The following is a 57,671-nucleotide window of genomic DNA, read 5'->3' as shown; positions in this document are numbered from 1 at the left end:
AAGGCGTTCTAGTGTCCAGTTGCCATCACTGGCAAGCGAATAGGTGAGGCGATCGTGCAGGCGCGAAGGTCGGCCTTGCCAGAACTCGAAGTAGCTGGGCGTGAGGCAGTAACCGCCCCAGTGTGGCGGGCGCGGAGGGTTCTCTCCATATTCAGCCTCGATCTCCCTGGCTCTGGCTTGCAGCGCTTCGATCTTGACAGGCTGGCTCTGATTTGAGGCCCAGGCACCTATCCTTGAACCGAGCGGGCGGCTCGCGTAATAAGCATCAGAGACGCTTGGATCAACTTTACTGATTTTCCCTTCGATCCTTACCTGGCGTTCGAGTGGCTGCCAGAAAAACAGCAGAGTGGCCCAAGGCTGGTGTGCAAGTTCCTGACCCTTGCGTGATTCATAGTTGGTATAGAAAACAAATCCGTCAGTTTCCATGCCCTTTAACAACACGATTCGAGAGGAAGGGCGTGAGTCGGCGCCGACCGTGGCAAGCGCCATGGCGGTTGGCTCGGCTACGGGCAGCTCGATTGCTTGCTTGAGCCAGAGCTCGAACTGGTCGAATGGAGATGACCGGGCTTGAGACTCCAGCAGCTCACCTTTCTCGTAATTTTGCCTGATGTTTGCAACTGACATGATTGTTCTGGGTCCTTGAGTTCGGATAGGTCAAGTGTAGCCGTTCACCCACCTGTACGCGTGCGTAATTGCTGGGCAATCTGATGGAGTCTCGCGTCATGAATGCCGGCTGCACTCAGTGCCTGATGTGTCTGCAGCACATAGTCAACACAGGGGCCGTAACTTCCGCTTGCGCGATGGATGATCTCGATGGCGTGATCGCAGGGCGGTTCCTTGACGTATCCGGGGCTTGTGCGATCGATGACAAATGCGAGTGCTTTGACGTGCCCATGCTCTGTGTCGCATCTGAGCCAGCGTGGCAGGTACGCACCGGTGGACATTTCTCGACGCCATAGATTTGGCAGCATGTCCAGAACATCACGGGCCTGAATCCTGAACGCCATGCCGCGGCAAGAGCCGCCTCGATCCAGTCCAAACACCAGTCCAGGTTCTTGTGGTGTGCCCCGGTTGACCCGTGACCAGAGGCAGAGCGCACGGTGGTGTCCCCTCAGTGTCCCGATCCGCTTCTCCGCGTACTCAAACTCTGGGTTCCAGATCAGGGAACCATACCCGTAGACCCAGATATCCTGATCACCCTGCCAATGGCTGATGGCCTGTTTCATCGATATCTCCCTCTCTTGCTCGGTCAGATAGCGCATCTGACTCGCATCGGGGGCAACAGGCAGTGCATAACGGTCGGTCAGTCGGGTCTCCAGCATGGACATAGGCGAATCGGCTCCTGAGTGATCTGCGACAAATGCATAACGGGCCGGCATTCGCTGACAGTCTGTCAGGGAGGTGCGCACAACCCTTTGTCTCGCATCCTGGAATGCTACAACAATGCACGCCTGCAGTCGCTCAAACACATGTTCGCGCCACGCCTTTTTGCGTTGGACTCTGGTCAGGACAGTCGGGGACTCTTCTCTTCTGGCGGTCGGACTGGCCTGATATCGTCTCCAGATGCTACTTCTTGTGAAGTGAGGTTCTCTTTTGCTTGTTCCGGGTTGTCAGCGGTCACGGAGTTTTGCATTGACCCGGGCGCAGTAGTAACGCTGTGAGCGGCCGCGGCTTGAGTCGCTTCGTTCTGTGGTGGTATCTCGCGACCTGCCCGGCGCGTAAACCACGCCCCACTTGTCACAACCAGTGCTGTTCCCCAGAATAGCGGCATCACGCCAATCAGTGATCCCATCGCACCGAACGCCATTGGTAGTGAAACCTGACTGCCATTGATCAGTGCCATACGGATTCCGAACACTTCAGATTTGCGGCCATCTGGTGCATGTTGCTGAAGCAGTGCCAGAATACTGGGCTGGGTGCAGCCCAGTGACAATCCAAGAATGAACGACATTGCTGCCAGAACCCATACGTCACTAAAGAGCGGGTACAGCAAAAAATTCAGGCCGGCTGTGATCATTGCAAAGTGAATCAACTGCCACGGAGTGGCTCGCCTCTGAATAATCGGCAATACAGTCCTGATCAAGAATGTGGCAAGTGCGAAAGATGCCAGTACGGTTCCGATGGTTGTCGCACTCAGCCCTCTTTGTGCGCCATAGATGGGCACAAGAAATGCGTGTGTGTCCCACGCCCCGGCAAGGGTAAGGTTGGCCAGTAGCGCGTAACGCAGGGTGCGGATCCGGAACAGATCCTTGACCTTGTGCTTTTGCTGGGTGCGCGGTTTAGGGATGTGTGCGGCAAGCATGCGGCGGCGCATTCGCATGACCACCAGAGAAGCACCAATTGGAAAGATCGCAAGCAACCCGAACGCCCATCGGTAGCCCAGGTGATCGATTGATAATCCTGCTATGAGTGGGCCACCAAACCCCGAGATGGCCAGTGTTAGTGAAAGCCAGGAATAGTTGCGCAGGCGCTGTTCGGCCGGGGCGGCCCCGAGTTGTCCCTGCGTTGAAACCTGGAACATCATATGTCCGACGCCGATACATACGGCCGCTATGCCAAGTGATACCCAGTGTAGCCAGATCAATGGCAGCAGCGCACCGGATCCAGCCACAAGTGCTGCAGCACGCATGGGTCGAAACGGACCGACCTTGTCGATCAACCTGCCAGCGGTGACTGACACCAGCATAGGCAACAGCGCAAAGAAGGCGATCAACATGCCCACCTCGAATGTGCTCATGCCTAGTTCGATGGCGCTGAGAGTGACCGATACACGTCCGCCAGTCAGCGACATGTGTACCATCATCATGAGCACGCACAACACGGCCGCCTCGGGAAGCCGGGGCAGTTGTTTGAAGCGAAGGGGTATGGGTAGCAGTTTCACAGTCTTGTCAGGTATTGTGCGGCGAGGGATGGGGATTGTCGAGATGAAAGGGGCGCAATCCGGCCAAATGCAGCGCTTCGTGCAAAAATCGTTGTGTAGAGTCCATTATTGTCGGGTGCTTGCCAGTATGAATGATCCTTCTTCCACGCGTCTCACCGGCCCCGGGTCGCTTCCGGACCCGGTTTTTATAGAAACCGCCCCAGTTTGCGAGGTTGACCCCGAGCGTCGTTTCGGGTCGCTTGGGCGCGCTTTTGGTGCCGATGTGCTGGATGTGCTCGCCCGGTCCCATGTGGTCGTGGCGGGAATAGGTGGGGTTGGTTCGTGGGCGGTCGAGGCGCTGGCCCGTAGTGCGGTTGGACGTCTCACGTTGGTGGACATGGATCACGTGGCTGAGTCCAACATCAATCGGCAGGTGCATGCGCTTGACAGCACCCTGGGTCAGTCAAAGGTTCATGCTATGGCCGAGCGGGTGGCACAGATCAACCCCTTGTGCCAGGTTGTGAGTCTGGATGACTTTGTCACACCCGATAATGTCCAGACGACCATTCCACCAGGAGCAGACGTCGTTCTGGACTGCACTGACCACCTGCACGCCAAGGTTGCGATGGTGCTCTGTGCCCGTTCACGCCAGCAGTCCCTCATTGTCTGTGGCGCTGCGGGAGGCAAGACCGATGCGCTTTCACTCAGGCGCGGTGACCTGCGTGACGCAACCCATGATCCTCTACTCGCAAGATTACGTCAGACGTTGCGAAAGCAGCACGGTTATGCATCTGCTCGAGGGCGGCGGATCGCTCCGATGGGTGTGTCCGTGCTTTGGCTGGAACAACCGGTCACGCGCCCTGATAAATTGGAGGGCGGATCAGCACTCGCCTGTGCGGGTTACGGTTCGCTCGTGACAGTCACGGCTAGTATGGGGCTTGCTGCCGCAGCCTTTGCCATTGAGAGAATCAGCGCGAAGGCCGAGTGAGACGATGCCAGAAGAGTCGCTTCACTTTTTCTATGTTCTGGTGAGTCTGTGTGTCAGGAGTGGATGTTTGAGCGGGTAGCATCAAGTGACATCTAGTGGTTTCGATTTTGCAGATGCCCTGTATTTGATGCAAGAAATTTGCTTGCCTGTGCGTGTGCCGAATAATAGAACGTCAGGCTTGTGGCCATGACTGAACGGAGACAACTTTGAAACACAAATCATTGATTCGGATGGATTTCTGGCTAGACCCTGTTTTTGATCAGATCATCGGACAGGAAGCGGGGCTCAGCCTGACTGTTTGCAGACCAGGTGATGACAGGACTGATCTGGATCTGGTACTGCACTCGGCCCATGCGTACCATATTTGCGCCGCGCGCGATGAAGTCCCTGTCGATTGGCGTGTCGATGCTGAGTTCCTGGAGCGGGCTCCAAACCTTTTGTGTGTGTCGAGTTCGGGAGCTGGTTACGATCCGGTGGACGTTGCCGCATGCTCGGCAAGGGGTGTGCTGGTGGTCAACCAGAGTGGGTGTAATGCGGATTCTGTGGCTGAACACACAATGGGATTGCTGCTTGGCGTGCGGCACCGTATCGCTGAGTCGGATCGAGTCATGCGTGCGGCGCGGTATGGCACCCGTGAGGATCTTATGGGCCATGAGATCCGTGGGCTGACCATCGGTATCGTTGGTGTGGGCAACATCGGCCAGCGTGTCGCGAAGCTTGCCGCTGCGTTCGGGATGCAAGTCTTGGGGTATGACCCGCTGCTCGATGGTGTTGAACTGACGGATCGAGGAGTCGAGCCAGTTGGTCTGCAGGAGTTGATTGCCAGAAGTGATGTGGTATCGCTTCACTGTCCATTGAACGACCAGACTCGCAACCTGTTTGATGCGTCGCAGTTTGCGGCAATGAAGAGGGGGGCGACGTTTTTGTCGACAGCAAGGGGTGGCATTCATGATGAGCAGGCACTGGCCGAGGCTCTGGAGTCTGGTCATCTGTCAGGTGCGGGGCTGGATGTCTGGATGGTTGAGCCTCCGGCGGACAGTCACCCATTGTTACGAATGGACAATGTCGTAGCCACGTATCATACGGCAGGCGTCACACATGAGGCGCGACGCAACGCAGCGCGCATGGGCGCGCAACAACTCGTCGAGGTGCTGTCAGGCAGGCAGCCACCACGTCTGGTGAATCTTCAGGCGTGGCCTTCATTTCTGAAGCGTTACGAATCAATGTTCGGATAGGAAATATCAAGTGTTGGATCAGGTGATTTCAGTGCTGTGCCGGATATGGCGGCGAGCGTGTGAGCCCAGAGCAGTGTTCTGGCTGGCTCCGATAGTGTTCATATGGCTGGCGTTCACAGCCTGGATGCGTCCCTTGCACATTCCGGATGAGGGTCGTTATGTTGGCGTGGCATGGGACATGGTGCGGTTCGACAGCACATGGACACCCTTGCTCAACGGGTTGCCTTATTTCCACAAGCCACCGCTGTTTTACTGGCTAAACGAGTTCAGTTTTCTGCTGTTCGGTGCGCATGAGTGGGCGGCTCGTTTCCCCTCGCTGGTTGTTGGCTGGGCGACCGCAATGGCACTGTTCCTGTTTGTCAGGCGGCACCGTGGTCCGCAGATTGGCCTGGCATCCCTGTTGGTGCTGGTCACGATGCCGTACTTCTTTGGCGCGTCTCAGTACGCGAACCTGGATATGATGGTTGCAGGCATGATCTGTCTGACGATCATGGCGGGAGCCGAAGCCGTTTCAAGGTTGTATCAGGGGCAGCCAGGAGCCCGGGTTTTTGCGGTTTCTACTGGCGTGTTGGCTGCGCTGGCGGTTTTGTCCAAAGGTTTGATCGGCGTAGTTTTGCCAGGTGGTGTCCTGTTTTTCTGGATACTGTTGACAGGCCGCTGGCGTGGCCTGGCCCTGTTGCTCTCATGGCCAGTCTGGGTGGGATTCGCGGTAGTGGGTGTTCCCTGGTTCGCCGCGATGGAGTTCGAATATTCTGGATTCTTGCACTACTTTTTTGTTTACCAGCACTTTGAGCGGTTTGTGTCGAGTGGCTTTAATCAGCAGCAGCCATTCTGGTTCTTCATTCCCGTGATTCTCGGCTTTGGCTTGCCCTGGTCAATATGGCTTGTACGCTATCTCTGGCAACGTGGTCCCATGCAGTTTGACCGGTCATGGCACGGTCTGATGTTGCTGTGGATCGGTGTCATTACAGTGTTTTTCTCTATCCCCGCCTCGAAGCTGATTGGCTATGCCGTTCCTGTTCTGCCGGCCTTGGCCGTGCTCATCGCCGAGGTGATGGTTTCGACCTGGAAAGGATGGTTTGACGGGCGCGATCTGCGCTTGTCTGCTATTACTGGAATGGGGGCTGTGGCGATGTGCATTGGGGCTCTGGTTGGGTTCATGTTCGCCAACGATCACAGCACCGAGTCGGCTGTCAGAACCATGGAGCCCGAGATCAGGCCTGATGATCGCTTTGTAATGGTTGATATCTATCCTTTTGATCTGGCGTTTTACACCCGTAATCCGTATCAGACGTGGGTGGTCTTTGACTGGCCCAACCTGCCTGACGGAGATACCTGGCGAAACGAGCTGGACGAGGCAGGTGAATTTGCGCCGTTACTGACTCAGGATGCGTTGCTTGAACCTGGACAGGTGCTGCCAAGAATGTGCCAAGGACCAGATCGGACTTACTGGTTCGGTGCGCGTCCGGAGGTGGGTGCGACCATGCCCTGGGTTGTTGCCCAGGACGTATTTTATGAGAAGCGCAACGGCGAGACCTTCTGGAAGGTGCCTGTCGATGCGCAGTTTAGAGAGCAGTGGTGCAAGGAGGAAGACATTGAAAAACAAGAAGACACCGCAAACACTCAGGAGCGCCCGATGGTTCGCTCCTGACGATCTGCGTTCGTTCGGGCATCGTTCCCGGGCGATGCAGATGGGTTACGGTCCAGAAGACTGGGCCGGCAAGCCTCTGATCGGGATCATCAATACATGGTCAGACATCAATCCGTGTCATGCTCACTTCAAACACCGGGTTGAGGACATTAAGCGCGGCATCCTGCAGGCGGGCGGGATGCCCATCGAACTGCCAGCGATCTCTCTGGCAGAGCAGTATGTCAAGCCGACAACCATGCTTTATCGCAATATGCTGGCCATGGATACCGAGGAGCTGATCCGGTGTCATCCAGTTGATGGTGTAGTACTCATGGGAGGTTGCGACAAAACCACGCCCGGGTTATTGATGGGTGCAACCAGCGCTGGTCTGCCCATGATCTATTTCCCGGCCGGACCGATGCTTCGAGGTAACTGGCACGGAAAGGTCCTGGGTTCAGGGTCGGATGCATGGAAATACTGGGATGACCGCCGGGCGGGATTGATCAACGACCAGCAATGGCTGGAAATTGAAGGTGGTATCGCTCGCAGTCATGGAACCTGCATGACCATGGGGACAGCCTCGACCATGACGGCGATGGCCGAAACGTTAGGCATGACGCTGCCGGGCGCTTCGTCAATTCCTGCGCCCGATGCCGGGCATGTCCGGATGGCTGCAGCGACTGGCAGGCGAATTGTTGAGATGGTCTGGGAGGATCTGACACCTGATCAGGTGCTTACCCATGATGCGTTTGAGAATGCCATCATTGTTGCGATGGCGATGGGCTGTTCGACCAATGCCATTATCCACTTGATTGCCCAGGCAAGGCGGGCTGGATGCAATATTACGCTAGATGATTTTGACAGGTACAGCCGAATTGTTCCTGTGCTGGCTAACGTGCGACCGAGCGGCGAAACCTATCTGATGGAAGATTTCTTCTATGCGGGAGGCTTGCCAGGCCTGATGTCGCGTCTGCTGGACCATCTGCATCTGGATGCGAAGACTGTGACTGGCCGCTCGCTCCGTGAGAACATCGCTGGTGCAGAGGTATTCCACGATGACGTGATCAGACCGCTTGATAATCCGATCTACAAGGAGGGGGCGCTGGCTGTACTTAGGGGGAATCTGGCTCCCGACGGCTGCGTGATCAAACCTAGCGCCTGTCCGGAGCACTTGCATCAGCACACGGGGCCGGCGCTGGTGTTCGATGATTATCCGTCAATGAAGGCGGTCATTGATAGCGATGATCTCGATGTTACGCCTGATCATGTTCTCGTTTTGCGCAATGCCGGGCCGCTCGGCGGACCTGGCATGCCCGAGTGGGGCATGTTGCCCATGCCCAGAAAATTGCTCAAGCAAGGTGTTCGAGACATGTTGCGGCTTTCCGACGCGCGTATGAGCGGTACCAGCTACGGCGCGTGTGTTCTGCACATTTCGCCAGAGTCCTATGTCGGTGGGCCACTGGCGCTGATCCGCACCGGAGACATGATCACGGTTGATGTGCCAAATCGCACGATCAAGGTCGAAATTTCGGACGAAGAACTAGAGGCCCGCAGGGCGCAGTGGAAGGCACCGGAGCCACGCTATGAGAGAGGCTATGGCTGGATGTTCTCCAAACATATCCAGCAGGCTGACGAGGGGTGTGATTTCGACTTTCTGAGAACAGATTTTGGGCGGCCGGTGGGCGAGCCAGATATTTTTTAAAGGAACTCCGGTATGTATGATGTCAATCCTGACACGCGAGCCCGCCTCATGCGAATCAGTACGGCAACGCTGGCAACGCTACTGTACAAGCGCGGTTTGCGCAATCAGTTCATTCAAGGCGTCACCAGGCTGTCCAGATCCGCCGACAATATGGTGGGACCTGCTTTTACGCTGCGCTACATGCCAGCCAGAGAGGATCGAAACGGGCTGGAAGTGTTTCGCAATCGTGAGCATCCTCAGCGCAAGGCGATAGAGGAGTGCCCGCCTGGAGCCGTCATGGTGTTTGACAGTCGCAAGGATGCTCGAGCGGCGTCCGCGGGAGGTATTCTCGTGAGTCGATTGAAAGAAAGAGGAGTCGCGGGAGTTGTGACTGACGGCGGGTTTAGAGACTCGGCCGAGATTGCCGGGCTCGGCATTCCAGCTTATCAGCAGAAACCTTCGGCTCCGACCAATCTGACGTTGCACGAGGCTATCGACATCAACGTCCCGATTGGCTGTGGTGATGCGCCCGTATTTCCTGGTGATATTCTGGTTGGGGATGCTGATGGAGTGATCGTTATTCCGGCTGGTATAGCGGATGAGGTTGCCGAGCAGGCGCTGGAGATGACGATATTTGAGGATTTCGTGATGGAAACAGTACGTTCAGGGAGATCAATCCTTGGGTTGTATCCACCAACCGACGAACAATCCCTCAAGGACTTTGATGTCTGGCGCCAGAAAAATGGACTTTAAAAACATGTTCTGATCAAGGACCCAGCCTCTGTCGCCAATGATCAAGCGGAGATGGCTGGGTCGCTATCAATTTCACACTGCAAATCACTAGTGTTGAACCGGTCAATTCTTCAGCGAAAGTCAGTATTGATGCGCCTTTCGAGAGACTGATAATCGGAATGAATAGGCCTGCACTCCTAATTATTTGAAATTATTGGAAAGTTAGCGAACAGCAGGTGTGATTCAATAACATATCTTGGTCAGCCGATGGCTCCGGTAGAGGAGTCACGTTTTGATGTGTCGACCAACAAGGACCGTGTTTCTGATGTAAGTGATCAGACGACCGCTTTAGCGTTGTTGTTTGTCAATGTAAGAGTTGATTCGCTTGCGTACGTTTTCGGCCAGGTTGTTAAAAAAGAAAGCGTAGTCGAACCGGTGGAAAACTCCGTGAGACCATCGTCCCAGATTCACCAAATCAATTCGGTCGGACGTTGGTGTTTTCATATCGGTGACAACAAGAACACTTTTGTTTTGGTCAATGTAGGCCCCTGTAAACTGAGGAATCTCTTCAATGAGTTCTCCGGTGGCGTCATTGAAAAACCTTGCGCCGAGGTTGTGCTCAGGTCCGGCCACAGTTGCATCGGTCTCCCAGTTTAGTGGGTTGATCACGACCACTTTTCCTGGGTACAACACAGGGGAGGCTCCTGCACCAGGGCCTTCTGTGTTGTAACTAATGATCACATCATTATCTGTCTCGCCTTTTGCGGGCTTCATCCAGGGATAGGTGCTCAGCTCTTTCGATGGCACGGAATATCCAATCAAATATGCCGCGATTAGACGTTTCTGAAGTTCTTCGTCATCGAACCGCTCTCTCATTAACTGGATCAGTGCCATTGAACCTTGACTGTGTCCGGCGAGCAAAAAAGGGCGATTGTTGTTGAGGTGTTCGAGGTAATATTCAAAAGCTGCTGCAACATCTTGTGCACCCACCTGAAAACGTGGGTCCTGGAACGGATCGTTCCCATCGTTACCTGCCATCATGCTCTGGGTCGCACCTGATTGCTGGCGGTAAAACGGAGCGAAAAGATTAGCGTGCTCCGAGTATACGGATGCCTGAGCTTTGAGAAGGCCGGCAGCATTGGCGCGCAGTGCAGGATCGGATATGTCCATATTTTCTGGCTCAATGTCCGCATAGATCGTCGGGTAAACATAGAAAACGTCAACCGGCTTGTCGACAGTAGAAGGTTTGGCCAGCCACGCGTTTTCCATGCCGTAGTCAGGGGCTTTAGGGGCGTCTCCCGCTTGTGCGGCACCGGCCTGGACATCCTGTGCAATGATGCCAGTTGCCAGGAGAATCGGGATCCCAGCTAAGAGAGTTCGGGTGAGACTTTTCATGGGTTCTCCTCACTAGTGTCCGGCTAATCCGGTCAATTTTTCAGCGAAAGCGAGTACTGATGCGGCTTTCGAGAGGATCTTGCTTGGTGCCGATTTGCAATTGAATTCTTCATTCTTGAGTACTTTCGAAGGAGTAGACCTTTTGGGAGTGACTCATGAACGTCGGCAAGACCTTGTTTGTGCAACTCATGGAGTTCGTGCCCTGGACGAGCTTTGGCCGGATTGTCGTGCGCTACGGTGGCAACACCCGGGTTCGCCGGCTGAACTGTGCAGAGCAATTTCGAGTCATGGCCTTTGCGCAGTTGACGTGGCGAGAAAGTCTGAGAGATATCGAAGTCACACTCGGTGTACATCCCAACAAGCTCTACGGTATGGGCTTTCGTCACATCATTCGTCGCTCGACCCTGGCCGATGCCAACGAGTCTCGGGACTGGCGCATCTGGTCCGATCTTGCCGCGTTGCTGATCAAACGTGCCCGCAAACTCTACAGCGAGACGGATCTGGTCGGCCTCGATCTCAAGAACACAGTCTATGCACTGGACTCCACTACGATCGACCTCTGCCTGAGTCTGTTCGACTGGGCCAGCTTTCGGCAGACCAAAGCAGCGGTCAAGATGCATACACTGCTCGATCTCCGAGGAAGCATCCCGGCTTTCATCCACATCAGCAACGGCAAGATGCACGACGTCAACATGCTCGACGTCATGCCTGTGGAGGCAGGTTCGTTCTATGTCATGGACCGCGGCTACCTCGACTTTGCCCGTCTGTTTGTGATGCATCAGTGCGGCGCGTTCTTTGTCACCCGAGCCAAGTCCAATACCCGGATGCGAAGGATTTACTCGCGGCGTACCAATCGACAGAGTGGTGTCATCTGCGATCAGACGGTGGTGTTCACCGGATTTCTTGCCGCACGACACTATCCAGAGCAACTGCGACGGATCCGGTTCAAAGATCCCACGACGGGCAAAACGCTGGTCTTTCTGACCAACAACTTTGCACTCGCGCCCCTGACGATTGTTACGCTCTACAAGAATCGCTGGCAGGTCGAACTGTTCTTCAAGTGGATCAAGCAACACCTCAGAATCAAGAAATTCCTGGGCAACAGCGAGAACGCAGTCAAGACGCAGATCGGGTGCGCTGTCTCGACCTACGTACTGATCGCTATGGTGAAAAAGGAACTTCAAATTGAGGCCTCACTCTACACTTTGCTACAGATTCTGTCGGTGTCTGTCTTCGAGAAAACCCAGCTTTTATGCGCCTTTCGAGAGACTGGTGACCAGAATGAACAGACCGACTTTCCTAAGCAACTGAAAGTATTCGAAAGTTAACCAACGGACAGTAGTGATTGCAAATGAAATGCAAAAGTATTCCCCATGTCACAGATAGGGTGATGCAAGCCAGATCAGCCGGTTGCGTAGCTGGATACTGAATGGCTTTGAGCGTAACGATTCGAGAGTGACCCGGTTGGATGTTTCGATTGTTTCGTCAATCCGGCTTTCAATGGTGTGCGCCATCTGCTGGTCGTACATCTCCAGGTCCAGTTCGAAATTTAGGCGAAGACTGCGCGGGTCCAGATTGGAAGATCCTGCATAACTCCACAGTCCATCAACAGCCATCAGCTTTGAGTGGTCGAACGTTCCGGTGGATTTCCATATGCGGACTCCCGCACCCACAAGCTGATCGAGCTGCGCGTCCATGGCGGCGCTGACTAGCTTGAGGTTGTTGTTGCCCGGGATCACTACGTCGACAATCACGCCACGGCGAGCAGCTGTAACGAGTGCGCCGATTAGTACGATGTCTGGCAGGAAGTACGGTGATTGAATCCTTACGTGATGTTGTGCCACAGATAGAGCGGCCATGACCATGCTCTGGTTAGCGCCTAGCGTTCTGTCAGGCCCGGACGTGACAACCCTGACGGGAGTATTGGCATCCTGGACCACGTTGTTAACTGAGTTGAACCACTGGACGCCATCGAGTCGCTCTTTGGTTGTGAATTCCCATTCGTGCGCAAAGCTGTCCATGAGTTGCCGGGTTGCGGGGCCTCGGATACGAAAATGCGTGTCGCGCGTCATCTTGTTCTGGCCAAATTCTGTCGTAAACCCCTCTCTGATGTTCATGCCTCCTGCAAGTGCAAGTTCACCGTCGATAACGAGCAGCTTTCTGTGGCTTCGCAGGTTCGCGTACGCCAGTCTCATACCAATGGCGGTTGGCAGAAATCTGGCTGTTGGAACACCGCCCTTCATGAGCATGCGCGTAATGGGTGGACGTGAATACTTTGCGCCGACCGCATCAATCAGTACCCGGATCTCGACCCCGCGGTTGTGTGCGTCAATCAACGCCTGTGCTATCCGTACACCCATGCGGTCATGGTCAAAAATGTAGCTCTGCATGGCTATCGACTTTTTTGCGTCCGCGATAGCTTCAAGCATGGCAGGGTATGTCTGATCACCACCGTCCAGAAGCTCCACGGAGTTCCCTCGAAGCAGTTTGTAACGGGCAATGCTGTCGCCAGCGCGACGCAGTGCAGCGAATTCGTGCGGCCATTCAGGTAAAGACTGCTTGATGACAAGTCTCTCGATGAGCATCAGGTCATGATCTTGCAGCACTCTTTGCTGTGATACCCGCTCTTGACGAATCCGGTTGATGCCAGCAAAGAAATAAAAAAGCGCACCGAGCAAAGGTGAGAAGATGACAATGGCTACCCAGCCGATTGCTGCCCGCACGTCTTGCTTTGTCATGGCGGCGTGAATGGTGGCTGCGGTGCTCGCCGCGAGTGACAGCACCAGAATGATGTGAGGCCAGTACTCTTGCAAGTTCAATGGTGTCCTTCAGGTGAAAAACTCCGGGGATCAACGAGGGAAGCTCGTGTTTTGATCGACTCCGCCATTGTCGCGCATTATCTCCGTTGTGTGGCAGGATCCGCGTCAGGATGTCGCGACTGACGGGTTGTGTCTTGGCTGCTGACCCTATGGTTCGACCGTGACTCCGCAGATTGAGGGGGTTGACAGTTTGTGGCGGTAGATTTCGTCCCAGACAATCATCGCCGGTGGAGAAAGAGTCCGGCTTTGTTTTCTGAACAGTTGTATGCGTCTTGACAGTCGCGGGTCGGAAAAGAGTTTGAAGCCAATGCGTGGGTTATCGATGAAATGATAGGTCAGTGCGGTGAGAACAGAGACACCCAGGTTCTCCATCAGCGCTGAAATCAAGAGGGTAGGGTTCGACACCCTCATAGATGGCTCGGTCACAGAGGCTGGCGCCGATTTGTGGCTTGCAAGAATCTGGTCGATCAAAGTGTTCTCTGTCAACCCGACAAAACTCAGTCCCTCGAGGTCCTGAATATCGATTGCGTCCCTGTTTTGTGTGAGCAACCTGTGATCTGCGGATGCAACTAAACCGAGCCTGTCCACAAATAGGGCCCAGCAGTCTAGCTCCGCTTCGTGTTCCGGATTGATGGAGCCAATTCCGAAATCAGCACTGCCGCTTTGGATTTCATCGAATATCTCTTTTGCTCCACCCTCAGTCAATGAAACTTTGACTTTCGGATATCGCTCGCGCATGCCAGCCAGGTTCGGTATGACGATGCCTTTCAGGGCCGCGGGTGATCCTGCAATTTTCACCCATCCATCCCCGACAATTCCCTCGTGAATCCGCTGCAGGGAGTGATCGAGATCGCCGAGGATTTCCTCGATGTCATCGAAGAACTGCTCGCCTACTAGGGTCAAGGTGACTTTGCGCGTTGTTGGATCAAAGAGCCTTGCTCCGAGAGTTGATTCCAGTTGTTTTATTAACTCGGAAAGCGCTGACGGCGTTATGTGCAACGCTCTGGCTGCAAGTGTGAAAGACCTTGCTCGTGCCACGCTGCGAAACGCCCTCAATTGACGGAGAGTTAGATTGTTTGGATTTATGCCCATAATTGATCAAATTATATTGATTGTCTGGCATTGTTTGCATGAATAGACTACGAGGAACAAATATAGGAGGCGACAACATGAAATCCAGAATGCACCGCATAGCCACGCTTATCTCTTCGGCGTTAGTTGTCAGTGTTTCGTTTTGCGCGAGCGCCAGTTCATCAGCGGATCATTATCCGGAACGCCCCGTCAGAATGATTGTTCCGTTTGGGCCCGGAAGTACGCCAGATGTCTTGACTCGTGATCTGGCTGGAAGACTCTCGAAGGAGCTTGGTCAGAACTTTGTGGTTGAGAATATTTCGGGAGCGAGTGGCATGGTCGGTACCCAGGCGGTTGCAAGGTCCAGGCCCGATGGCTATACCTTGCTTTCCGGCACTGTCGGAATCCTGTCGGTAAATCAATTCTTGTATGACAAGATTCCCTATGACATCGAAGAAGACTTCACATCGGTGTCGTTGTTCACGACAAACCCTAATGTTCTGGCAGTGCCGGCAGACTCTCCGTTCAGTTCGGTTCAGGATCTTGTTGGTGCAGCGAAGGCCGCACCTGACTCTTTGAACTATGGATCTTCAGGAAACGGGACGTCCTTGCATTTGGCTGCCGAGTTGTTGAAGGATGCGGCAGGAATCTCCGTTGCTCACATTCCATACACCAAAGGGGTGATGCAAGATCTGGCTGCTGGTCGACTTGATTTTGTGTTCTATCACATCTCTGGAACAGTCCCACTGGTTGATGCCGGGAAAGTAAAGATCCTTGCCGTCGCAACGCCGGAGCGGTTTCCTCTGCTTCCAGATGTTCCGACTTTCAAGGAAGAAGGTTTCGACAACTTTGATGTGTCTGGGTGGATGGGGATCATGGCGCCCGCCGGAACGCCGCCTGAGATTATCGTCAAACTCGAAAAGGCCATTGGAAAGGTGACTTCAGACCCTCAATGGCGGGAGAGTCTGACCAGGCAGGGCATTGTGGTCGTCGGATCTGGCCCGCAGCAACTGGATGAGTTCACAAAGGCGGAGCGTGCGAAGTGGGGGCGTTTGATCCAGAGCAACAGAATCAGACTTGAACAGTGACTTTTTTAGGATTGGTTGGATGCACTTGGAAGAATTCTATGTTCGGTCCAGAGATGGCGTTGCCATTCAGTGTTTTGCTCACGGCTGCGGCGAACCCGTCTTACTGGTGCATGGCTTGCAACGGTGTGCGGATATATGGTTCCCTTTGATTGGCCTTCTCCCTGGTAACTTCAGGTATGTGATGCCTAACTTAAGGGGGCGAGGTGGGTCAGGTTGTCCTGATGATCCAGAGTCGTATTTGTTGGAGAGGTTTGTAGACGACGCGGAGGCGGTAGTAATGGAAATGGATCAACCTGTCTCAATTCTAGGATGGAGCATGGGTGCTTCGGTTGGTTGGGGTTTGTCGGGCAGATCAGTCGCCAGTCGGGTCGCCCGCTGGATCTTTGTTTCAGGCTCGCCTGATTCAGTTAACTCCCGACGGCTGTTCCCTGATCTGACTCCGGCCGACTTGCAGCGTGCCGTGGGTCGCAGAGTGCCAGCGGATGGCATGGTGAATGTGTGTTCGGTAGATGTTGCGATTTCTGCCTGGAAGGGGTTCAGAGACGTAGACTTCTTGACTGCGCCTCCGGTGCTCAACGCGCCGAGTCTGATCATTCACGGGGACAAGGACAGGGATTGTCCAGTTGACGCAGTCGTCGATCTGGCTCGCCTTACCGGAAGCGAGTTGGTGCGCTTCGAAGGGGCGGGGCATAGTCCTATGAAGGATGAGCCAGAGTTGTTTGTCAAAGTGGTCAGTGAGTTTCTGCTCCGATCTGCACGATGCACTTCAGTCGAATCCTGTGCTTCAGCCTGATTTGGTCAACAGTTCTGGTGCACTCGATTTTATTGTTTCTGGAATCGTGCTAGAATTCTGTTTCTTTCAGCGGTGACTGTAGCTCAGTTGGTAGAGTCCCGGATTGTGATTCCGGTTGTCGTGGGTTCGAGCCCCATCAGTCACCCCAAAAAATTCAAGCAAAACGCCAATCTAATCAGGTTGGCTTTTTTGTTTCTGGATGCGTTTAAGCGTCTTGAAAGCAGATTCGGGAGTGGTCTCTCGTCCGTAAAGTTCTTCACCGAGCGGGGCAGTATTCTTCAAGTCTTCATGACATCGGTTGCCCTCGCCGGTGGTTAACTGCCGTGCCGGTTCTCTCGCTGTTTTGGCAGTTCCGGTTGTCAGGCTTGCTGGGTTAAGCTTCTGTCAACAATACCCGCCAAGGCTATGCCCATCTGGGTACCCTCAAACTGGCAGGTTACTCCTTTTAAGGAAGCGAAAGTCGAGTTTCTGGCATTCACCAATGCCTGCTCGTACTCGGTCTGTTCTTGCAGGCTTATCGCCAGTCACCGTAAACTTTTCTCCAGGCAGTTTCGGAACCGATTGTGCATTTGATCTGCGTGTGCGACATGCCTCGTCCGGATCATATTGCACTTGTCTGGTGCGGCAGGAATTTTGTCTCCTCCGTGGCAGAGGAGACCGAACCGACCCTCCTGGTGCAGCGATTGAGGAGTCCGGAAAGCGATCAATGTGCTTGGGCCTGTGTTGGGGTAAAGTTTTTTTTGTTGTAGGATCCTCCCCAACGATCGGTCAAGGAGAGGGACATGTATGAGTCGCGTTCTGAGGGGGTCATCACGAGAGGGCGGTTTGTGGTGCGCATGTTCATCCACGTGGTGTTGGCCTTCGCCTTTATCCTGGTCTCTCTGTTGTGCAGCATACTGGGTTACATGTGGATTGAAGAGGGCGTCAAGTGGTATGACGCTGCGCTGAATATGGCGATGATTGCCAGCGGCATTGGGCCGACCATGTTGCCGGTCACTGTGGAAGGTAAGGTTTTTTTGGCGCTTTATGGTGCGTATACGAGTGTTGTGTTCGTTGCCATTCTGGGTCTGTTGATGGCTCCGATTCTGCACAGAATCCTTCATGTGTTTCACCTTGATGATGATGCGAATGAGGGAAATGATGAGAACCAGGGATGAGTAGCTGGGCAGTTAGTGTCTGCGTTGCTGTCTGACTGCCAGCAATGCTAGCTCCGGCTAGCGCAAGTCATTGGTTAAGGCTGATGTGGATTTGACTGCCTGGCTCTGGGCTTCCCTGGACACTGCGGCTGGCGCCTGTGCTAATTGATAGATGAGGGCGATTGGACCGAAGGCGTTCAAAATGCAGAGTCCAACAGGTGCTTGCTTGTGAACACTTGCCCGCGCATTCCCCTTGCTAGTCCGACTGGTTCGCGTGCGAACCTTTAATGCGAAGCCGACCGGACACTGGCGGGCAGAGCGGGCCAGTGTGGTTTGAGGCTGTCATAGGAAAGTTGCTCGCTATCGATGCAGCCGGAATAGATCATTGCAGAACCCCCGGCGAACTGTGCGACCTCTTTGCAGTAAGTTTCCGGATCGAGTCTTGGAATCGTTTGTGCACAGGCGAGAGAGGTGATCGTGCGGAGGCAGCCAAACAAGAGCGAGTGAATAGTTCTCTTGTTTATCGGAGTTGTGTTCCTGACTTTGTCTGGAAAGAAACTAAATTATCCTCAAATTGAGGTGTGTGTAAAGGACGGTGCTTGATCCGGGCCCGATCGTCAAGGAAGACTACGGCAAGGGGCTCGCACTTGGCGGATGTTGTGTGAACCTGGTTGAACACGCCATGTCGGATTTTTTCAATCAGACTTGATGGTCTGTGTCGATATATTGTTCACACAAGAATGCGCATCGATTGCTGCGTCTTCGGGCAAAGCCGTAAACTGGTCTGCGACGGCTGTGAGCCGCAGCGAAATAAGGTGACAATTTTTGCGGCAATTGCCCCGGGTCCAGAATACATTGTTCGAACTGTGACAATAGTACATGCCCAGCAAACGAACGGTCCTGCGCGATAGTCGTGCATGACAGGCGCCGAAAACGGGCATGTTTGCCATGACTGTTAAAAAAGGGTTATGATCTGATTTGTGACAACTTGATGTCAGTCACGTGCAGGAAATAAAATTTTTGATGTCTGGCAGGTTGATTTGACAGCAAGAAAAAAGAGGTTCATAATCTCGCTTCTTTGCTGAACGAACAAACGAACGGACAGCGGGAAGTGCGAGGCGGCGGTGCTGTAAAAGCGCCGAACGCGGTCAGAAAAAGCAGTAACTTCTGGCAAATCGCAGTAAGTTGCAGGATCTTCCGGAGTGTGTTATAATTCTGGAATCGACAGGAAGTCGAGACGCTCTTTAACAATTGAACAACCGATAAGTGTGGGCAGCTGATATCGCTGACGACCTTTGAAGTGTTGGCTGGTGCTGCGCAAGTGGTGCCGGGCGATGCTGGAGTCATCAAGCAATAGAAGTGTGCTCACATTGAAGCAAGGTAAGGAAGTCTGGAGCTTTAGGGCTTTAGGCACCTTGTCAAGCTTTTGAGTACAAGCGCCGTACGGGCAGAGCGATCTGTCAGTATGGAGTAATACAGAGATTAAACTGAAGAGTTTGATCCTGGCTCAGATTGAACGCTAGCGGGATGCTTTACACATGCAAGTCGAACGGCAGCGCGGACTTCGGTCTGGCGGCGAGTGGCGAACGGGTGAGTAATGTATCGGAACGTACCCAGTAGCGGGGGATAACTACTCGAAAGAGTGGCTAATACCGCATACGCCCTACGGGGGAAAGGGGGGGATCGCAAGACCTCTCACTATTGGAGCGGCCGATATCGGATTAGCTAGTTGGTGGGGTAAAGGCCTACCAAGGCAACGATCCGTAGCTGGTTTGAGAGGACGACCAGCCACACTGGGACTGAGACACGGCCCAGACTCCTACGGGAGGCAGCAGTGGGGAATTTTGGACAATGGGGGCAACCCTGATCCAGCCATCCCGCGTGTGCGACGAAGGCCTTCGGGTTGTAAAGCACTTTTGGCAGGAAAGAAATCGCCCGGGCTAACACTCCGGGTGGATGACGGTACCTGCAGAATAAGCACCGGCTAACTACGTGCCAGCAGCCGCGGTAATACGTAGGGTGCAAGCGTTAATCGGAATTACTGGGCGTAAAGCGTGCGCAGGCGGTTCGGAAAGAAAGATGTGAAATCCCAGGGCTTAACCTTGGAACTGCATTTTTAACTACCGGGCTAGAGTGCGTCAGAGGGGGTGGAATTCCGCGTGTAGCAGTGAAATGCGTAGATATGCGGAGGAACACCGATGGCGAAGGCAGCCCCCTGGGATGACACTGACGCTCATGCACGAAAGCGTGGGGAGCAAACAGGATTAGATACCCTGGTAGTCCACGCCCTAAACGATGTCAACTAGCTGTTGGGGCCTTCGGGCCTTGGTAGCGCAGCTAACGCGTGAAGTTGACCGCCTGGGGAGTACGGTCGCAAGATTAAAACTCAAAGGAATTGACGGGGACCCGCACAAGCGGTGGATGATGTGGATTAATTCGATGCAACGCGAAAAACCTTACCTACCCTTGACATGTCTGGAATCCCGAAGAGATTTGGGAGTGCTCGCAAGAGAACCGGAACACAGGTGCTGCATGGCTGTCGTCAGCTCGTGTCGTGAGATGTTGGGTTAAGTCCCGCAACGAGCGCAACCCTTGTCATTAGTTGCTACGAAAGGGCACTCTAATGAGACTGCCGGTGACAAACCGGAGGAAGGTGGGGATGACGTCAAGTCCTCATGGCCCTTATGGGTAGGGCTTCACACGTCATACAATGGTCGGGACAGAGGGTTGCCAACCCGCGAGGGGGAGCTAATCCCAGAAACCCGATCGTAGTCCGGATTGCAGTCTGCAACTCGACTGCATGAAGTCGGAATCGCTAGTAATCGCGGATCAGAATGTCGCGGTGAATACGTTCCCGGGTCTTGTACACACCGCCCGTCACACCATGGGAGTGGGTTTCACCAGAAGTAGTTAGCCTAACCGCAAGGAGGGCGATTACCACGGTGGGATTCATGACTGGGGTGAAGTCGTAACAAGGTAGCCGTATCGGAAGGTGCGGCTGGATCACCTCCTTTAAGAGAAAGGCTCTGGTGTTGGACTGGATGTAGGTTCAGTGCAGTGCGCCAGGGGGAGTTGGCAAGTTAGCTGTTCACACTTATCGGTTGTTCGGATGTTCAAAGGGTTAAGAGATGCTGGGTCGGTTGGGTCTGTAGCTCAGTCGGTTAGAGCACCGTCTTGATAAGGCGGGGGTCGTTGGTTCGAATCCAACCAGACCCACCAAGATCGGGTACTGGGGGATTAGCTCAGCTGGGAGAGCACCTGCTTTGCAAGCAGGGGGTCGTCGGTTCGATCCCGTCATCCTCCACCAACACCAGTGTGTAGAGCTGAGGTGTTTTAGGCAAGTGTGCTATAGTGGCGGGCTTGGCTAGAGATTTCATCTCTGCGTACTGTGCAGAGGGCTGTTGTAGTGCGGCAAGTCAGGCGAGAGTCGGGTTTGCGGTGAAGCGGCAGCACTTTGCGTAGTCGAGAGACTTAACACTTTGTTCTTTAACAATCAGGAAGAAGCACAACGAGAAAATAGTATTTGCGTGGTGCATTGTCAAGCGGGCCGGCCTTACAGGAGGCGGGCGAGTTTGAGGGTGTGCGCAGTGACGTGAATACGGGTTGTGATTGCATTAGTAGTAATTTGTTCTTACTCGAGACCGATCGGGTCGTGTGTGTTGCAAGACGCAGATGACAGGATTGGAGCCTTGAAAGGAAGAACGGCACACAAACGCGAAAACTCAGCAAAGCAAGTAAAGCCTATAGCCTGCAAGGTTATAGGATCAAGTGACTAAGTGCATGTGGTGGATGCCTTGGCGATCACAGGCGAAGAAGGACGTGGCAGCCTGCGAAAAGCTGCGGGGAGCTGGCAAACAAGCTTTGATCCGCAGATATCCGAATGGGGAAACCCACCTTCTGTAAGGGAGGTACTCCTGGCTGAATACATAGGCCAGCGAGGGCGAACCGGGTGAACTGAAACATCTAAGTAACCCGAGGAAAAGAAATCAACCGAGATTCCGAAAGTAGTGGCGAACGAAATCGGATCAGCCTGTACGATTTAGCAGTTGTGATAGTTGAATACGCTGGAAAGCGTGGCCATAGCAGGTGATAGCCCTGTAGACGAAATCACGATTGTGGAACTAGGCGTACGACAAGTAGGGCGGGACACGTGAAATCCTGTCTGAAGATGGGGGGACCATCCTCCAAGGCTAAATACTCGTGATCGACCGATAGTGAACCAGTACCGCGAGGGAAAGGCGAAAAGAACCCCGGAAGGGGAGTGAAATAGATCCTGAAACCGCATGCATACAAACAGTAGGAGCCTCCTTGAGGGGTGACTGCGTACCTTTTGTATAATGGGTCAGCGACTTACATTCAGTGGCAAGCTTAACCGAATAGGGCAGGCGTAGCGAAAGCGAGTCCGAACAGGGCGATTCAGTCGCTGGGTGTAGACCCGAAACCAGGTGATCTATCCATGGCCAGGTTGAAGGCACGGTAACACGTGCTGAAGGACCGAACCCACTAATGTTGAAAAATTAGGGGATGAGCTGTGGATAGGGGTGAAAGGCTAAACAAACCTGGAAATAGCTGGTTCTCTCCGAAAACTATTTAGGTAGTGCCTCACGTATTACTGCCGGGGGTAGAGCACTGTTATGGCTAGGGGGTCATGGCGACTTACCAAACCATGGCAAACTCCGAATACCGGCAAGTACAGCGTGGGAGACAGAGCACCGGGTGCTAACGTCCGGACTCAAGAGGGAAACAACCCAGACCGCCAGCTAAGGTCCCCAACTATCGCTCAGTGGGAAACGAAGTGGGAAGGCATAGACAGTCAGGAGGTTGGCTTAGAAGCAGCCATCCTTTAAAGAAAGCGTAATAGCTCACTGATCGAGTCGTCCTGCGCGGAAGATGTAACGGGGCTTAAGCGATAGACCGAAGCTGCGGGTGTGTACTTTGTACACGCGGTAGGAGAGCGTTCTGTAAGCCTGCGAAGGTGGCTTGTAAAGGCTGCTGGAGGTATCAGAAGTGCGAATGCTGACATGAGTAGCGATAAAGGGGGTGAAAAGCCCCCTCGCCGTAAGTCCAAGGTTTCCTGCGCAACGTTCATCGGCGCAGGGTGAGTCGGCCCCTAAGGCGAGGCAGAGATGCGTAGCTGATGGGAAACTGGTTAATATTCCAGTACCGTCGTATGGTGCGATGGGGGGACGGATCGCGGAAGGTCATCAGGGTGTTGGAAGTCCCTGTTGCTGCACTGTAGAAGGCGCTTAGGCAAATCCGGGCGCGTGATTCAAGGGTGTGGCACGAGCGACCAAGTGTCGCGAAGTGATTGGAAGTGGTTCCAGGAAAAGCCTCTAAGCTTCAGCCATACGAGACCGTACCGCAAACCGACACAGGTGGACGGGATGAATATTCCAAGGCGCTTGAGAGAACTCAGGAGAAGGAACTCGGCAAATTGATACCGTAACTTCGGGAGAAGGTATGCCCCGGTAGTGTGAAGAGCCTGCGCTCGGAGCATGAAGGGGCCGCAGAGAATCGGTGGCTGCGACTGTTTATTAAAAACACAGCACTCTGCCAAGACGAAAGTCGACGTATAGGGTGTGACGCCTGCCCGGTGCCGGAAGGTTAAGTGATGGGGTGCAAGCTCTTGATCGAAGCCCCGGTAAACGGCGGCCGTAACTATAACGGTCCTAAGGTAGCGAAATTCCTTGTCGGGTAAGTTCCGACCTGCACGAATGGCGTAACGATGGCCACACTGTCTCCTCCTGAGACTCAGCGAAGTTGAAGTGTTTGTGATGATGCAATCTACCCGCGGCTAGACGGAAAGACCCCATGAACCTTTACTGTAGCTTTGCATTGGATTGTGAACCGGCTTGTGTAGGATAGGTGGGAGGCGCAGAAACGTGGTCGCCAGATCGCGTGGAGCCATCCTTGAAATACCACCCTGGTTTGTTTGCGATTCTAACCTTGGCCCGTGATCCGGGTTGGGGACAGTGCATGGTGGGCAGTTTGACTGGGGCGGTCTCCTCCTAAAGTGTAACGGAGGAGTTCGAAGGTACGCTAGGTACGGTCGGAAATCGTGCTGATAGTGCAATGGCATAAGCGTGCTTGACTGTGAGACTGACAAGTCGAACAGGTGCGAAAGCAGGACATAGTGATCCGGTGGTTCTGAATGGAAGGGCCATCGCTCAACGGATAAAAGGTACTCTGGGGATAACAGGCTGATACCGCCCAAGAGTTCATATCGACGGCGGTGTTTGGCACCTCGATGTCGGCTCATCTCATCCTGGGGCTGTAGCCGGTCCCAAGGGTATGGCTGTTCGCCATTTAAAGAGGTACGTGAGCTGGGTTTAAAACGTCGTGAGACAGTTTGGTCCCTATCTGCCGTGGGCGTTGGATACTTGACGGAGCCTGCTCCTAGTACGAGAGGACCGGAGTGGACGTACCTCTGGTGTACCGGTTGTCATGCCAATGGCATTGCCGGGTAGCTAAGTACGGAAGAGATAACCGCTGAAGGCATCTAAGCGGGAAACTCGTCTGAAGATTAGGTATCCCGGGGCCTCGAGCCCCCTGAAGGGTCGTTCAAGACCAGAACGTTGATAGGTCGGGTGTGTACGTGCAGTAATGCACTTAGCTAACCGATACTAATTGCCCGTGCGGCTTGATCCTATAACTTTGCTGGTTATAGCCAAGTGTGCCGAAACAAAATAGTCAATAGTGCGCCTCAAAACGCAACCAACACCATACATCCAACCCCGCTGCCACTTGCGCAGCGACTCGTTGAACACGCTTCTTCCCGATCCGGCGGAACTGGACTCAACCCCAGTACCGCCAACCCCTTCGCCTGACGACCATAGCAAGGTGGCACCACTCCTTCCCATCCCGAACAGGACAGTGAAACGCCTTTGCGCCGATGATAGTGGATGGACATCTGTGAAAGTAGGTCATCGTCAGGCTCCTCATTACAAAAAACCCTCGCCCTCAAAAGCGAGGGTTTTTTACTTGGTGCGCCCTGCATGGGCGCACCCCTGCGGGTACTACGAAACGCACTGGGGTCTCACGATGCTGCGCGATCAAAACAGCGCATGCGAGGACCTCATCGATGCGCACACGCCTGGGACGGGCGTGGCGGCGAGACTCAAACCGCTGGCATGGCAACGCGCCAAGACAAAGTCTGTGACCCGCGAAACCCCCGCTACAACGACGCAAGGAGTTTAGCGATGGGAAAGTTCATTGATCTGATTCATTGAGCTGTGGCCTGCTTCAAGTACTCCTTTGGCGCGTTTAAGAGCAGATATCACCTGGCGCTCGAAGCTATCCGTCTGGCTAGCAGGGAGTTCTTCGGGCAGAATGCCCGAGGCGAACAGCAGACCATTTGACAGGATTGCCAGACTGTAATGGCCTTTGGGTGCTGGTAGACCTTTTGCATGAATGATTTCCATGAAGAGCTTGTTCCTGTCTGGTTCAGTGTTTGACTCGCGAAGTGGCTGCCAGGAGACAGACAGAATGAAAGCTCAGGTCTGTGCCGCATGCGTTTCACCATAGACGCCAGAACAACCTCATTCAATCCTACGTTTTCCTGGGCTTCACCCCGGGTAAGAGTAGCTTGTTTGTGTCAGGAGAGAACGCCTTGCTTTGTCAAGGTCGTTTGTGTCAAGAGCGTGGTGTCGTCAACAAGGACGAGTTGGTACAGGTCACGCTAGCAAGGCATGTGCTTGTCTGTTCGCCTATATTTAGGGTGCTCATGAGCGTTAACTAGCGAAGGTTTTCAGTGAGACCCTTGTTGCAGATTTGATCATTAATGATCGCACGGTCCTTTCATGGTTTTTGGAGTTATGTTGATGGCTATCGTTGATCTGGATGCCCAACCGCACAGGTTGGATCGCGGAGCAATCTTCGCGATCATGCTGGGGGTCATTATCGTCACGTTGGATATTTCGCTTACGAGTACAGCCATACCCGCTATTGCTTCCGGGCTCGGTGTAAGCCCCGCAAGTACCATCTGGATTATCAATACTTATTACCTAGCGGTCGTCTCAGCTTTGCTGCCGTTGGCTGCCCTTGGCGAGATTTTTGGGCATCGTAAGGTCTTCATGCTTGGATTAGTGGTATTTGCAGCAGGTTCTGTACTTGCAGGAACGTCTGGATCACTGGCTGGACTCACGGCGGCACGCGGGTTGGTCGGCCTGGGGGCAGCAGCAGTTTCGGCCACAACGCCTGCTCTGATCAAGTGCGTTTATCCGCCAAACAAGCTTGGACGTGGGCTCGGTTTGTACGCGATGGTAGTGGGAGTGGCATTTACTGCTGGACCCACCACCACGTCTGCTGTTCTATCTGTGGCTGATTGGCCATGGCTGTTCTTTCTTAATGTGCCTGTGGCCTTGGTCGCGCTGCTGATGGCTACTATGGGTTTGCCTGACACCGAGCGCAATGTCCGACGTTTTGACAAGGTAGCAGCCTCAATATGTGCATTGATGTTTGCAGCCTTGTTGACCGTGATTTCGAATGCCGGTCACCTCCGTTGGTCGGTTGCATTGACGGCACTTGGCCTTACGGTTGTCTTGGCCTACTTTTTGCGAAAACGGGAAGCGGGCGTGACCGCACCAGTGCTAGCGCTCGATTTATTCCGTATTCGGATTTTTGCGCTCTCGTCTATTACCGCGATCTGTTCCTTCGCCGTTCAAGGACTCGTGTTTGTGGCCTTGCCGATGCTTTTTATGTTCAAGCTCGGGTATAGCCAGGTTGAGGCAGGACTATTGATCACCCCCTGGCCAGCAACGCTGGCACTGATGACATTGGTTGCTGCTCCCTTGTCTGAGCGCATCGCGCCTGGAATGCTTGGTGGTATCGGGATGTTGATTGTGTCTATTGGTCTTGGTTTGATTTCTACGATGCCTGAGTCCGCCGGGATATTTGACATCGCCTGGCGACTGATTCTATGTGGAATCGGTTTTGGGTTGTTTCAGTCTCCCAACATGGTTGCACTCATGAGTAGCGCTCCACGCGAACGCAGCGGGAGTGCGGGGGGTATTCTTGCTACTTCCCGATTGCTTGGACAATCAATCGGGGCGGCGGCTGTGGCGTTCTGTCTGTCGATCCGTCCGGTTGATGGTATTGAGACGGCACTCTGGCTTGGTGCATTGGCCGGATTGTTCGCAGGAGGGGTCAGCTTCTCGCGGTTAACCCGATTTGCTCGTCGTGCCTGACGCAACCCGATGGTGGTTGCGAGACGGGCTGCCTATCTGCTCAATCAGGGCTAATACAGCGGATTGACAGCAGAAACAGGTTCCAGGAGTGTCTGGATCGAGACACGACTCCCTGGAACCTGAGGCAGGAAACCAGACAACATTCTGGCAGTTGTTGTCATCTGTTAAGCGTAGGTGCTGGTTCGGTATCCTTGCATCTCATTCTTTGCCAGCACGTTCGATGCTGCTTCTTATCATGTCACCGTGTTGATCAAGGGCTGGTGCAGGTGAGGCAGGAGGGCAGGGTGTCCGTCCGAAGTGAAACGGATTCTGAAAAGCACGATATTCGCCCACTCCGGGGTAGTCGAAAGATCCAATCAACTCCTGCGCAAGCACCTGTGGGTGATCGAACATATCTTCTACCCGACGCACGGCAGAGCATGGAACTTCATCACCGAAAATGGCCTCCCACTCCAGCGCGGACTTCTTGCTCAGAGCTTCACGTAACGTCGAAACGATTTCGTCTTTGTGCATCGCACGTTTTTTGACCGTGTCGAATCGCTCGTCCTTGGCGAGGTGGCTGACCCCGGTTTTATCGCATAAGGCCTGCCAGAAGCGGGGCGTGTTGGCTGAAATGTAGATGTATCCATCCAGGGTCGGGTGTATGCCGGTGACCCCGCCCGATCGCATGTCTCGACTGACTTCACTGCCTTCGTTGTCGGCCCAGACTAATCGTGTTGACTGCATCGTGAGGGCCGCACGCATGAGCGATACCCCGACATATTGGCCTGTACCGCTTTTTTCACGTTCGTAGAGGGCAGAGCTGACCGCTGAGCTGAGCATGGCAGCAGCATAAAAGTCCACGACTGAACCGTACAGAATTTCTGGGGGACCGTCGGGCTTGGCCTGCATGGCACACATTCCAGTCATGGACTGCAACACTTGATCGTATCCCGCTTTGTCTTTCAGAGGACCCGCATCGCCGAACCCGGTGAGTGCACAGTAGATCAGCCTCGGGTTGGTCTGGCTGAGAGTGTCGTAGTCAATCCCCAGTCTGGCTGGAACGGAAGGTCTGAAGTTGTGAACCAGCACGTCAGCGTCTCGTACCAGATCAAGCAGGTGGCCTTTGTCCGTTTCGCTTTTGAGGTCAAGCACCAGGCCAAGCTTACTGCGGTTGACTCCTAGAAACGCACGGCTTTCATTCTCAAGGGTGGAGGGATAGTTGCGCAGGTTGTCACCCGCCGGGGACTCGACTTTGATCACATCTGCGCCCTGATCTGCGAGCAGGGCACATCCATAGGGTCCGGCAATATATGCACTTAGATCAAGAACCTTGACCCCGGATAATGGGCCACCGCGTTGATTGGATACGAAACTCATAGATCAGTTAACCGTGATGTTCTGGCGTTTGGCGAGGTCTTTCCAGCGATCGATATCATCAGCTACACGCTTGCCAAAGTCTTCTGCGGATGTCGGCGCCGCCTCTGCACCATCATTGAGGAAAGTCTGGCGCATCTCGGGCGCATTAATCACCGCATTGATCTTGGTGTTCAGCAATTCCTGGATGTCAGCTGGTAATCCGGCCGGTGCGAACACACCCCACCATAGCTCAAATTCATAGCCGGGAACAACGCTGGAAATCGGGACCAGGTCGGGTGCGATCGCACTTTCATTCAGACTCGTCACACCAATTGCACGAGCCCGCTCACCCCGGATGTGGGGCAGTAAAGATGGACCGCTCGCGATCAGAATCTCGGTCTGACCACCGATCAGATCAGTGGTCGCTTGCGCCATGCCTTTGTATGGAACGTGAACAGACTCCAGACCAGCCAACATCTGCAGCAATTCGGTTGCAAACTGGTTGCTACTGCCGATGCCGGATGATGCATAGTTGAATTTTCCGGGGTTTGCCTTGATCAGCTCAACGAACTCCTGTGGTGTTTTAGCGGGAAACTCATTGTTGACTGCCACAATAAAGGGCCCCTTTGCCAGCATGGCAACCGGAGTCAGATTTTTGACGGGGTTGAAGTCTTCTCTCGGGCGTACCGCCTCATTGGTTGTCATGCTTGAGGAAACGACTAACAGGGTGTATCCGTCAGGTGCAGCACGGGCAACCTGCATGGATCCGGTCACGCCACTCGCACCCGGACGGTTATCGACTACCACCGGGACGTCCAGCTCTTTGCTCAGACCACCGGCAACGAGTCTGGCAAAGCGATCGTTCGAACCACCTGCCGAATAGGGGACCACGATCGTGATTGTCTTGTCCGGGAATGCACTCTGCGCAGCCACGGGCTGAATCGTAGTAAAGGCAAGTGCACTTGACAGCACTGCCATGGATAGAATTTTTTTCATTGTGTAATCAGTCCCAATTGTTTTGCCATTTTCAGAATGCTGTTGGCACGTTCTACGAACGGTGCATCAATCATCCTGCCCTCCACTAAAAATGCGCCTACGGCGCTTTCCTTTGCCTGCGCTTCTGCTTGCACGACTTTCAAAGAAAACTCGATTTCCTCTTGCGTTGGCCTAAACACTTCGTTGACGGAATCGACCTGCGACGGATGAATACAGCTCTTACCGTCAAAGCCAAGGCTTTTCGCGAGTAGGGCCTCGTTGCGGAATCCGTCCTTGTCGCTCACATTGGCGAATGCACCGTCATACACACGCAATCCATTCTCATGGGCAGCCATGGCAATCTGAAACATGGCTGCCTGGATTGCCACAGGCTGGCGACGGTCGATGCCGTGAGGCTCAAACAGATCTCCCAGACCGAGTTGCAACCCGAACACGCGCTTGTCCGCTGCACCGAGCTCATGGGCAATTCGAAGCGCCTTAGGTGTTTCGATGTTGACCAATATCTGGATCGGCTGCTGTCGCGCACCACCGAGACCTTTGCGTTGCTCCGCCTGTTCGATACATCGGGCGGCGTATCGCACATCTTCGGCTGACTCTGCTTTGGGAATGTTGATAATGTCGATGCGTGCACACACCACAGATTCCAGATCAGCCAGAAAGTGTGATGTCTCCAGACCATTGACGCGGACAATCATGGTCTTGTCGGACTGGATGACTGCGTCCGAACAAAGAAATGTGGCAAGTTCGGATCTTGCTTGCTGCTTGCGCTCTTCTCTGACAGCGTCTTCCAGGTCGAAGGACAACCCATCGGATGGGCCAGTCAACGCCTTGTTGAATAACTCGGGTCTTGAACCCGGGACGAACAGTTTGCTTCGCATATCACGTTACCTGATAGATGATGACAATATTCTGCAACCTGGCTAACTAAAGATAAACTATCTTTATGTTGTATCAATTAATACAATTACTATTGTTATATGGATACTGATTTTTTGAGAAGTTTTCTGCTTACCGTTGACTCTGGCTCTATGTCCGAAGCGGCTCGTCGCCTGGATATCACGCCGGCTGCTGTGGCTCAGCAGATACGGGCTCTGGAGAAGGAGCTTGAGGTGCAGCTGGTCGAGCGTGCTGGCAGGACGGTCAGGCCGACGCAGGCCGGACATATGCTGGCAGCCAATGCCAGAGCGATTGTGGCGAGCGTTGATAATCTGAAATTCATGGTCAATATCAGCCCTCTTGCCGGGGAGTTGCGCCTAGGAGCCATCAACACGGCACTACTGAGTTTCTTGCCCAGAGTGCTCAATAGTCTAAGGTCAGAGTGCCCCTCACTTCATGTATCGATCCGTTCAGGACACTCGTCCGAATTGATCGGCTGCTTGCAAAACAATGAGCTCGACGCCGTGATCTGTATCGAACCGAACTTTGCTTTCCCAAAGTCCATGCTCTGGCACGTCTTCCGACAGGAGCCACTGGTTTTGTTGACGTCAGCGCGAACGAAAGAGGATGATCCTGAAACATTGCTCAGAGAGAATCCGCTCATTCGCTATGACCGCAACCTGGCTGGGGGCAAGCAGGCAGAGCGATTCCTGGTGAACTTGAATGTTCATCCAACCGAGGTGGTGGAGTTGAGCTCCATTCTTGCGATTGCACTCATGGTGGAGGCAGGGCTAGGCGTATCAGTCGTGCCGGACATTGACTCCAAGCTCATTAATAGTCTGGAGATCCGCAAACGGCCTTTGAGAGATGAGTCGCACCGACGGGTGATTGGTATTCTCACTCATCGCCATTCGATCAAGTCTGATGTCATCAGCCGTCTCGTACGATGCTACGAGGCGCTATCAGATGCGTGACTCCTGTCATCTCATATAGGAGCGCGCATAACCTTCATCGTGCCTTCGATATTGGAACAAGCCAAGCCGGGAGCGTCAAATCTGGTACCAGCTTTTGACTGCCTCGACGTATCGGTTGACGCCCTCAGTCACACTCTGCGCATCCAGTGCACCATAAGACAGGCGCTGATAGTTGCCCGTTTGCGGGTCGGTCAGACCGAACGCAAAGCCCGGTACTGTTGCGACCTGGTGTTGCTGTGCCATGTGGCGATTGAATGCCATCGGATCAGATCCTTCTGCCAGTGGCGGCAACTTCATCAGAATGTAAAACGCTCCCTCTGTCTTGGGAAACTGAACAATGTCACCCAGTGTGGAGAGCACTTCAAAAACATCCAGCCTCACTTTGGAAAGTGCTTCTACCTTCGGTGCGATCCACTCGCGGCCGTGCTTGAGTGCTTCGACTGCCAGCAGTTGCGACACGACTGGCGCACAGATCAGGTTGGTGTCCTGGACCTTGGTCATAGCTTCGGTCAGGCGACTTGGAAACACGACGTATCCGACGCGCCAGCTTGCCATGCCGTAGTTCTTTGACATGGAAAAGAACGAAATGGTGTGGCCGGATGCTCCGGGTAGCGAGCCTGGGGAGAACTGTGTTCGTCCTTCATAGGTGAAATATTCGTATGCCTCATCACTGAAATGGTATAGACCATTGTCCGCACAGAGGGTGTTGACTGCGATCAGCGATTCCTTCGAGTAGACCGCACCTGTGGGATTGTTGGGCGAGACAGTCACAACTGCCCGTGTGCGTGGGGTGATAGCGGATCTGATAGCGTCCACGTCGAGACTCCAGTCGTCATGGGTGCGCACGGTTACGGGCACACAACCACACATCCGGATCGCCATTTCGTGGTTGAAATAAAACGGCAAAGGCAAAATCACCTCGTCACCCGGGTCGGTGACGGCCAGTAGACAGTTCAGGAAGGCCATATTGCTGCCAGCAGTCACCATGAGCGTGGACTGCCCGTCCAGCCCGATATCGTTATCCTGGCTGAGCTTGGAAGAGAGGGCCTCAACGAGCGCCGGATGTCCCAGGACTGCCTGGTACTTGTTGAGTTGGACATCACGCATGAGATCCGGGATTGCATCGATTGCAGCCTGCGGAGGTCCGTAATTCACGACGCCCTGACCAAGCGAGATCGTGCCAGGATTGTCACGAACCAGCGCCGCAACGGTAGGGATGATGGGGGCATCGACAGCAAGCATACGGCGCGATGATGCGTTCATTGGTTGAAAACCCTCTCAAAATTCTCATAAATTGGATGATTGCTTTGAAGTGTACCGAAACAGCGACTTGCTCAGGCGTTGATCGATCAAGGTGTGTGTGTGGTCGGTTTGAAGTGTTTGCATCAAGTCTGCGCGTGATCCACTTTTTCTGGCGTGTACCGCATTCGAATTCTGTAGCTGCCTTCATGCTTTCCAAGTAATATCGAGGCCAGTCATGACAACGTTGGCGTGGACGTGTTTCATGTGCCCGAGATTACGCACGCACACTTTGTACCCCGGTCTTATCCATGCTGTGCTTTTGTGTGGAGGGCTTCCGGATTCTGACGTTGAGCGGACACGGACGAACCGGGTCGGTTCGTGAAACGAGCCAATTGAACGATGCGCACATGCCTGGAACGGGCGGCGGCGGCGAGACCAGGACCGCTGGCGCGGCAACGCGCCAAGTCAAAGTCTGTGACCCGCGAAACCCCCGCTACAACGACGCAAGGGGTTTAGCAATGGGAGAGTTCATCAGTATGGGTGTTGCATGAAGACGAGAAACGGAGCAAGCCTGATCATTGACACGTTGGTCGAGATTGGTGTCAAACGAATCTACGGTGTAGTCGGAGACAGTCTGAATGGGTTGACAGAGGCCGTCAGGCAGCAGCCGGATATTGAGTGGGTGGGGTTGCGACACGAGGAAGTCGCCGCATTTGCTGCCTGCGGGGAGTCCCAGATTACGGGAGAGATAGCCGTTTGTGCGGGATCCTGTGGCCCCGGTAATCTGCATCTCATTAACGGTCTGTTTGATGCACACCGAACGCGAACGCCGGTGCTGGCGATTGCGGCTCATATCCCGTCCGCCGAGATTGGTGGAGGCTACTTTCAGGAGACACACCCACAGGAACTGTTTCGTGAATGTAGCCATTACTGCGAACTTGTTTCCGATGTTCGGCAACTACCATTTGTGCTGGACAATGCGATCCGGGCTGCTGTCGGCAAGCGAGGCGTAGCGGTCGTCGTCATCCCTGGGGACATTGCCCTGGAATCGGTTCCAGTTTCTGGAAACAGTAGCAAAGCGGGCCTTTTGCCATCAGTGCCCAAGGTGGTGCCGCAAGACAGCGACATCCTGTCTCTTGCCAAAGCGCTTAACGACGCCAGGCGGATCACCGTTTTTGCGGGGCGCGGATGTGCCGGGGCTCACGCAGAGTTGCTTGAACTTGCCAGCACGCTCAAAAGTCCCATTGTGCATGCGCTGGGCGGCAAGGAGCATGTGGAATATGACAATCCGTTTGACGTTGGGATGACTGGCTTCATCGGGTTCTCATCCGGTTATGTTGCCATGCACAGTTGTGATCTGCTGCTGATGCTCGGTACCGACTTCCCGTACAAGCAGTTTCTGCCGCAGGACGTTCAAGTGATTCAGATCGATATCCGACCTGAAAACCTGGGCCGTCGCGCCAGGATTTCTCTCGGACTCGTTGGCGACGTCGCCCAAACCATACGGGCGGTTCTGCCTCATCTGGCCGAGAAGAAGGACCGAGCGTTTCTGGATGCGTCTCTGGTCCATTATGGCAAGGCGCGCGAAGGACTCGACAGTCTGGCCGTCAGTCATGAGGGTCGCGAACAGATTCATCCGCAGTACCTGGCGAGTCTGCTAAGTGACAAGGCGTCTGATGCTGCCGTGTTCACGGCTGATGTGGGAACCTGCACTGTCTGGGCTGCCCGTTACATCAAGATGAATGGCAAGCGCCGGTTGATTGGGTCACTGGCTCATGGTTCGATGGCCAATGCCATGCCACAAGCGATCGGTATTCAGGCAGCCAGCCCCAGGCGTCAGGTTGTCACTTTTTCTGGCGACGGTGGACTGTCGATGTTGATGGGGGATCTGATTTCGCTCAAGCAGCATAATCTGCCTGTCAAAGTGGTCGTCTTCAATAACGGTGTGCTTGGGTTTGTCGCCATCGAGATGAAAGCGGCTGGTTTTGTGGAGACTGGCGTTGATCTCGAGAACCCGGATTTTGCAGCGCTTGCACGAGCCATCGGTCTGTATGGAGTAAGGGTCGAGAAGGCGAGTCAGCTACCGTCAGCGATTGACGAGTTTCTGGCTCATGATGGCCCGGCGTTGCTTGATGTAGTGACCGCCAAGCAGGAACTGATCCTGCCACCAACTATTCATCTCGAACAGGTCAAAGGGTTCAGTCTCTGGGGATTGCGCGCCGTCATGGATGGACGCATGGGTGAGGTGCTTGACTTGGCCAAGGCGAATTTGTTGCCACGATAGTTTGCTGTATTAGCGTTCAAGTATTAGTAGAGGCGGCCGGGCACTTCCGGATGTTCCGGATGTTCCGGATGTTCCAGACGTCCTGGCCGAAACCATTGAGCCACCATGTCAACTGACCGGAGTCAATGACGGTGGCATGTACCACCTGAAGTCCATACGCGATTTTTTCGACGACCTGGTCTGCGCAATGAGGCGTTTCCAGCAGATGCTGGCCAGCCTCTCGCGTGATGCAGAAGGATAGTTGGATCTTTCTTCCTTCCCCAGAACCGAACCGTCCCTCTGCGTCATAGCAAGCCAGACTGAACTGAGCTGTCGACTCGAAGTTCAATCCGGATGCCTCTGCCTGCTGGATGCGGTGGATGGCGAGACTGCGTTCATTGTCGTCGCCCTCGAATCGACGCACCAGATACCGTCGGGGACCTTTTTGGGCCAGGCCTAGTGGCATAACACGATAGCTGGCCGCCTGTTTTCTGGAAACGTTCAGATAGTCAATGTTCAGCCGGAGATTGCTGTAGAGCGCGGCTGTGACTGCTTCGAATACGTCGGAATGGATCCTGGCTGGCATCAGGGGCTGAGTCGCAATGACCACCCGCACCTTGCGCAACCACAGGCTCTCTGGCGTTGATCTCTCGGCACCGGCCAGATTACTGCGGGCCTGGAAGAAGAAGCCTTCCATGGCCTTCCATGGACTGCATCGCGGAAACGGGTAGCCGGTTCTGCAAGTACTGATGTGCGAGTGCCAGCAACAGGGATTCCTGCTCATTGAGCATTGGCAGGCAGAGCCCTCGAGCCTGTACTTTCCAGCGATACCCAAAAACGGTTTGCTTCGGTCGTATCGCTCGAGAGCAAACTTCCTGACCAGATTCTCAAGTTGTCTTTCGATGCTGCGCTTGCTGCGTTCAGTTCCGCAGGCCATTCAATATCTGTGCAACTCACTCGCTGTGATATCGCGACCTCTAGGAATCCGTTTGATCAACTCGAGCGCAAACTTGACTGGCTATCTGGTATCGGGTTGGGTAGTCATGGACATCCTGGTCCCAGAAAACTGAAGTTGATGAATGCGTATCCGTTCTCGGTGTGTTTGATCTGGACTTCCATAAGACAGCAAGTTATTTTGAGTCAAAGGCTGCCTATCCATTCCCTCTTCCGATCGGAGTCACATGTATAGAGCTCGGCGGTGAGCGGTATCAGTTTCTCCGAGATGATCCTTCTGTCGCCAGATCTGGTGCAGTGTCTCGATGGCAGTTTGCGATAACCGTAAGTTGACTTCGATGACCCTCTCGCAAATGATGCGTGTGTTCGTGTAGCACGGTATCCGGGTGAAGCGATCTGTGTCGATCGTGTCGACAATTGTCCTGAGTGCCAGGCGGGTGTTCGAGTGAGTTCTATGTATTGTCTGGTGTACTGCCATGTCAGGCTTGATTCATGGATGGTTGATGCGATGAATATTGCAATCGGTCGATGTCTTGCCGTAATGGATGAGTGCGACGTCTATGGTCGTTTTTCGCCGAAATCCGATGAGGTTGTACTTCCACACCTGAATCAGCCACTAAAGAATAGTTGTCTTCAGGGAGTTGTGTGACTCGCTTATATTGTCAATGCGAGCTGCCAGTCCGACCCCTGTTTCCTTGTAACCTTAATCCAGTACGCCCCGTTGTGAATCAGATGAGAGTGTCGAGATGACCGCGCCAGATAATTCCGGTGAGCCGAATGTCCATGTTTCTGATCCGCCTGCCTGCATGCCGACTGTGGCTTTCTACGCCCAGTTGCAGCGGGCTTTCGATCACTTCAATCGAGATCTCTTCGAAGGTCGCTTGCCCCCATGCCTGATTACATTGCGATCTTCGAGTCGTCACTATGGCTATCATCACAAGGAGCGGTTCGTGAATCGTCAGGGGCAGATGATCGATGAGCTCGGCCTGCATCCAGGGTTCTTTACCCTTCGACCCGTTGAGGAAGTTCTTTCAACGCTGGTTCATGAAATGGTTCACCACTGGCAGGATTGTTTCGGGAGTCCGACGCGATCTAATCCTCACAACCGTGAGTGGGCCGACAGAATGCGATCCGTCGGGCTAGAGCCCAGTTCAACCGGGTTGCCTGGTGGTGAGTCCGTCGGTCGAGCAGTCAGTCACTACATACTGCCTGAAGGCCCTTTCATGGCGTCTTGCAAGGGACTGCTGGCCGATGGGTTTGAGTTGTCCTGGTTTGACCGCTACTCACCAAGGGAGTCGGTCACAGCCGAGCAACGTCAGCAGGCACTGAAGGAGTCGGGTTTTGCGGTGGAGTTCACGCCACCACCGGTACAGACGATCGTACCTGCGAACCCGGATCGATCGGTCGTGATTACACCTGCTCCCCGAAAGGAGGTCGATAGGGTGAAGTTCAGCTGTTCTGGCTGTGATACAAAAGCGTGGGCATCGAGTCAGGCCGAGTTGCTGTGTGGCCGTTGTAGTCTTCCAATGAGTCACAACGCGCAATGATGGTTGTATCTGGACTGCTGGACTGGCTCGCGTAACATGACCAACTGTGAGCGCAAGCCCCTGACTTTAGTCATGGGGTGGTTCAGGTTCTCGTTATCAGTCAGATGATCAGGCTGTACATTAAAAGCAAGGATCGGTCAGTATGGCTATTGCAAAGCTCTGGTACTACGTGGTTCAAGGTAAACAGGTTGGCCCTGTTCGCTCAGACGAGTTCGAGAGTCTGATCTCGCAGGGCATCATTAATCCGTCCACACTGGTTTGGGCCGAGGGGATGGCGGACTGGGAAAGGGCTGATCGTCACTTTAATGGCCTCAAGCAATCTGTTCCGCCTCCAATTGGCCGCACGCCAGGTCATGGGTCGTCCGAATCCGGCATGAATGATGTCAAGTCAGGGTCCGGTACGTATTTCGATGCGAAGGTGTCTGGATCTTCAGGGGCGATGAGCCCGGGAAACGGCAATCCGCACATTGGAGCAGACGGGCTTTATATTCATTCGCCTAGTCGCACCTTCAGCGGCGCTGTTGCGACGTGTTTGAATAAATACGCGAATTTCTCGGGGAGAGCGAGTCGTTCCGAGTATTGGTACTTCGTTCTTTTCACGATTTTTGTCAACATGATTGCGTCGATCATCGACTCAATCATCTTTGGTACTTCATCGTTTGGGGAAGACTATGGACCAGTCAGTTCGCTCGTCTGGCTAGGTCTTCTTTTACCTTCGCTGGCAGTGGGATGGAGGCGCCTGCATGATATCAACCGCTCAGGGTGGTGGATCGGCGGACTGTTTCTGATGATCCCGGCGTTCACCCTGATTCTGCCATTCCTGTTTCCAGCACTGTTCTACAGCGAGAATTCGGAGTGGATTGGTTTTTTTCTGGTCATTCCCGGGATTCTGCTCTTTTTATACCTGATCGTGCTGTTCTTCTTTTCATGTACGAAGGGAGACCTCGCCCCCAATCGATACGGTTAAGGATCAGTCCGCCGCAAGTTTGTTCTGACGCAGTTTCAAATGCTGTCGACATTCATTCGTTGATTTGGCCATGCGTGAATTTCGGTTGAAATAATCCAGGGAGGCACTGCAGCCTCCCTGGCGAGTATCGAGCGGGTGACGGCAGCATCAAGCCGAGCTTGCGCATTCGCTCTCAAACAATTAACAAATGAGTGGTTAATTGATCATCTGGGTGACCCTGTTGGCCAGACTCTGGTCAACCTGAACGGCCTGATTGATCTGCAGAAATTTATCCACACTGATTCCCTCTGCGCGAATGGCCCGGACCATGTCCTGATCCGCTTGCTGGATCAGCACTTGCTGATCAGCCTCGGACGGTGCGGATTGTACTTTCGGCCTGTATTCGTTCGTGATTTCGTTGACTTTCTCTGCAGCAGCGACGTACGTCTTGATATCCTGGTCACTGAAATCGGTAGCGGGTGCGGCTTGCTGGGCGGGTGTGACCTGTGAGGTTGCGGGCGAGTTCCCTTGCTGGTTGGTCTGTGAGTTTGCAGATGCGATTGGGGCAAATGCCAGTGTAGCGAGAAGGGCGGTACCGGTTGCGGCAATAGAAAGCTTTTTCTTCATTCATTCTCCTGACAGATAGGACACCAATGTCCGTTTGATACGGTTCTCACTCTAACAAGTCAGTAGCATTCGAGTAAACCCGAATATGTAAGCGCACGTAAATGCCACTGGTTGCACGACACGCGTTAGGTAAGTAAATGGCGAGATTCATATGATCTGAATAACCCAGAAATGTCAGGCAGTTGAGAGTGGCGGTTTACTCCCTTGCGAGTAGCATGGTCTGCTCACGTTTTATTACAACTCGGGTCAAGTGGACCGCGAGGGCGGTGTCGAAGGAGGTCGCAACGGCTGGTAAAGATCGTTTGATACTGGCGTACTCTTCGGGTCCAGTAATGTTGAGAGAGCGTTCTGTCCGTGGCGCCCCAAGGCCCACGGTTTAGTTCAATGTCGTGCCTGACCCCCCCCGCGTAGAAATCTCCGGCCGTGGGACCTGGGAGGACGTCTGGGGCTCTGTGTCGGGAATCTCTAGACCTGAGTGGGTCTTTCTGGTTTCATGAACCGGCACGCAGTAATCAAGTGCAAGTTTCTCCATGATGGATGGAGAAACTTATAAATAAAACGGGGAAATCAATATGAAACTCAAACGCACAGTGCTTGTCGGCGCGTTAAGCGCGATGTTCGCGATGACGGCGGCGCAGGCTGAAGGCTATCCGGACCGTCCAATCAAGGTGTTGGTCGGGTACAGTGCGGGTGGTTCCGGCGATACGATTGCTCGTATAGTCACATCAGCAATGTCGGACAAACTAGGCCAGCCCATCATTGTAGAAAACAGACCCGGTGCCGGGAGCACGATCGCTTCCAATGCACTGGCAAATGCACCTAAAGATGGGTACACGCTTGGGCTTGCCACGGGTAACCTTTATGGCGTGGATGAGTTCGCCTACAAAGTCAGTTACACCCCAGAGGATTTTACGCCGATTAATCTCCTGGCCAGTTACCCTCTGATTCTTGCCGTCAACGCGGAGAAAGGCCCCAAGACATTTGCAGAATTTGCCGAGAAGGCCGAGAAGAATCCCGGTACGATGTTCTATTCCACTTCAGGTGTTGCCGGTTCTCCCCACACATCATCGGTGATGTTGCAGGAATTCATGAACACGACGTTCACACACGTTCCCTACAAAGGTGGCAAACCCGCTCTGATGGCCGTGGCTGCTGGTGATGTGGACTTCTCAATGGGTACGGCACCGTCAGTGTTGCCCTTGGTCAGGGTGACAAAATCAGAATGCTGGCAGTTTCGACAGCTGAGCGTTCAGCAGTGGCACCTGATCTGCCGACGATCGCCGAGTCAGGTGTCGACGGGTTCGATTTCAGTTTCTGGTTTGGAATGTTCGGTCCTGCTGGTCTACCGGAAGATGTGACCAAGAAATTGTTTGAGGCAACAAAGGATGTTCTCGAGGATCCTGCGGTCCGGATGAAACTGCTAACTGCTGGCAGTGAGGCGGGATCATTTGAGTCTCCTGCGGCCTTTGAGGCGTTTGCCCGCAAGAACGGCGCATTTACGCTTGATCGCGTCAAGAGGGCCAATGCGCTTGAGTAATCATGCAGTTGGGTGATCTTTTAACCTATTGACATTGTCAGCATCTGGCAGGAGGTCATCCAGATACCCGGTTGACCTCCTGCATTCTTTCCATCTCAGTCAGGCGGGTGAATACCGCCTCCGCTTTACACCAACTCAGGAACAAAAATGGGGACTCCCGAACTCACCATCGATGGCCATCTGGCTGTGATCAAATTGCGCCGTCCTGATCAGGCCAATCGCCTTGGGCCGGACGATCTGCAGACCATTTTCAAGCACCTGCAAACAGTCAACGACGCTCCCGAAGTGCGCGTGTTACGTATTGAATCTGAAGGTAAATATTTTTGCAGTGGATTTGACATCAAGAAGCTCGGCGGAGAGCGTGTCGTCGACTTTGAGGACGTTGTGGACCGACTTGAGACTTTGAGGCCAGTCACAATTGCGGTCTTGCATGGTGGAGTCTACGGTGGTGCGACGGACCTGGCTCTTGCGTGTGACTTCAGGGTCGGCTCAGACAAGACCAACATGTTCATGCCAGCAGCCAGACTTGGTTTGCATTATTACGAATCAGGTATGGAACGTTATGTTCAGCGTCTGGGCATCAACACAGCCAAACGGCTCTTTTTGACTGCCGAGCAGATCGATGCGCAAGAGATGCTCAATGTTGGCTATTTGACGCACCTCGTCGAGTCTGAGTCACTTGGTGAAAAAGTTGCGAATCTCACTGCCACCTTGATTGCTATGGCGCCACTTGCCTGTCTGGGCATGAAGAAACACCTGACGCGCATATCTCAGGGCAAGCTGGATCGGCAGGACCTTGAAAAAGATATCAAGGTGGTCATGGCATCAGAAGACCTCCAGGAGGGTCGCACCGCCTGGTCAGAAAAGAGAAAGCCGGTATTCAAGGGTAGGTAAACCGAATCTTTGATTCTGCTTTGCGTATCAAAGATGGCGGTTTCGGGCTGGCTTGTACATTTGCGTCGAGCCGGTCCTGTCTGCGTGTTCGGGTATCGGGTCAGTTCTGGTGCCGCTCCTTGCTGAACCCGTGCGATCAGGGTCAGTGCTCAGCGCGAAGCTGGGTGCATGAGTGGCTTGTTTTTCGTCATGGCCGCTATTCGCATTTGATGGTGTGCAAGACCGCCTCCCCAATGTTGCTGCTCCACCCGATCGTTTGCCCCTGGTGGGTACCTCGGTAAACGTCTTTCAGTGAAAATCAGGGCAATACCTTTCAACGGGTTAGCCAGAGAATTCGTGAGAACGGCTGGTTATTCGACGCGTCCAGGTCGACAACCGTGGCGCAATTATCTGCGCCATGATCGACCTGATTGAATTGCAGGAGCTTTTCGACACTGGGAGTTAATGTCCGAAAGGCTCGAGCCACGTCCTGGTTTTTCGGATCTCATGAACGTACTTTGACAGGTGGCGACCACCGCTCAAGTGCCCAGTAAATGGTGCCTAGCACGGAGTCGGTTCTACTTGCCTGTCAGTAACAGTGCGCTCAAGCAGGAGGGCTTCAGTTGCGGATTGTCATCGACTCAACCAGATTGTGCGATTGGATCAATGTCTGGATCTTGCGCAGGTGCTATGCCCGCCCCAGAGATGCCGTGGCGCTCCAAAGCATTGGCTAATAGTCCTTCAGCTTTTACTCTCTCAATGAAATGACGCAGGTATTGTATTGCTTGCGAGCCACGGTCTTTGTGCATGCCCATTGCCTGGCGAATGACCATGAAGCGGCCGTCAAGCATACGCAGTCCAGTCTGGTGCGTCAGATCCGCCTGAAGTTGCTGGCGTACACCTGCTGCCACTTGCGCGCCACTATCGAGGAATGTCTTGATAACGGTTTGAGATGTCTCGGCACGCACGATCTCTGCCTGCTTGAGCGATCTGGACAGATACAGATCGTATGCGCTGCCTTTGCCAACCACAACCCGGTTGCCTTTGGTGTCGACTTCTTCGTTGGAGCGAATAGATGAGTCCTCACGTACCACGTAGGCCCCTTCAATGAGCACATACGGGTTGGTAAACGCGATGTGTTCTGCGCGATTCGGGTCGATCGCAAAAAAACCGATATCTGCGAGACCTGTTTCGACAGCTTCGACAGACTTGGCTGCTTTGTCAAACACCACTAGCTCGATGTCAATGTCTAGTGATTGCGCAAGACGGGTCGCCAGGTCAACTGAAACTCCGCTTGCCTGGCCAGGACCAATGGCTTTTGCAAGCACTGCGTTGCCGGTGTTGATTGATGCGCGCAAAACGCCGGTTGGCGCAAATTGTCTGACCAAGTCCTGATCCATACGGTTTCCTCTCTACAATTACAAGGGTGGTGAAATTTGAACTGTTGGTGTGGCCACGACTTTCGCCCGATCGCTTTCAGGTCATCATACAAGTGACGTAAGTCTCAGGTGTGTGACTCTAAATGTCATTCGAATGTCAGAGCTAAATTTAGCACTTCGCGCTCGAAATGAGCGTACCGATTCTGGACTACCTGGATTAATGTAATCAACAAGGCCAGTGCTGTATGGGGGAACTTCTCAACGCAACACACGCTGAACACGTCCTGATAGCGCTCACTATTCAAGGCTTGTTTGTGCTCGGATTTAGCGTTTTTCGACTTGCTGACGGTGTGTGGTACGGCGCTGTGTTTGTTCTGGCCGTCTTCCTGGGAAGAGAGCATGCACAGCGTGAATACAAGCTTGGCGAACCGAGCAGGCTTGCAGGCTATGAGGCTTTCGACTTCTGGCGATGGTCACCAGATGCTCTGCTGGACTTGTGCTTGCCCGTTGTTGCTGTATTTGTGGTCGCAATGAGCGTCAGTCGCTTTCGGCGTTAGGCTGGTTTTAATGAGACAGAGTCCAAAGCCGATGTGCAGTCTCGAACCCAGAGACCGATGTGCAGTCTCGAACCCAGAGACAGGCGTCCGGTCATATGCTGGCTGTTCTGAACGTGTCCATTTGCATGATCTCGTGCGTAAAAACTGCGTACCAGATTAGCAAATGCGTTTCGTTCTCGGTCGAGTTGGCTAAGTTATGAGTGCTTTCACCCACCATTCACGCATCATAATCTCATAGAGAAATGGAAGTGGAGATACGTGCATCAGGATCTGTATAGGCGTAATCATGGCGCCCCCGGCGTGACTCGAACACGCAACCACCCGCTTAGAAGGCGGGTGCTCTATCCAGTTGAGCTACGGGGACATCATTTCATGCATATGTACTTGCGAAGGACATTGTAACGTGTTGTTGAGTTGCGTGTTGGAGCCAGGCTCTGTCACAGGTCCGCAGACATCATTTGCCTGGGAATATTGCCCTGCAGGCAGATGGTCTGGAAGCATATTGAGTTGCTTGACTGGTAATTTGACTGGTTAATTCAATTGGTTTCAATTAGTCAAGTTTGTCCGGTTTCTTGTGTGATCCACGCTAACCACAATCGCGACCGCCGATTGGGTCCAGCGCAATGGTCTGGCGTTGAGCTTGTTGTGTGTCGCAAGGAATATCTTGATGGTTTCTCGCAGATGTTTCACTCTGGTGATGCATACACGGTAAAGGGCTCTACGCTCGAGTTGACCGGACCATCGTTCATGCGCATTGAATCAGGACGCAGGGGCAATTGTGGCTGGGTTCTGTCCAGGGTCTGGTTCTGCGTCCTCTCATCGAAGGACGGCAACATCGCATTGTCGAGTGCAATCTCCTCACACATAGATGTATCAAGCAAACAATGTGTTGGCTCATTGACCATGAGCATAGGGTCGGTTTGCTTTGTGTTGTAACCGCTACTATGCTGCACGTGGTATGTTTGAGGACTAATGACGTCTTGCGATGCTTTTTCTGCGAGTTATGTCATGCCATCGTTTTTCATTCTTCTATTCTTTTATTGAGCCGAGTGTTCAATGAGTCACTTACTTCAGGTTCATCCGACCAATCCTCAGGCCCGGCTGATCGGCCAGGCTGTCGACATGATCGAATCGGGCGGCGTCCTGGCCACGCCGACCGATTCAGGTTACGCACTGGTTGCACGGCTCGATGACAAAGATGCCGCCGACCATATGCGACGTCTGCGTGGTCTGGACTCTCGTCATCATCTGACGATTCTGTGTCGCGACCTGTCGGACATCAGTCTTTACGCAAAAGTCGACAATGCCCAGTACAGGCTCCTCAAGCTGGCGACACCAGGACCTTGGACGTTTATTCTGCAGGCAACGCGCGAAGTGCCCAAGCGGGTTTCTCATCCGTCACGCAAGACGATCGGTATTCGAGTACCTGAGCACGCAGTACTGCAGGCTCTGTTGGCCCAGTCAACGACGCCATTGCTCTCGACAACACTCATTCCCCCTGGTGAAGAAGCGCCGGTGGTTGATCCGGAAGACGTGATGCAACAGTTTGGCAAGCGGGTGCAGGGAGTGATTGATGCGGGTAACTGTGCCTGGGAGCCGACAACCGTGATAGATCTGTCCGGATCTGTTCCGGAAGTTCAGCGGCTCGGGCGGGGGATCCGACGACAATCGGCCTGGCGTGACGAACATCCCTCTGAGCGTTGAAATCACCGGGTTGACCAGGTGTGGCTCCAGGCGGCAATCCCCTGGAGCCAGTCGGGCGGTCAGAAAGAGGCAGATGAACCGTGTCGCTATGACAGAAGCGTCGTGTTTTCACAAGGGTTTTGAGTGCTCTGCAATCATCTTTAAGGCAAGAGGTTGCAGGCAATGAGTAACGCACAATGAAAGGTGCATATATGCCAGGTAATTCATGGGTGATCTGATTCAGACGATATCGCTTTACGCATTGCCAGTAATCTTTGCGATAACGCTTCATGAAGCTGCGCATGGTTATGTGGCAAGAATGCTTGGGGATCCGACTGCTACGCAGGAAGGGCGTGTCACGCTCAATCCGATTCCGCACATTGATCCGGTCGGTACTATTCTGGTGCCGTTGGGTATTCTCCTCATGTCGAAGATGATGGGAGGACCGCCGCTTCTGTTTGGATGGGCCAAGCCGGTGCCTGTCAACTTTGGACGGTTACGCAAACCCAAACAGGACATGCTATGGGTGGCGCTGGCCGGGCCCGGTGCGAATCTGTTTATGGCAATCCTCTGGGCAATAGGATTGCGGCTCATGTTCGAGGGGGGCGCCGGTATGGATAGTTTCTGGTTCCAGATGGCGATTGTTGGTATCCAGATCAACCTGATCCTGATGGCCTTGAACCTCTTTCCGCTTCCGCCGCTAGATGGTGGACGGGTTGTGTTCAGCCTCTTGCCGAACCATCTGGCGTGGCAGTATGGCAAGATTGAGCCGTATGGCATGATGATCCTGATCCTGTTGCTAGTGACCGGTGTGCTGTGGTCGTTGCTGCAGCCGTTTCTGGCATTCGGTAACTGGATTGTGCAGATGTTTCTATAGAATGCCCCGGACTGCACGTAGTGCGCTCGTTCCGTTAAACTAGTAAACAACATTTACCGGTCGGGCGAATTGCCGCCTGTCCGTTCGTCCTTATTGTCCGGTACCCGAAATGAATTCTTCCGATACGACTCAAGCAGTAGAGTATCCCCAGTTCAGGGGAAGCATGGTTGCACTCGTGACACCCATGCATCCAGATGGCAGCCTCGATCGGGACGGCTACCGTAATTTAATTGACTGGCATGTCAGAGAGGGGACCGATGCGCTGGTCGTGGTGGGAACCTCGGGCGAGTCACCGACCGTGGATATGGATGAGCATGCCGAGTTGATCCAGATTGCGGTCGAACATGCTGCTGGGCGGATTCCGGTTATTGCAGGTGTTGGTGCCAACTCAACCGCTGAGGCGATCCATCTGGCCGAGCACGCGAGTAACGTGGGGGCCAAGGCTGGTCTGTCCGTCGTTCCTTACTACAACAAACCGTCGCAGGAAGGGATGTATCGCCACTTCGTGGCGATACAGGAAGCGGTCGGGCTTCCGACTATTTTGTATAACGTTCCTGGGCGCACGGTCGCAGACCTGTCCAGCGAGACAATCGTGCGTCTGGCTCAGGTGCCCGGCATCATTGGCATCAAGGATGCAACGGGTGACATTGGCCGTCTAGGCATGCTGATGCGGGAACTGCCGGATTCATTTCAAGTCATCAGTGGTGATGACCCTACCGCTGCAGCTCTGATTCTGCTTGGAGGACGTGGCAATATTTCAGTGACGGCCAACATCGCTCCTCGCGCGATGCATGAGCTTTGCATTGCTGCGCTTGAGGGTGATCTGGTTCGCGTGAGAGAGCTCAACAGCAAGCTTGCAAAGCTCAATAAATTGTTGTTTGTTGAAGGCAATCCAATCCCGGTCAAGTGGGCGCTGGCACAGATGGGGCGTATTTCGGGTGGTATTCGACTGCCACTGTGTGAGTTGGGTCCCCAGTTTCATGAGGGCCTACGGGCTGCGTTGGTGGAGGCAGATTTACTGTGATGAGAATTTCAGGCGGCCATATTGGTCGGGTAGTGCAAGTGTCATGTATGGTGGGCCTGGCGGTGTCGCTGTCAGCTTGTCAGACGGTCAAAGAAACCCTCGGTGGAGAAAACGCTGTCGATTACCAGTCTGTTGTGCGCACAGACCCTCTGAGCATTCCTCCTGATTTGACGCAGGCTGCCGCAGATCCGCGGTATCGGGCGCCGGCAACCGGTGTCACGACCTACAGCCAGTTTCAGAACCAGACCGGTGCTGCTGACCAGCGTGGATCATCCGCGCTGACTCAGGTTGCTGTGTTGCCGACCTATCCAGGCATCGAAGTCAAGCGTGACGGCAACCTTCGCTGGCTGATCGTAGACAGTCCGCCAAGTGCGCTGTTTCCGAAGATTGAGGAGTTCTGGTACGAGAACGGCTTTAACCTTGAAGTGATTGATCCCAAAGCTGGCATCATGATTACCAACTGGGCCGAGAACCGGGCAAAGATCCCGGAGTCCTGGTTGCGACAACTGCTTGGCTCAGTGCTCGAGACTGCATACGACAGCGGGGAACGTGACAAGTTCAGGACCATTTTCGAGCGTGACGGTGAGAATCGTACTGCGATTTACGTGAGTCACGAGCATATGGTTGAGCAACGTTATGGAATCGAGGATGATCAGGTTCGCTGGGATAGAGGTCGTGAGGATCCCGGCCTGAATGCTGCCATGTTGGCCCGTATGATGGTGTTTCTAGGAGAGAGCTCAGAAGAGGCGCGTCGCAAGATGATGTCCGCCCAGGAGCAGCAACTGGCCCCGGTCGTCGAGAACCTGATCAGCACCGATGGCATGTTTGTGATTGAGGACGGCTTTGATCAGAGCTGGCGTCGCGTTGGCCTGGCGCTTGATTCCGGTAACTTTGCAGTTGAAGACAGAGATCGTTCTGCCGGTAACTTCTACGTGCGTTATGTGGATACCGACACGGGACAGTCGCGTGAAGAACCATCGTTCTTTGCCAAGCTGTTCGGTGCAGAAGCACCGGCTCCCGCGCAACTGTATCGTCTGAACCTGCAAGCCGACGGTGACAGGACTATTGTTCGTGTCTACGACCCTGACAATGTCCAGGATGCGACCGCAACTGGCAAGCGGATTCTGACTGTCCTTTCCGAGCGACTCTGATCACGCTGTAAACAGACGAGCGTCGGGTCGATACCCCTTGACTCGATGCCTCTGTTATACCAAGCCCCGGAACTTTGCCTTTGGCACTGCTCTGGGGCTTTTTTATTCCGAAGGCTCCAGAAGCAGGATTGTGTTCCAGGGTGGTGCTCGATATTGCACCACTCTGGGTAGCTTGCTTTATTTTGCACCGGATCTGTGCCTGAATTCTCACGGCTCGCTCCGGGTGCACTTGAATGAATCCCGCTGGCATGAAACTTGCATGATATTCAGCATGTTTGATCTGAGACATGGCGGGATTCCTGATGCTGACAACGTTGACTCGTGCAGAGACTGACGATCGCCGTAGCCACCGGCGGATCCTGGCTGTGCGCGACGGGGGTAATGATGCAGCGGCCGCCGCTGCTTCGGCATCAGTCAAGGATGGACCAACCGGCTGGCGTGCTGCTCTGGAATTGCGTTTCAGCGCCCGTGCTGACGTTAATCCCGACGTTAATCCCGACGTTCGGCCACACGCGCCTGGTGTCTCAGGTGGTGATTCGTCGCCTGACAAAAGACGGGTTCGCCAGACCGTACTGCGTCATCGACACGTGGGCCCACTCAGGATTCAGAAGGCCTTGTATCCGGAAGGTCAGGACTGTTGTCATGCGGTGATGATTCATCCGCCGGGCGGCATCGCCTGCTCGGATCATCTTTGCGTAGACGTTCAGGTCGAGGCCAACAGTCATGGTCTGATTCTCACACCAGCGGCGACTAAATGGTATGGCGCGTTTGGCTCATCGGAGCAGGCGTCACAAACTATCGCACTCGATGTGCAGGGTGTTCTCGAGTGGTTGCCCGCAGAGACAATTGTCTTTGATCAGGCCCGGGTCAGATCATTGATAGACATGAATATAGGACCCCAGGGTCAGATGTTCGGTTGGGATCAGCTCATTTTTGGACGTAGAGGATGCGATGAGTCCTTTGAGACCGGAATGTTTGATCAGCGGATGCAGTTGCAATTCGGGCCGGAGCGGGTATGGATTGATCGTATGCGTCTGTGCGGTTCGGATCCGCTGTTTCAGTCCCCACTTGGATTTTCCGGGTGTGACAGTTGCCAGACAGCGTGGATGGTCACTAGCGCGTCAGATCCTGTGACTGACGACCTGCTTGATGCGGCTAGGCAGACGCACCCTGACATTGCCTTTTCAAGAATTCATCCTCGTGTACTGGTTATGCGATCGCTTGCCAGTGCCTCGATCTTGCGCAGCCGGTTCGAGCGTCTGTGGCACTGGGTGCGACCACGCTGGATCAGACGCCAGCCTCATACGCCGAGATTATGGGCGACCTGATATCCATGATCTTGATCCTCGATACCTCGACACTTCAACGTACTGACCTTCAAGCGGAATCTTCATGGACCTGACACCTAGAGAGAAAGACAAGTTGCTGATCTTCACTGCTGCCCTGCTGGCTGAGCGACGGCTTGCGCGTGGGCTAAAGCTGAATGTTCCGGAGGCAATCGCCTTGATCACGGCTGCCATTCTGGAGGGGGCTAGAGACGGAAGAACTGTTGCCGAGTTGATGGCATCGGGGCGTGAGGTTTTGAGGCGGGATCAGGTGATGCCAGGGGTGGCCGAGTTGATTCCTGATATTCAGGTAGAGGCCACGTTCCCGGATGGCACCAAACTGGTCACTGTTCACCATCCGATTATCTGATCCGGATAACACACATCTGTGGCTGCTAGTGCCTGTTTTCTTTTCCCGTTTCATTTATCAAAGGAGTTCATCATGGGTCTGATTATTGCTGGGTTGCGGTCTTATTTTGGGGCGCTGGCAGGGTTCTTCGTGTCTGGAGTGGCCTTGGCCCATGACGGGCACGGGAACACACCTTGGCACGCAGTGCTGCATATGCTGGAAGATAGTGGGGCCATTCTGCTGCTGGCACTGGTCTTGATGGTTGCATTGCTCGTCTTGCGTGCGCGAAGACAGCGCGGCACAACAACCACGATGGTGCAAACAAAGACCATCAGATCGAATCAGGCCAGAACGGGAGATTCACATGACTCCCGGTGAGCTACTGGTCGACCCAGGCGAACTTGAATTGAATGTGAACCGCCCGACACTGCTTGTTCGGGTCGTCAATCGGGGTGATCGTCCTGTGCAGGTCGGCTCGCATTATCACTTCGCGGAAGTAAATGATCTGCTCTCGTTCAATCGCGAGGCAGCAAGAGGGTTCCGGCTCAACATCGCGGCCGGGACTGCCGTGAGATTTGAACCTGGTCAGGAGCGTGAAGTCGAGTTGGTTGCGTTTGCCGGCGATCGTCATGTCTATGGATTTCAGGGACGGGTCATGGGTGGCCTTGACGAGCTTTTCAAACAGCGGTCAGATAGTGAGGGTGCGAGATGAAGATATCCCGACAGGCGTATGCGGAGATGTTCGGTCCGACAACCGGAGACCGGATCAGACTTGCGGACACTGCGCTCATTGCCGAGGTGGAGAAGGACCATACCGTGTACGGGGAAGAGGTCAAGTTTGGCGGCGGCAAAGTGATTCGAGATGGAATGGGTCAGTCGCAGCGTATGTCACAAGATTGTGCCGATACGGTGCTGACCAATGCGCTGATCATCGACTGGTGGGGAATCGTCAAGGCCGATATCGGCATCAAGAATGGTCGCATCCAGGGAATCGGCAAGGCAGGTAATCCGGATGTTCAGCCAGGGGTGTCGATCGTTATTGGTCCTGCCACGGAGATCATCGCGGCCGAGGGCATGATTGTGACCGCCGGAGGCGTCGACAGTCACATCCACTTTATCTGCCCGCAGCAAATCGAGCACGCACTGGCAAGCGGTGTGACAACCATGCTTGGAGGCGGAACTGGACCCGCGACGGGTACGCTGGCGACAACGGTGACACCAGGACCATGGCATATTGCGCGCATGTTGCAGGCGGCCGAGGCTTATCCGATGAATCTGGGGTTTCTAGGCAAAGGCAATGTGTCTTTGCCCGGGCCCTTGCATGAGCAGATACAGGCTGGCGCTATCGGACTCAAACTGCATGAGGACTGGGGCAGCACGCCGGCGGCGATTGATAACTGTCTGACTGTAGCCGATCAGACAGACACGCAGGTCGCCATCCATACCGATACGCTGAATGAGTCCGGTTTCGTGGAGGCCACGCTGGCCGCGATCAATGGCAGGGTGATTCACACCTATCATACGGAAGGGGCGGGAGGCGGACATGCGCCGGACATCATCCGGGCCTGCGGTGAGCCCAATGTGCTGCCGTCCTCAACCAATCCGACCCGACCATACACGATCAACACCATCGACGAGCATCTGGACATGCTGATGGTTTGCCATCATCTGGATGCCTCGATCGCAGAGGATATCGCCTTTGCGGAGAGTCGGATTCGGCGTGAAACAATTGCAGCTGAAGACATCCTGCACGACATTGGCGCGTTTTCCATGATCTCGTCGGATAGCCAGGCAATGGGGCGAGTGGGCGAAGTCATTACTCGCACCTGGCAGACTGCGCACAAGATGAAAGTTCAGCGCGGCTCGCTTAGCGATGGCGGGCTTACGGACAGTGCCAGTAACGATAATCTGCGTATCCGACGTTATGTCGCAAAGTACACAATCAATCCAGCGATCGCGCACGGGATATCTCACGAGGTCGGGTCGGTCGAGGTTGGCAAGCTGGCTGATCTGGTGCTCTGGCGCCCCGGTTACTTTGGTGTCAAGCCGTCCATCATCGTCAAGGGCGGGATGATTGCCATGGCTCTCATGGGAGATCCGAACGCTTCAATTCCTACTCCGCAGCCGGTGCACTACCGCGACCAGTTTGGAACGGCAGGTCTGGCGATGGCAACAACCAGCATGACGTTTATCTCGCAGGCAGCCAGTCAGAACGGGGTGCCGCAACAGCTTGGTCTGAGGCGACTGATGGGGGTCGTTCGTGGCGTGCGCCAGATCTCCAAGCGCGACATGCTGCTCAATGATGCAATGCCACGGATTACTGTCAATCCCGAGAACTACAAAGTTCATGCGGATGGGGTGCTGCTGGACTGTGAACCTGCTCATGAACTTCCCATGGCACAACGCTATTTTCTGTTCTAGAGGGAGATGCGATGACAATCCGTTTCGAGACTTGCGTTGCGGCGTCCGGCATGGCATCCGGACCGGGGGGCGGACGCTCTGGAAAGACGACTTTGGCCGCGGTCATCAACCAAATGGCGGTGCAAAAACTGGCGCTTACCAGTCATCAGCGTAACCGCTCCCGACTGGCATGTCTTTTGCCGGACGGGCAGGGGGCAGCCATCATTCTGCCCGCAAGGCAGTCGATGCATCCAGGTGATCGTCTGTTGTCTGCGTGCGGTTGCCACTGTGTCGAGATTGTGGCTGCCAACGAGCCGCTGTTGCGTATTGAGGCAGACAGCCCGTTTGCTTTGATGCGAGTTGTGTATCACCTGGCCAATCGTCATGTGCCGGCGATGTTACTGCCTGAGGCAGTTTTGATTGAGCCCGATACAGTGCTTGCTGACCTGGTTCTTCGGCTTGGGGCTCGGGTTAATCGTGTCGAGGCACCTTTCGTTCCCGAATCCGGTGCATATGCCGGTTCGCACGAGCATGGTTCCGGACACGCGCATCTACATTTGCACGTCGATGGTCGGCAGGGCGCAAATCACGGGCATCACCAACGTGATGATGATCCGATGGACGCAGAAATGGGTCATGTTGGTGAGATGCTGTCGCGCCAGGCGCACGAAGCCAGGCAGGCGCGGTCATGATGGACCTTACCGCTTCTGCTTGTGATGCATCAGAAGCCATGCGATGGTCGGTCAGTTCACTGGTCGATGCGATGCATCTGGGAAGTACCGGTCTGCCTGTGGGTGGCTTTGCCTACTCGCAAGGCCTTGAGCAGGCGCATGAAGACGGACTGATCAGCGACCGTGACAGCGCTGCACACTGGATTCGCGATGCGCTGATTCTGGTCCTGGCGCGTCAGGATCTGCCTTACTGGCTTGCTTGTCACGCAGCGGCTCGTCAGCGTAGCTGGAACGAGCTCGACGATCTGGTGCAGGAGCTTGTTGCACTCAGGGAAACCGCAGAGCTCAGGATAGAGTCCGCTCAAATGGGCTACTCGATCATGCAATTGTTCCATCAGTGGTGGCCAGCTCCAGACGGTCGCACAGCCGACGCATTCAATGCCAGTGGCGGGGGCGCACTTGAGAATCCTTGCGAGTTGCCAGATGCGCTGCAAAGGAAGCTTGCGTGCAACTACACAGCCGCGCATGCAACACTGTGCGCAATCAGGACAATGCCAGCTACCGTGGGCTTGACGGTTTATGTCTGGTCATGGCTGGAGGCTCAGGTCATGGCTGCGTTGAAGATTGTGCCGCTCGGACAGCGTGACGGACAGTGGCTATTGCATCAGGCTCGTCAATGGATCGAGCAGTCTGTGCAGATCGCCAGAGAAACCCCACTTGCACAGGCAGGTAGCGCTCCATTCGGGTTGGCGATACTCAGTGCCCGCCACGAAACGCAGTACACCCGTTTATTCAGAAGCTGAGAGTCTGTAGCCAGTCAGATTGATTGATTCAGGAGAAATTTAGTATGTCATCCAATCCATTGCGAATTGGTGTGGGCGGCCCGGTTGGATCGGGCAAGACCACCATTGTCGAAGTGCTTTGCAAGCGCATGCGTGAACGCTACAACCTTGCGGTGATCACTAACGATATTTATACCAAAGAGGATGAGCGTCTACTGGTGGCTGCACAGGCCTTGCCGGCAGATCGGATCATGGGCGTCGAGACCGGTGGTTGTCCCCATACTGCCATTCGTGAGGATGCATCGATCAATCTGGAGGCGCTTGAGCGGATGAATCAGCGCCACCCCGGACTTGACCTGGTTTTCATTGAATCAGGGGGCGACAATCTGGCGGCGACCTTCAGCCCGGATTTGTCGGATCTCACGATCTATGTCATCGATGTTTCCGGGGGAGAAAAAATCCCCAGAAAGGGTGGTCCCGGTATCACGCGCAGCGATCTGCTGGTGATCAACAAGATTGATCTGGCTCCTTACGTTGGCGCAAGCCTGGACGTCATGCGTCACGACACTGACCGGATGCGCCCTGAACGTCCCTGGGTGATGACCAACCTGAAGACTGGAGAGGGAGTGGATGAGGTCATTCAGTTCATCGAACAGCAAGGCTGTCTGGTCTGAATGCCTGCAGCGTCGGCCCACCTGCGCCAGATGATCTGTTCTTTCTGTCGAGACGGCACTACCGTCAGACCACTCGGGTCTGATCAAGTATCAAGTGGCTGGTAGTGCAGCCATCCATCTTCATACCACTGTGCCAGTAGCTCCAGGATGTCTTCGGACATCCTGGTTCTATCTGAAGCGAGAATGGTCAATGCGCGTGCGTCGGCCAGGGATTTCAGACGGGGACTCGCTTTCAGGGGGGCTAATTCGCCATTGATATAGAAATGGCTGGATTCGTAGAGCATGCGAGTACGGCGATCCACCTCCCAGTGTCCACGTCCTTTTCGCTCAAAGATGGTCTGGACGACAGATTCGGCATCTGCTGGTGGTTCAAACACGGCCAGCGGGTGGGGTTCGGTCAGCCAGCAGCCGAGGTAGCGGCTCGCCAGTTTTCGGTCAAAACGGACCTTGCCAATGGCTTCAAGTGTCGCGTCGATTAGCTGCACGGGGATCTCTCCCGCATGCGCGGTGGCTGACTGGGACGGATCCTTGTAATGACTTGTGAAGTCCGGACCGGGTAGTGGCGGGTCGGCGTATAGCCCGGACCCGGCACCGCTGCGCGCCGCGATCTGCTCTGCTGCAGCCTCGAGCATGCCTTGAGCCAGCGTGGATGCCTGAGGCGCCCGGAACCCGACTGATAGTGTCATGCAGTCGTTGCTGAGCGAGATCCCGTCATGTGCCGCGTGTGGAGGCAGATACAGCATGTCACCTGGCTCCAGAACGACATCTTCCCGTGGCTGGAAACTGGCGAGAATCTTGAGAGGCAGGTCGGGCACCAGGCTGAGATCCTTCTGCTGGCCAAATTTCCAGCGACGTCTACCCCGCGCCTGGATCAGGAAGACATCGTAACTGTCGAAATGGGGGCCGACACCACCGCCCTCGGTGGCAATCGACGCCATGAGGTCGTCGAGTCTGGCTGCGGGGATGAAGTTAAAGCGGTGCATCAGCCGGGCTGCAGCGTCGTTGTGCAAGTCGATGCTTTGTACAAGCAAGGTCCAGTCAGACTCACGCTGCATGGGCAGTCGTGCGAAAGGCCCTGTCTGCATCTGCCACTGATCATCCTCGCGCCATATCAGTCGTGATTCGACGTCGTCGCGACGAGCCATACGCTTGAGCTCAGCGGACGACACAGGCGGCCTGATGTCTTTGAACGCCTGACGCACAAGCAAGGGTTTCTTTTGCCAGTACGACCGCATGAAATCTTTGGCACTCAACCCGCCGAGGATTTCCAGTGGCTGGTCAATCTCCGGCTCGGGTGCTGCATGCTGAGGTCCTGTGGCATCAGTCCGATGAGCGGCGTTGTGGCTGTCTTTACGGCTTGCCTGTTTTCTGGGTGTTCTGGATAGAGGGTGCGTCATTGCAGTCTCTGTCTGAGTTGGTATAGTGCGTCCAGTGCCTGGCGTGGTGTCAGGCTGTCAGGATCAATGTCGGCAATCTCGCGCACCAGGTCTTCGTAGGCCTGAAGGGACTCGCGGGCCTGTTCGCTCGTGTCAGTCTCTGGTGGAGCAAACAAGCCGAGTTGAGGGCTGGGCGCACCTTGGGCCTCAAGCCGCTCAAGTTCCCTGGCCGCGTGCCGGATGACGCTGGCGGGAATCCCGGCGCGTTTGGCGACTTCAATACCGTAACTGCGGCTCGCTGGACCATCACGCACTTCATGCAGGAATACGATCCCGCGGGCTGAGTCTGCAGCGGCCAGATGCACATTGGCACTGCACGGATTCTCTGAGGGTAGACGGGTCAGCTCGAAGTAATGTGTTGCAAACAACGTCAGGGCACGGTTGTGGGAGAGCAGCCGATTGGCAATAGCCCAGGCGAGCGCGAGACCGTCATAGGTTGATGTGCCGCGTCCAATCTCGTCCATGATGACCAGACTATGTGATGTGCTGGCCGCCAGGATTGCTGCCGCCTCAGTCATCTCCATCATGAACGTGGATCGGCCCCCCGCAAGATCGTCGGCAGCGCCAATCCGCGTAAAAATACGGTCAATCGATCCGATGACCGCCCGTCTTGCCGGGACATAACTGCCAGTGCGAGCCAGCAGCGTGATGAGGGCGACCTGTCGCATGTAGGTCGACTTGCCCCCCATGTTCGGACCCGTGACAATCAGCAGGGAGCGGGTCGGATCCATCCGGCAGTCATTGGGTGTAAAACGCTCGATAGTGTGTTCGACAGTGGGGTGTCGTCCGGCTTGAATCTCGATGCCTGGTGAGTCCACCAACTCGGGAGCCACCCAGTCATGGCGTCTGGCGTGCAATGCAAGCGCACACAATGAGTCAATTTGTGCCATGGCACTTGCTGCACGCGTGAGTGCGCGGGTGCGTTCGACCAGCGAGTCAAGCAGCCCTTCGTATAACCATTTCTCGCGCGCCAGTGATCGCTCCCTGGCCGAAAGTATCTTGTCTTCCCATTCCTTGAGCTCGGGTGTGATGTATCTCTCGGCATTCTTGAGTGTCTGCCGTCTCCGGTAATGCTCCGGGACCTTGTCACTCTGGCCTCGGGTGACCTCGATGTAGAACCCGTGAACCCGGTTGTATTCCACTCTCAGATTGGCAATACCGGTACTGTCTCGTTCTTGCTGTTCGAGCTTGACCAGAAATGTTCCCTGATCAGCGGCCAGTTCTCTTAACTCGTCTAGCTCGGCATCGTAGCCGTCTGCCATCACGCCACCGTCGCGCAACTGGACGGCTGGCTCGACAGCGATTGCCCGGCTGAGGGTGTTAGCGAGTGCATCGTCCAGGCAAAGGTCTGCGATGAGCGCTGGCAGGTGACTGTCCGCAGAACACTGATAGGCGGTTAGCTGTGATACGAGCGCGGGCAGGCCGACCAGTGCATCGCGCAAACTTGCGAGCTCGCGCGGGCGAACCGTGCGCAGCGCAATGCGCGTACTGATGCGTTCGAGGTCTGGCCAGTGACTCATGCTCCTGATCAGCGCGTCAAGCGAATCGGGTGGAGCCCCTTCAAGCCAGGTGCGCACGGTCGCCTGCCGCTTGAGGACTTCACTGCTGTCGCGCAGCGGGTGATGCAGCCAGCGTCGAAGCAGTCGACTTCCCATGGGAGTGACACAATGATCCAGCAGACTGAATAGTGTCGGGCTATCCTGTCCGGAAATGGTTTCTGTCAGTTCAAGATTGCGCCGGGTTGCCGGGTCCATGATGACGAACTGACCTGGTCGTTCAGCCTGTAGCGTATTGATATGAGACAGAGACTGCGACTGGGTGCGCAGAACGTAACGTAGCAACGCGCCTGCCGCACAGACTGCTGTCTCCTGATCGCCAAGGTCAAACCCATCCAGACTGTCGACCTTGAAGTGCGCCAGCAACTGTTCGCGTGCGTTGTTGAGCTCGAAATGCCAGACGGGCACAGTCGCTATGGCACAGGGACGAGACAGTTCGAGTGAATGACCTTCTGCGGCGATCATTTCTGCCGGATCAATGCGAGACAGTGTCGTGCTGACCAGATCCGGATGGCATTGAGTCAGAGTGAACTCGCCACTGGCCAGGTTCAGCCACGCCAGCCCCGCGTCGCCATTGGGTCGGCCCTGTCTCACTGGTTGCCACCAGGCTGCCAGGCAACGGTCGGATTTGCTCGGTAGCAACGCGGCATCAGTCAGTGTTCCGGGGGTGACGATCCGGACAATCTTTCTTTCAACGGGACCCTTGCTGGTGGCCGGGTCACCGATCTGCTCACCCACCGCGACAGATTCGCCGGCTGCGAGCAGCTTGGCCAGGTACTGCTCGAACGCATGCACTGGGACTCCTGCCATCGGAATCGGAGCACCATTGGAGGTCCCGCGCTGGGTGAGCGTCAGCCCAAGCAGGCGTGCGCCTCTTTCCGCATCATCGTAAAACAGCTCATAGAAATCCCCCATCCGGTAGAACAGCATCAGATCGCCTGCCTCTTCTTTCAGCTGAAAGAACTGGCGCATCATGGGGGTGTGGGCAGAGAGGTCTACTTTGGTCATTCAGCTCGTTGAT

The 57,671-nt window shown here is 54.5% G+C and carries 47 protein-coding genes, 4 tRNA genes, 3 rRNA genes and 2 pseudogenes (1 of these 56 only partly in view); 37 read left to right on the top strand and 19 right to left on the bottom strand.

All coding sequences use genetic code 11. From position 1 onward, the window contains the following. From pdxH to DBV39_RS07995, 3 genes are all read right to left on the bottom strand, one after another. A protein-coding gene (gene pdxH / locus DBV39_RS08005; RefSeq protein WP_108621082.1) for a pyridoxamine 5'-phosphate oxidase crosses the window boundary here: on the bottom strand, positions 1-627 show its 5' portion. Its footprint begins 9 nt before the window's first position; 627 of the gene's 636 nt are visible here — the first part of the coding sequence; the start codon lies at positions 625-627; the stop codon falls past the left edge of the window. Between the two features lie 41 nt (positions 628-668). Next, the gene (locus DBV39_RS08000; RefSeq protein ID WP_407669276.1) at positions 669-1,328 is read right to left on the bottom strand and encodes a gamma-glutamylcyclotransferase; all 660 of its coding nucleotides are present in this window, start codon (positions 1,326-1,328) and stop codon (positions 669-671) included. Between the two features lie 176 nt (positions 1,329-1,504). Further along, the gene (locus DBV39_RS07995) at positions 1,505-2,881 is read right to left on the bottom strand and encodes an MFS transporter (RefSeq protein ID WP_227870867.1); all 1,377 of its coding nucleotides are present in this window, start codon (positions 2,879-2,881) and stop codon (positions 1,505-1,507) included. 127 nt (positions 2,882-3,008) lie between these two features. Between DBV39_RS07995 and DBV39_RS07990 the strand changes: the two genes are divergently transcribed. From DBV39_RS07990 to DBV39_RS07970, 5 genes are all read left to right on the top strand, one after another. Further along, a complete protein-coding gene (locus DBV39_RS07990) occupies positions 3,009-3,848 on the top strand; it encodes a tRNA threonylcarbamoyladenosine dehydratase (protein ID WP_108623171.1) in 840 nt (279 codons plus the stop codon). 206 nt (positions 3,849-4,054) lie between these two features. Continuing rightward, positions 4,055-5,083 carry a hydroxyacid dehydrogenase gene (locus DBV39_RS07985; protein WP_227870866.1) on the top strand — a complete coding sequence of 343 codons (1,029 nt, stop codon included), beginning with the start codon at positions 4,055-4,057 and terminating at the stop codon, positions 5,081-5,083. A gap of 10 nt (positions 5,084-5,093) precedes the next feature. After that, on the top strand, positions 5,094-6,734 hold the full coding sequence (locus DBV39_RS07980) for an ArnT family glycosyltransferase (RefSeq protein WP_108621080.1): 1,641 nt from the start codon (positions 5,094-5,096) through the stop codon (positions 6,732-6,734). Then, complete coding sequence (araD, locus tag DBV39_RS07975; protein WP_227870865.1) at positions 6,679-8,415, top strand: L-arabinonate dehydratase; 1,737 nt, start codon at positions 6,679-6,681, stop codon at positions 8,413-8,415. Before DBV39_RS07980 ends, araD begins: the two co-directional genes overlap by 56 nt. A gap of 12 nt (positions 8,416-8,427) precedes the next feature. Then, the gene (locus tag DBV39_RS07970) at positions 8,428-9,147 is read left to right on the top strand and encodes a ribonuclease activity regulator RraA (protein WP_108621078.1); all 720 of its coding nucleotides are present in this window, start codon (positions 8,428-8,430) and stop codon (positions 9,145-9,147) included. Positions 9,148-9,474: 327 nt separating this feature from the next. Here the strand turns inward: DBV39_RS07970 and DBV39_RS07965 are convergent, their stop codons facing one another. Beyond that, positions 9,475-10,521 (bottom strand): DUF3089 domain-containing protein, encoded by a 1,047-nt coding sequence (locus DBV39_RS07965; RefSeq protein WP_108621077.1) that lies wholly within the window; start codon positions 10,519-10,521, stop codon positions 9,475-9,477. 155 nt (positions 10,522-10,676) lie between these two features. Here DBV39_RS07965 and DBV39_RS07960 point away from each other — a divergent pair, with 155 nt between their 5' ends. Continuing rightward, complete coding sequence (locus DBV39_RS07960) at positions 10,677-11,849, top strand: IS4 family transposase (RefSeq protein ID WP_108621076.1); 1,173 nt, start codon at positions 10,677-10,679, stop codon at positions 11,847-11,849. 48 nt (positions 11,850-11,897) lie between these two features. Here the strand turns inward: DBV39_RS07960 and DBV39_RS07955 are convergent, their stop codons facing one another. From DBV39_RS07955 to DBV39_RS20615, 3 genes and pseudogenes are all read right to left on the bottom strand, one after another. Beyond that, complete coding sequence (locus DBV39_RS07955; RefSeq protein ID WP_227870864.1) at positions 11,898-13,334, bottom strand: phospholipase D-like domain-containing protein; 1,437 nt, start codon at positions 13,332-13,334, stop codon at positions 11,898-11,900. 153 nt (positions 13,335-13,487) lie between these two features. Continuing rightward, positions 13,488-14,243: a LysR family transcriptional regulator substrate-binding protein gene (locus DBV39_RS07950; protein ID WP_265416048.1), complete on the bottom strand. Its 756-nt coding sequence runs from the start codon at positions 14,241-14,243 to the stop codon at positions 13,488-13,490. A gap of 42 nt (positions 14,244-14,285) precedes the next feature. After that, positions 14,286-14,432, bottom strand: a pseudogene (locus DBV39_RS20615) (LysR family transcriptional regulator); the annotation flags it as partial. Positions 14,433-14,509: 77 nt separating this feature from the next. Here DBV39_RS20615 and DBV39_RS07945 point away from each other — a divergent pair. The 10 genes from DBV39_RS07945 to DBV39_RS07895 all read left to right on the top strand — a co-directional run bounded on the left by DBV39_RS07945 (position 14,510) and on the right by DBV39_RS07895 (position 24,625). Beyond that, entirely contained in the window at positions 14,510-15,499 is a 990-nt protein-coding gene (locus tag DBV39_RS07945) for a Bug family tripartite tricarboxylate transporter substrate binding protein (RefSeq protein ID WP_159078873.1), read from the top strand. Between the two features lie 19 nt (positions 15,500-15,518). Next, positions 15,519-16,292, top strand: a complete 774-nt coding sequence (locus tag DBV39_RS07940; RefSeq protein ID WP_108621073.1) for an alpha/beta fold hydrolase — start codon at positions 15,519-15,521, stop codon at positions 16,290-16,292. 72 nt (positions 16,293-16,364) lie between these two features. Then, positions 16,365-16,440: transfer RNA gene (locus tag DBV39_RS07935), tRNA-His, on the top strand. Positions 16,441-17,074: 634 nt separating this feature from the next. Then, positions 17,075-17,449, top strand: coding sequence for a hypothetical protein (locus DBV39_RS07925; protein ID WP_108621071.1), 375 nt, complete (start codon positions 17,075-17,077; stop codon positions 17,447-17,449). Positions 17,450-18,912: 1,463 nt separating this feature from the next. Next, positions 18,913-20,442 (top strand): 16S ribosomal RNA (locus DBV39_RS07920). 128 nt (positions 20,443-20,570) lie between these two features. Continuing rightward, positions 20,571-20,647 (top strand) — tRNA-Ile (locus DBV39_RS07915). A gap of 12 nt (positions 20,648-20,659) precedes the next feature. Beyond that, positions 20,660-20,735: transfer RNA gene (locus DBV39_RS07910), tRNA-Ala, on the top strand. Positions 20,736-21,190: 455 nt separating this feature from the next. Continuing rightward, positions 21,191-24,076, top strand: a 23S ribosomal RNA gene (locus DBV39_RS07905). Between the two features lie 174 nt (positions 24,077-24,250). Next, positions 24,251-24,363, top strand: a 5S ribosomal RNA gene (gene rrf / locus DBV39_RS07900). The 16S, 23S and 5S rRNA genes sit together here with 2 tRNA genes alongside, the layout of an rRNA operon. A 106-nt stretch (positions 24,364-24,469) precedes the next feature. Then, positions 24,470-24,625 (top strand): hypothetical protein, encoded by a 156-nt coding sequence (locus tag DBV39_RS07895; protein WP_227870863.1) that lies wholly within the window; start codon positions 24,470-24,472, stop codon positions 24,623-24,625. Here the strand turns inward: DBV39_RS07895 and DBV39_RS07890 are convergent. Beyond that, entirely contained in the window at positions 24,622-24,849 is a 228-nt protein-coding gene (locus tag DBV39_RS07890; protein ID WP_108621070.1) for a Rid family hydrolase, read from the bottom strand. The genes DBV39_RS07895 and DBV39_RS07890 overlap by 4 nt on opposite strands. A 399-nt stretch (positions 24,850-25,248) precedes the next feature. Between DBV39_RS07890 and DBV39_RS07885 the strand changes: the two genes are divergently transcribed. After that, complete coding sequence (locus DBV39_RS07885; RefSeq protein WP_108623169.1) at positions 25,249-26,613, top strand: MFS transporter; 1,365 nt, start codon at positions 25,249-25,251, stop codon at positions 26,611-26,613. Between the two features lie 198 nt (positions 26,614-26,811). On the opposite strand, the gene DBV39_RS07880 is transcribed toward DBV39_RS07885, so the two are convergent. The 3 genes from DBV39_RS07880 to DBV39_RS07870 are packed head-to-tail and all read right to left on the bottom strand — an operon-like array spanning position 26,812 to position 29,825. Continuing rightward, on the bottom strand, positions 26,812-27,972 hold the full coding sequence (locus tag DBV39_RS07880) for a CaiB/BaiF CoA transferase family protein (RefSeq protein WP_108621069.1): 1,161 nt from the start codon (positions 27,970-27,972) through the stop codon (positions 26,812-26,814). Between the two features lie 3 nt (positions 27,973-27,975). After that, positions 27,976-28,947 (bottom strand): tripartite tricarboxylate transporter substrate binding protein, encoded by a 972-nt coding sequence (locus DBV39_RS07875; protein WP_227870862.1) that lies wholly within the window; start codon positions 28,945-28,947, stop codon positions 27,976-27,978. After that, entirely contained in the window at positions 28,944-29,825 is an 882-nt protein-coding gene (locus DBV39_RS07870) for an HpcH/HpaI aldolase/citrate lyase family protein (RefSeq protein ID WP_108621068.1), read from the bottom strand. Before DBV39_RS07870 ends, DBV39_RS07875 begins: the two co-directional genes overlap by 4 nt. A 114-nt stretch (positions 29,826-29,939) precedes the next feature. Between DBV39_RS07870 and DBV39_RS07865 the strand changes: the two genes are divergently transcribed. Continuing rightward, entirely contained in the window at positions 29,940-30,797 is an 858-nt protein-coding gene (locus DBV39_RS07865; RefSeq protein ID WP_227870861.1) for a LysR family transcriptional regulator, read from the top strand. Between the two features lie 75 nt (positions 30,798-30,872). Here the strand turns inward: DBV39_RS07865 and DBV39_RS07860 are convergent, their stop codons facing one another. Further along, positions 30,873-32,060 (bottom strand): pyridoxal phosphate-dependent aminotransferase, encoded by a 1,188-nt coding sequence (locus tag DBV39_RS07860; RefSeq protein WP_108621066.1) that lies wholly within the window; start codon positions 32,058-32,060, stop codon positions 30,873-30,875. 526 nt (positions 32,061-32,586) lie between these two features. Between DBV39_RS07860 and poxB the strand changes: the two genes are divergently transcribed. Further along, positions 32,587-34,323, top strand: coding sequence for a ubiquinone-dependent pyruvate dehydrogenase (gene poxB, locus DBV39_RS07855; RefSeq protein WP_108621065.1), 1,737 nt, complete (start codon positions 32,587-32,589; stop codon positions 34,321-34,323). A gap of 16 nt (positions 34,324-34,339) precedes the next feature. On the opposite strand, the gene DBV39_RS07850 is transcribed toward poxB, so the two are convergent. Continuing rightward, positions 34,340-34,999, bottom strand: coding sequence for a helix-turn-helix transcriptional regulator (locus DBV39_RS07850; RefSeq protein ID WP_227870860.1), 660 nt, complete (start codon positions 34,997-34,999; stop codon positions 34,340-34,342). Positions 35,000-36,002: 1,003 nt separating this feature from the next. Here DBV39_RS07850 and DBV39_RS07840 point away from each other — a divergent pair. Then, positions 36,003-36,803, top strand: a complete 801-nt coding sequence (locus DBV39_RS07840) for a SprT-like domain-containing protein (protein WP_227870859.1) — start codon at positions 36,003-36,005, stop codon at positions 36,801-36,803. Between the two features lie 142 nt (positions 36,804-36,945). Beyond that, complete coding sequence (locus tag DBV39_RS07835) at positions 36,946-37,770, top strand: DUF805 domain-containing protein (RefSeq protein WP_108621063.1); 825 nt, start codon at positions 36,946-36,948, stop codon at positions 37,768-37,770. 195 nt (positions 37,771-37,965) lie between these two features. Here DBV39_RS07835 and DBV39_RS07830 read toward each other — a convergent pair whose 3' ends face one another. Then, positions 37,966-38,376, bottom strand: coding sequence for a DUF4168 domain-containing protein (locus tag DBV39_RS07830; protein ID WP_108621062.1), 411 nt, complete (start codon positions 38,374-38,376; stop codon positions 37,966-37,968). A 572-nt stretch (positions 38,377-38,948) separates the two neighbouring features. On the opposite strand from DBV39_RS07830, the pseudogene DBV39_RS07825 reads away from it, so the two are divergent. From DBV39_RS07825 to DBV39_RS07820, 3 genes and pseudogenes are all read left to right on the top strand, one after another. Next, positions 38,949-39,754 (top strand): annotated as a pseudogene (locus DBV39_RS07825) (Bug family tripartite tricarboxylate transporter substrate binding protein); the annotation flags it as partial. A 33-nt stretch (positions 39,755-39,787) separates the two neighbouring features. After that, positions 39,788-39,913 carry a hypothetical protein gene (locus DBV39_RS20610; RefSeq protein WP_407669302.1) on the top strand — a complete coding sequence of 42 codons (126 nt, stop codon included), beginning with the start codon at positions 39,788-39,790 and terminating at the stop codon, positions 39,911-39,913. A gap of 147 nt (positions 39,914-40,060) precedes the next feature. Continuing rightward, entirely contained in the window at positions 40,061-40,807 is a 747-nt protein-coding gene (locus DBV39_RS07820; RefSeq protein WP_108621061.1) for an enoyl-CoA hydratase/isomerase family protein, read from the top strand. Positions 40,808-41,427: 620 nt separating this feature from the next. Here the strand turns inward: DBV39_RS07820 and DBV39_RS07815 are convergent. Continuing rightward, on the bottom strand, positions 41,428-42,186 hold the full coding sequence (locus tag DBV39_RS07815; RefSeq protein ID WP_108621060.1) for an ABC transporter substrate-binding protein: 759 nt from the start codon (positions 42,184-42,186) through the stop codon (positions 41,428-41,430). 224 nt (positions 42,187-42,410) lie between these two features. Here DBV39_RS07815 and DBV39_RS07810 point away from each other — a divergent pair, with 224 nt between their 5' ends. Next, positions 42,411-42,722: a hypothetical protein gene (locus tag DBV39_RS07810; protein WP_108621059.1), complete on the top strand. Its 312-nt coding sequence runs from the start codon at positions 42,411-42,413 to the stop codon at positions 42,720-42,722. Between the two features lie 287 nt (positions 42,723-43,009). On the opposite strand, the gene DBV39_RS07805 is transcribed toward DBV39_RS07810, so the two are convergent. After that, positions 43,010-43,086, bottom strand: a tRNA-Arg gene (locus DBV39_RS07805). Positions 43,087-43,408: 322 nt separating this feature from the next. After that, complete coding sequence (locus DBV39_RS07800; protein ID WP_159078872.1) at positions 43,409-43,603, bottom strand: hypothetical protein; 195 nt, start codon at positions 43,601-43,603, stop codon at positions 43,409-43,411. 175 nt (positions 43,604-43,778) lie between these two features. Between DBV39_RS07800 and DBV39_RS07795 the strand changes: the two genes are divergently transcribed. From DBV39_RS07795 to ureG, 12 genes are all read left to right on the top strand, one after another. Continuing rightward, a complete protein-coding gene (locus DBV39_RS07795; RefSeq protein WP_108621057.1) occupies positions 43,779-44,426 on the top strand; it encodes an L-threonylcarbamoyladenylate synthase in 648 nt (215 codons plus the stop codon). A gap of 205 nt (positions 44,427-44,631) precedes the next feature. Beyond that, a complete protein-coding gene (locus DBV39_RS07790) occupies positions 44,632-45,282 on the top strand; it encodes a site-2 protease family protein (protein WP_108621056.1) in 651 nt (216 codons plus the stop codon). A 109-nt stretch (positions 45,283-45,391) separates the two neighbouring features. Next, a complete protein-coding gene (dapA, locus tag DBV39_RS07785) occupies positions 45,392-46,306 on the top strand; it encodes a 4-hydroxy-tetrahydrodipicolinate synthase (RefSeq protein ID WP_108621055.1) in 915 nt (304 codons plus the stop codon). After that, entirely contained in the window at positions 46,306-47,457 is a 1,152-nt protein-coding gene (gene bamC, locus DBV39_RS07780; RefSeq protein ID WP_108621054.1) for an outer membrane protein assembly factor BamC, read from the top strand. Before dapA ends, bamC begins: the two co-directional genes overlap by 1 nt. Positions 47,458-47,759: 302 nt before the next feature. Next, positions 47,760-48,785, top strand: a complete 1,026-nt coding sequence (locus DBV39_RS07775) for an urease accessory protein UreD (RefSeq protein ID WP_159078871.1) — start codon at positions 47,760-47,762, stop codon at positions 48,783-48,785. A gap of 64 nt (positions 48,786-48,849) precedes the next feature. Beyond that, positions 48,850-49,152 carry an urease subunit gamma gene (locus DBV39_RS07770; protein WP_108621052.1) on the top strand — a complete coding sequence of 101 codons (303 nt, stop codon included), beginning with the start codon at positions 48,850-48,852 and terminating at the stop codon, positions 49,150-49,152. 72 nt (positions 49,153-49,224) lie between these two features. Beyond that, positions 49,225-49,509 (top strand): hypothetical protein, encoded by a 285-nt coding sequence (locus DBV39_RS07765; protein WP_108621051.1) that lies wholly within the window; start codon positions 49,225-49,227, stop codon positions 49,507-49,509. After that, positions 49,496-49,843, top strand: coding sequence for an urease subunit beta (locus tag DBV39_RS07760; RefSeq protein WP_108621050.1), 348 nt, complete (start codon positions 49,496-49,498; stop codon positions 49,841-49,843). The genes DBV39_RS07765 and DBV39_RS07760 overlap by 14 nt, the downstream gene beginning before the upstream one ends. Next, positions 49,840-51,552: an urease subunit alpha gene (ureC, locus tag DBV39_RS07755; RefSeq protein WP_108621049.1), complete on the top strand. Its 1,713-nt coding sequence runs from the start codon at positions 49,840-49,842 to the stop codon at positions 51,550-51,552. The genes DBV39_RS07760 and ureC overlap by 4 nt, the downstream gene beginning before the upstream one ends. Before the next feature lie 11 nt (positions 51,553-51,563). Next, positions 51,564-52,223, top strand: coding sequence for an urease accessory protein UreE (ureE, locus tag DBV39_RS07750; protein WP_108621048.1), 660 nt, complete (start codon positions 51,564-51,566; stop codon positions 52,221-52,223). Next, entirely contained in the window at positions 52,220-53,005 is a 786-nt protein-coding gene (locus DBV39_RS07745) for an urease accessory protein UreF (protein WP_227870858.1), read from the top strand. The genes ureE and DBV39_RS07745 overlap by 4 nt, the downstream gene beginning before the upstream one ends. Positions 53,006-53,049: 44 nt before the next feature. Then, positions 53,050-53,658 carry an urease accessory protein UreG gene (gene ureG, locus DBV39_RS07740; protein WP_108621047.1) on the top strand — a complete coding sequence of 203 codons (609 nt, stop codon included), beginning with the start codon at positions 53,050-53,052 and terminating at the stop codon, positions 53,656-53,658. 83 nt (positions 53,659-53,741) lie between these two features. Here the strand turns inward: ureG and DBV39_RS07735 are convergent, their stop codons facing one another. Further along, complete coding sequence (locus DBV39_RS07735) at positions 53,742-54,893, bottom strand: cupin domain-containing protein (RefSeq protein ID WP_227870914.1); 1,152 nt, start codon at positions 54,891-54,893, stop codon at positions 53,742-53,744. Between the two features lie 158 nt (positions 54,894-55,051). After that, positions 55,052-57,658, bottom strand: a complete 2,607-nt coding sequence (gene mutS / locus DBV39_RS07730; protein WP_407669275.1) for a DNA mismatch repair protein MutS — start codon at positions 57,656-57,658, stop codon at positions 55,052-55,054. Between the last annotated feature and the right edge of the window lie 13 nt (positions 57,659-57,671).

It is taken from the genome of Orrella marina, from assembly GCF_003058465.1.
In the GTDB taxonomy this organism is placed as follows: Bacteria; Pseudomonadota; Gammaproteobacteria; order Burkholderiales; family Burkholderiaceae_B; genus Algicoccus; species Algicoccus marinus.
This window is presented reverse-complemented; position numbering and strand designations above follow the sequence as displayed.

What these genes read in the sequence shown, in the direction of transcription:
- DBV39_RS08000 (WP_407669276.1), bottom strand. Translation starts at nt 1,328, where the DNA reads ATGTCCATGCTGGAGACCCGACTGACCGACCGTTATGCACTGCCTGTT.
- DBV39_RS07840 (WP_227870859.1), top strand. Translation starts at nt 36,003, where the DNA reads ATGACCGCGCCAGATAATTCCGGTGAGCCGAATGTCCATGTTTCTGAT.
- DBV39_RS07940 (WP_108621073.1), top strand. Translation starts at nt 15,519, where the DNA reads ATGCACTTGGAAGAATTCTATGTTCGGTCCAGAGATGGCGTTGCCATT.
- dapA (WP_108621055.1), top strand. Translation starts at nt 45,392, where the DNA reads ATGAATTCTTCCGATACGACTCAAGCAGTAGAGTATCCCCAGTTCAGG.
- DBV39_RS07970 (WP_108621078.1), top strand. Translation starts at nt 8,428, where the DNA reads ATGTATGATGTCAATCCTGACACGCGAGCCCGCCTCATGCGAATCAGT.
- DBV39_RS07775 (WP_159078871.1), top strand. Translation starts at nt 47,760, where the DNA reads ATGCTGACAACGTTGACTCGTGCAGAGACTGACGATCGCCGTAGCCAC.
- DBV39_RS07960 (WP_108621076.1), top strand. Translation starts at nt 10,677, where the DNA reads ATGAACGTCGGCAAGACCTTGTTTGTGCAACTCATGGAGTTCGTGCCC.
- DBV39_RS07870 (WP_108621068.1), bottom strand. Translation starts at nt 29,825, where the DNA reads ATGCGAAGCAAACTGTTCGTCCCGGGTTCAAGACCCGAGTTATTCAAC.
- DBV39_RS07830 (WP_108621062.1), bottom strand. Translation starts at nt 38,376, where the DNA reads ATGAAGAAAAAGCTTTCTATTGCCGCAACCGGTACCGCCCTTCTCGCT.
- DBV39_RS07965 (WP_108621077.1), bottom strand. Translation starts at nt 10,521, where the DNA reads ATGAAAAGTCTCACCCGAACTCTCTTAGCTGGGATCCCGATTCTCCTG.
- DBV39_RS07745 (WP_227870858.1), top strand. Translation starts at nt 52,220, where the DNA reads ATGATGGACCTTACCGCTTCTGCTTGTGATGCATCAGAAGCCATGCGA.
- DBV39_RS07860 (WP_108621066.1), bottom strand. Translation starts at nt 32,060, where the DNA reads ATGAACGCATCATCGCGCCGTATGCTTGCTGTCGATGCCCCCATCATC.
- DBV39_RS07765 (WP_108621051.1), top strand. Translation starts at nt 49,225, where the DNA reads ATGGGTCTGATTATTGCTGGGTTGCGGTCTTATTTTGGGGCGCTGGCA.
- mutS (WP_407669275.1), bottom strand. Translation starts at nt 57,658, where the DNA reads ATGACCAAAGTAGACCTCTCTGCCCACACCCCCATGATGCGCCAGTTC.
- DBV39_RS07795 (WP_108621057.1), top strand. Translation starts at nt 43,779, where the DNA reads ATGAGTCACTTACTTCAGGTTCATCCGACCAATCCTCAGGCCCGGCTG.
- DBV39_RS07790 (WP_108621056.1), top strand. Translation starts at nt 44,632, where the DNA reads ATGGGTGATCTGATTCAGACGATATCGCTTTACGCATTGCCAGTAATC.
- DBV39_RS07735 (WP_227870914.1), bottom strand. Translation starts at nt 54,893, where the DNA reads ATGCGGTCGTACTGGCAAAAGAAACCCTTGCTTGTGCGTCAGGCGTTC.
- DBV39_RS07810 (WP_108621059.1), top strand. Translation starts at nt 42,411, where the DNA reads ATGGGGGAACTTCTCAACGCAACACACGCTGAACACGTCCTGATAGCG.
- DBV39_RS07850 (WP_227870860.1), bottom strand. Translation starts at nt 34,999, where the DNA reads ATGGAAGGCTTCTTCTTCCAGGCCCGCAGTAATCTGGCCGGTGCCGAG.
- DBV39_RS07760 (WP_108621050.1), top strand. Translation starts at nt 49,496, where the DNA reads ATGACTCCCGGTGAGCTACTGGTCGACCCAGGCGAACTTGAATTGAAT.
- DBV39_RS07815 (WP_108621060.1), bottom strand. Translation starts at nt 42,186, where the DNA reads ATGGATCAGGACTTGGTCAGACAATTTGCGCCAACCGGCGTTTTGCGC.
- DBV39_RS07820 (WP_108621061.1), top strand. Translation starts at nt 40,061, where the DNA reads ATGGGGACTCCCGAACTCACCATCGATGGCCATCTGGCTGTGATCAAA.
- bamC (WP_108621054.1), top strand. Translation starts at nt 46,306, where the DNA reads ATGAGAATTTCAGGCGGCCATATTGGTCGGGTAGTGCAAGTGTCATGT.
- DBV39_RS07875 (WP_227870862.1), bottom strand. Translation starts at nt 28,947, where the DNA reads ATGAAAAAAATTCTATCCATGGCAGTGCTGTCAAGTGCACTTGCCTTT.
- DBV39_RS07895 (WP_227870863.1), top strand. Translation starts at nt 24,470, where the DNA reads ATGCTGCGCGATCAAAACAGCGCATGCGAGGACCTCATCGATGCGCAC.
- DBV39_RS07890 (WP_108621070.1), bottom strand. Translation starts at nt 24,849, where the DNA reads ATGGAAATCATTCATGCAAAAGGTCTACCAGCACCCAAAGGCCATTAC.
- DBV39_RS07945 (WP_159078873.1), top strand. Translation starts at nt 14,510, where the DNA reads ATGAAATCCAGAATGCACCGCATAGCCACGCTTATCTCTTCGGCGTTA.
- DBV39_RS20610 (WP_407669302.1), top strand. Translation starts at nt 39,788, where the DNA reads ATGAAACTGCTAACTGCTGGCAGTGAGGCGGGATCATTTGAGTCTCCT.
- DBV39_RS07990 (WP_108623171.1), top strand. Translation starts at nt 3,009, where the DNA reads ATGAATGATCCTTCTTCCACGCGTCTCACCGGCCCCGGGTCGCTTCCG.
- DBV39_RS07770 (WP_108621052.1), top strand. Translation starts at nt 48,850, where the DNA reads ATGGACCTGACACCTAGAGAGAAAGACAAGTTGCTGATCTTCACTGCT.
- DBV39_RS07925 (WP_108621071.1), top strand. Translation starts at nt 17,075, where the DNA reads ATGTATGAGTCGCGTTCTGAGGGGGTCATCACGAGAGGGCGGTTTGTG.
- ureE (WP_108621048.1), top strand. Translation starts at nt 51,564, where the DNA reads ATGACAATCCGTTTCGAGACTTGCGTTGCGGCGTCCGGCATGGCATCC.
- DBV39_RS07835 (WP_108621063.1), top strand. Translation starts at nt 36,946, where the DNA reads ATGGCTATTGCAAAGCTCTGGTACTACGTGGTTCAAGGTAAACAGGTT.
- poxB (WP_108621065.1), top strand. Translation starts at nt 32,587, where the DNA reads ATGAAGACGAGAAACGGAGCAAGCCTGATCATTGACACGTTGGTCGAG.
- DBV39_RS07880 (WP_108621069.1), bottom strand. Translation starts at nt 27,972, where the DNA reads ATGAGTTTCGTATCCAATCAACGCGGTGGCCCATTATCCGGGGTCAAG.
- ureC (WP_108621049.1), top strand. Translation starts at nt 49,840, where the DNA reads ATGAAGATATCCCGACAGGCGTATGCGGAGATGTTCGGTCCGACAACC.
- DBV39_RS07885 (WP_108623169.1), top strand. Translation starts at nt 25,249, where the DNA reads ATGGCTATCGTTGATCTGGATGCCCAACCGCACAGGTTGGATCGCGGA.
- ureG (WP_108621047.1), top strand. Translation starts at nt 53,050, where the DNA reads ATGTCATCCAATCCATTGCGAATTGGTGTGGGCGGCCCGGTTGGATCG.